Raw genomic sequence first — 52,224 nt, forward strand, 5'->3', positions numbered from 1 at the left:
TGTGGCGCGCACCGAGACCAGCAGCGGGGTCAACACCATTACGACGCACAATGCAGGGTCGCTGACGCTAGACGGAGCCGGCAACGTAATCCAACGCAGCCTGTCCCTCCCAGGAGGTGTATCAGTCTCCCTTCCGATAGGCGAGGATGCTAAATGGTCGTACCCGAACCTGCACGGCGACTCCACGTGGACTGCCGCGGCGAATGGCACCCGCTCAGGCATTTACCTTTACGACCCGTTTGGGCAGCCGATGGACATTGTCACGAAGGTTATCGGGTCGGCCACCTCCGACCAGGCTGTGCCTGATTCACAGCCTGGTAGCTTCGACCCAGGCTGGGTCGGTGGAAAGGGCAAGAGTTACGAACATGCCGGTTCGATAGCCACGATCGAGATGGGTCTCCGGATGTACGTCAGCTGGCTCGGCCGGTTCCTCGCGCAGGATCCTGTAACTGGTGGCAATACCAGCCGTTACAACTACCCGAATGACCCTGTGAACATGTACGACTTGAATGGAGCGTACTCGCGCCACATTGGGAACCGTGACGATCGACCCATGCGCACGGCTCCCACTGCTGGACCTAGACCGGGACGCACCGGGCCCTCGGCCGGGCCCTCCCCTATCTACATCCCAGACCCAGGCAAGATCAAGATCAACGGTGTGCCGATGGTCCAGTACGTCGCGAGGGAGATAGCGTTGTGGGCCTCCGTAGCCTCGATGGTGGCCTCGGTCGTCGCCCTGGGTTTGGACTACACACGCAACCCCTGGGTATCCCTAACAGCCAACGCCGTAGCACTCGCCTTGGCACAAAACAGCGTGTTCTACGGGTGCCTTGCTGACTGGGGTACTGACGCGTGCAGTGTCGGAATCGGGCTCTACTTCCTATCTCTCGGGTCGGCTGCGATGGCTTTTGCGATGCCCAACCCCGCGAACGCGACGGATGTTCTGGTAAACCAGTTCAATTCGGCAGCCATCCGCGTTGCCGTACTCAACGGCGGAGTCCTCGGAAACCAACTTCTCAACCAGAAATGAAATGACTAAAGATCAGATTCGCCTCGGCTCGCCGCGGTTTCGAAACGTTGGCGCTCTCGCCTCGGCCCTCGCTCCGGTTGTACCGCTTGTGCTGCTGGTGGTGCTGACAGCTCGATCCGCACAGACTGGAGCGCGGGACCTCGTCACCTTGATTCTTGTGGTGGCTGCGGGAGCCGTGTTCGCGCTATTGACGTTCTACGTTGTGTGGTTCGCCCACCCCATGCGGGAAGCGCACATCCGCAGGCACGTACCTGATTTGGTCCAAACAATTCCAGTCATCGCCTCAGTAGACGCCGTCGAGTCGATTCAGGCTGACAGTGGGCTAGACCCGCGCCCTAAGTTCGCGCCCGAGTTTCCTCCAATACCGCTGAGCTTGGCGGTTACGCGTGACGGCCTGCAGATATGGGCTGGACGAGTCAGCTATCGGCTGGTCTGGTGGCGGCCCTGGTCCTGGCTTGGTGAAGTTGAGTTCGACTGGAACAAGACCGGCCTCGGCTACACGGACCGCGCTCTGCGGATCCCCGCTATCAACCCGAATTTGCCGGGACACAGCGCCATCCTGAAGCTGACCGTGACGGGAGGGCCATTGGGAGTCGTTCCGTCATCGGAGCGGCAGGTGGGACGAGCTGTCGCGGTGATCGAACATGCCCGCGCGTCCGGCGGCGCACCGAAGTAGGAAGACGACCCAGGACCACCTCGGCCAAGGAGGCGTCGATCGGCGGAATGACCGATCCGCGTTTCAGCCAGCATCATGGCCAAGCCGGGAATCTTGGACGGCGGACGTGGCTGGTGGTTACCCGGACCATGAGTACGACGAACCCCCTATCGCAGGCAGCCAGGATGACGACGATCGCTAGCGGGCGAATCTGACCGGCTAGGTGGTTCGGGGCCTACTGATTCTCTTTGGGCGCGTCATATCGCCGCGTCGGGGACCACAAGCGGTAGTTCTGAAGATGTTCCGACAGAGCTCTGGAGGCGTGCGACCGTCGACGTAACGGATGATGTTCGGCGGAATCTACCAAACGGGGACATTCAAGCCGTGTCTCGAATGGGGATCGCTCACCGAAGTGCTCCGCGCGCATGGCGGCGCCGCGGTTTTCCAATGCGCACTTCTTCTCGTAAGACCCACCCGATGACTATTCCGCTGAGGGGAGGCCAATCGACATACTGGAGGAGTGGCAAGTCACCTCATTGGCTACGCGAGAGTCTCGACCGACAAACAGGACGCGACGCTGCAGCGCGACGCCCTCCTCGCGGCCGGCGTCGACGAGAAGAACCTCTACGTCGACCACGGACTGACTGGCACGAATCGTGCCCGGCCCGCTCTTCGCGAAGCTCTGGCCGCATCCCGCGACGGCGACACGTTAATGGTCACGAAGCTTGATCGCCTGGCCCGGTCGGTCCCGGACGCCCGAGATCTCGTCGACGAGCTGACCAGCAAAGGCGTGAAGCTTCGGATCGGGGACAGCGTGCACGACCCGCACGACCCCACGGGTCGGCTCCTCTTCAACGCCCTTGCGATGGTGGCGGAGTTCGAAGCGGATCTCATCCGCGCCCGCACCCGCGAAGGGATGCGCGTCGCGAAGGCTAAGGGTCGACTGCGGGGCAAGAAGCCGAAGCTGTCCGAGACGATCGAGGGGCATCTCGTGGCTGAATACCATTCGGGCGACTTCACGATCGCTGAACTGTCCGAGCGGTTCAAAGTGGCGCCGGCTACCGTCTACCGCGCAGTACGGAGAGCTGAATCGAAAGCCAAGGCGGTCGCAGCCACGACTCTGCCGCGCCCTACCGAAGAAAGATGATGGCAACGCCAGACCCTGCCGACATGCGTCGGTTAGATCTCGAGCAAAAGTACGCTGAGCGACCGGTCTCTAGCCTCTACCTACGCCTCTCGAGGACGACCCACTGGGCAAAATGTTCGCGTTTCTCCCCCAGAGGGTCAGATCGGTTCGAGTAGTCAGCTCCGCGCCCAGATGCAGCAACTACTTATCTCTGCCGACGACGGATGGCTCGACAAGATGGACGCGCCGCGCGACTTCGAACAGGATTCGATCTGGCAGTGACTAGGCCGAGACTCGGTTCCGACCCAAACCATTCAGTTCTCATCCGTCCGGCCTGGCTGCTTGCCTGCCTGCCTGAAGAGCAGTAGCCAGCTAGAGACCCGCGACCGTTCCATCTAGAACCATAGGTACGGGGTCCGGCTGACCGGTATAGGTAGACCGCGGCACCCATTGGATTCGAAGACGGCGAGCCCCCTGGTGCGCGGGACCAAGCGCGAGTGAGTCCACCCTGGAAGCGAAGCCTTCACCAAGAAGCCACTCAGTTAGCAGCAGTCGCGCCGCCGCGCGCAGAACGCCATCATCCAGTCCCATCCCCTTGAGGGGAGCCAACGGATCAACGGGTCGGGTGATCCACCGCGCCTGCTCACCCAGCAGCGTCGTCCCGAATAGTCCGTCCGAAAGCGACTGCATGACTGCCTCCTCCGTTGATACGCCGCTCATTGCCACGTAAGTACCCGAGGTTCGGCGCTCCAGAGCGCTCATTTTCAAGCGCTCATCGTGACCGGCAGTCGAAACAGTCTTCGTCGACAACTCTGTGACCTGAACACGGAGCGCGGCGTGCGGGGAAGCAAATGGAACATCGCCTGCGCGAGTGTCCCTCAGGCGCACAAGTTCCGAATGAACCGCATCGCTGCGTACCGACGCCATGATCGCGATTGTCTGACCGTCGTTGACGATCTCGCGTGCACGAAAGAGTGTTCGGCCCACGCGTACCCACGGTGCGAGCTCCTCCGCAGCCAACTCCTTCAGACGTCGCTGGACACGCGAGCCCAGATCCGACGGATCGCTCCAGGGGCTCGTTGTGTAGAGATTACGGGCGCCTTCGACGAGGTCGCGCTGAGCGCCATCCATTTGGCCACTCGCTTCTCCGTGCACATAGAGACACAACCGCAAGCCCTCTTGCTCTGCCTCGCGGTACTCCGCATGGGTAGCCGAGTACCCGCTGGGCATGCGTACGCCGTAACGCGTACCCCAGAGGCCGATGTAGATGTCGGAGCTGCGAACACCAGACAGGTACGCCTGCTCGGCGGAGACATCTTGGGCCCCAAGATCTTCGAACATCACTGGTGTAGCACCAATTGACTCGATCGCTGTCCGTACCGCGGCTCGCTCTTGGGGCATATCTGTGATGAGGCTGGAAACGAACACTCGCCGACCAGCTGCCCAAACTCGGATCTCTTCATCAGCGGGAGCTAAGGATACCGAGCGCTGATCAACCAGCAACGGTGAGACGTCCATAACCCCTAGTTCACCACCTGATGCAGTCCATCGCGTCAGGGAGCGCTGCTTAATGCGGTCATCGATCGGTCGCGATACGGACGCCTATAGGCAATACTGTCCGCATGATTGAGGTCGGCACAGCGGTCAAGACATCTGAGGGATTCATGGGACGCGTCCTGGGGAGACACGGTTCGGTTGGCGCTGGCGGGGCCTTCGAATACCGTTCGTTGCCCGAGGACCTGAATGTGGCGGTCTACGCCGTTCTGAATGACGAAACCGGGGAAGTGCGTTTCTTCACCAGCGCGGCGCTGGTCGCGCAATCATCATGAGCGAGGGAATCTCGTTCCCTCGCTCATGCCTCTGGATCTAGAGCGCGCCCTCAGTTCTTGTGTCGGAGTTCGAAGGGGACGACTTAACGGCTGGCGAGCTCGCTGGCCGACATGGGTCGGCGTCGTGGCCGCATATTGGGCGGCGGATCAGACGAGAGCGACATTGAGCCTGACGCGCTGCCACGGAGGAGACAATCGCCGGGCGGGTGCAAAGGCGCACAGACGCGTGCACCGGTAGCTTCTTCGAACCGCCCAGGGGGACCTATGAGTATGAACTCCGCTGTTCCGGATGTGCGCATCAAGCTAGCCATCGCGGGGTTGTTCGCTGTCGTGGTTCTTATTGCGAGCGGGGTTGGGTTCGTTGCTTGCCTGGTCGGTTTTATTGCCGCCGGGCACGGAGCGCTCATCGTAGAGATGATCGGGTGCGGGCTCGGTCTCGCGGCCGGTATGTACTAGATGTGGCTCGCCGTAGGGGCTCCCAACGCGTTCTAAGCACACCCGCCCGTACACCTTCCCGGTCCCTACAGATCCTCGGCGCCGTTCAGCACTCTGAAGTTGAAGACTGGGGAGGTGCACAGCTGGGTATCCGGGCCGTTTGCAAGCCTTCGCTTGCGCTGAGCCGGTGGCTACTATTGGCAGCGTCGGGAAGCGGGCCTGGCTTTGGGGGAGTGACATGCCGTACGTAGTTGTGGGGGCGCTGGTTGCGGTAGTCGTCGTGGTCGCGCTGCTCATCCAGTACTGGTACGTCGTTGTACCGGTTGCACTCGTCGCGGTCGCGGCGATCTTCCTGCCTCGACTGATCCGGCACATCCGGAAGCAGCAATACTTCGCCAGCGAGGTTTTCCTGCAGCACAAGGCAGCGTTAGCCGCCGTCGTTGCCGAGCACAACGCGATCGCGCAATACGCGTCCGAGATTCGAGCGAACGGCGCGTTCCAGCTGGGCGCCTCCTCGACAGGGTCGCAATCCCACCTAGCCTCCTTCGAAAACACCAGCCAGTACGCCTACCGCAGAGACCGGAACGTCGCCGAGTACTCGAACTCAAACGTCCACAACTGTTCGCTCCAGGTAGTCCGCAACGCGGCGCAGGACCCGCTCAAGTACTTGATGAAGTACTTCGATATCAAGGCGACCGAGGACTCGATCGGTCGTGTGGAAGCGCTCGGCGAAAGCATCTCTCGGCTCGAGGATGCCGTCGCCAACCTCCACCAGCGGGAAGCTGGCATCGCGCGCTCCGTCAATCCGCCCCCGTTCATCCTGAAGTACTACCGCGACGAGTTCATGGGACATGTCGGAGTGAATCTCGCGCCGATCGATGTGCCCTACCCGACGTACGTCTTCGAATACGTCAGCGCTGGCGGAAACAGCTCCCAACGAACCACCATCGACCTGGACACCCCCACGATCGACGCCCTGATCGATCGCCTGTCGGAGAAGATCAAATTCCGTCAGAGCGCAGCCGGCCAGCGCGCGCTGATGACCGCCCGGCTCCGATCCTTTATTAAGGACAGAGACAACCACGCTTGCCAGTCCTGTTCGCTGTCCGTCGCGATGGAACCCAACCTGCTGCTTGAGGTCGACCACATCATTCCGGTATCCCGCGGGGGCCTCTCAGTGGTCGAGAACTTGCAGACACTCTGCTGGCGATGCAACCGATCCAAGTCAAACAAGGTGGCATGACAGAGTGCATCACACCGATATGGAACACGATCTCATTGCGCAAGTCGGCGAGGTCGTGCCTGAGAGCCTGAATTGCACGCTAAGGGGACGGGCGGCGCGTCTGAAACGGCCACTCTGGTTGGGCGAACCGACAGAGCGCTGTGGGTCCCCCGGTTCACTCAAGCCGCGCGGGTATGCGCTACCGCGGAGTGTCAATGGCCGGCGGCCAGCCCCCACGTTCGTCACACCTCCGGCAGCGGGGCTTGTCGGGGTGACCCGAGACCTGCATTGTCCGGGTCCGAATCCGAACTGATCGGAGATTAGATGGCAGCGAAAGCACGCATACGATCGGGTTTCACTCTCGGAGGGGAACAGGCAGAGGCCGATCCCCTTGCGTCGGAGGCCTTTGTCGAAACGGGTCTCTACGAAGTTCTCGCCAGTCGTAGCGACCCCCGCAGCTTCTTGATCGGACGCACTGGATCTGGTAAATCGGCCGCGCTACAGCATCTGGAAGAGGTAGAGACGGGGCGGGTAATCCGCATCTCGCCAGAAGACCTATCGCTTCCCTACATCACCGACATGCAGGTTATTCGGTACATGGATTCCCTGAACGTCAAGCTCGATCTGTTCTGGATTGCTCTTTGGAAGCACGTCCTGTTGGTCGAGATCATTCGTCATCGCTACGGCGTCAACTCTCCAGAAGCGAAGCAGCGATTTCTCTCAGGCCTGAGAGAAAAGCTGACGCGTCAGCCGGGGAAACAAGCTGCACTCGACTATCTCGAAGAATTTGAAGGGAAGTTTTGGTGCGACGCCGATGAGAGGGTCCGAGAGATAACGGATCGATTCACTGAGCGACTCGGTGCCGAAGGGGGGCTAAGCGCAGCCGCTGGGGGACTGGGAGTCAAGATCGGTGCAGAAGCTTCAACGGAGCAAACCGTTGAAAAGAGGAGCGAGATCGCCGATCGCTACCAACGAATTGTCAACGAGACGCAGCTCGCAAAGCTCAACCAGATGCTAGTCGTTCTAAACGAAGAAATTCTCGACGATTCCCACTTCACCTACATCGTCATCGACGACCTGGACCGGGATTGGGTCGACGAGCGCCTCGCAAACGATCTCATTCGTTGTCTCTTCCGGACCGTTCTCGACATGCAGCGAGTTAGGAATCTCAAAGTCATCGTTGCGCTCCGCACCAACATTTTCCAAGAGCTCGATTTCGGAGCCAGCGGGGGGCAAGAAGAGAAGTTCAGGGCGCTCGTTCTCGAAATGCGCTGGACCCCAGCTCTTCTCGAGGAAATTCTCGATCACCGCGTTCGAGTGGCCGCCCGCGATACTGCCCTCGATGCCTCTTCTATGCGCGAGCTAGCTCCGCACAACAACAACACGCGCGGTAATCCCGTTACCTACATACTCGAGCGCACCCTGCTGCGCCCAAGAGACGCAATCGCATACGCCAACCAATGTTTCTCGGCCGCCGCAGGAAAAACTCGGCTGATGTGGGAGGACATTCAGAACGCCGAGCGCCAGTACTCGGCGAACCGGCTTCTTGCACTTCGGGATGAGTGGAAACCCACTTATCCAGGAATCGATCGAGTTGTGCAGAAATTCCACGGTGCTCCAGCTCGAATGTCGAAGACGGACTTTCAAAGTCGCTTGGACGAAGCGATGTTGCTGGTCGCGGATCCGACCTTCTCCGGAGTACGTTGGTTGACGGATTTCTCCAAAGCCATGTGGGACGGTCAGGGCGACGACAAGAGCTGGTTCCAGCTATATCAACCTCTTGTTTCTCTCCTCTATTCGATCGGTCTCATTGGTTGCGCCGGCTCAGGGAGCAGCGCACCTGTCTTTTATGTAACGGATCCATTGCTCGCGGACTCGGCGACCACGCTTGAGCGGTGTGAATACTTCCACGTGCACCGAATGTTTCACAAAGCACTCGACGTGCAGCGGTCGGGTGAGACTCGTTGATGCGTAGAGCCCGACAAGTGGCCCCTGAAAATCGACGCAGCGAAGACCCGTAGTGGTTGCGACCCATGTGCAGTAGAGCGGTATAGCTGAGCACGTGAGGTTTTCTAAGCTGGTCCGAGCTCTACGGGCGAGAGGCGAGGATCGGAGACGAGTTGACGAACTCCGACACGCCATTCTGAGTTACTCGACCGCGGAACCTAAAGACTCAGCCGGAATAGAGACTGATAACCGTAATTATGTCAATATGAGCGTCTCCCGAGCGCTAGCTCTGTGGAAAACTGCTGCCCTCTGACGGCGGAAGCAGCGCGTCAAGTTCAGCTCGAGAGAAGGTTAGTTCCTCGTCACTCCGCAGCGCGTTTCGGGCACGAGCGTATGCCTTCTCAGAGGTCTGTGGGGCGTGCTCATCAACGATCTGCGCCTGCCGCCCGAGTTCGTCCCGTCGCGTCCTCAGGGCATTAGTGACTGCGGGGCTCGCGGATGATGCGATTGAGTGCTGCCGCGTACGCGGGTCGATCTTCGTCATTCGCGACGTCTCCGCGGCCGGCACTGATCGGGTCATCGGACAGCAACTCGATGATCGCTTGCAGGTCGTCAAGCGTCGCGCGACGCACGAGCACGTTTGCGTCGCGGGCTCTAATGGAAGCGGGAAGGTCCAGACGGTCGATCACGCTTCATTCTCTCGACCAGGGACGAGTTCTGCGATCGCGGTCCCAGAGCGCACCTATAGCGATCCGCGAGAGAAACTTTCGCGCGCCTGCAGGCGTCCGAGTCAATCGTGACGCCCGCAACCGTGGACCGCCAATGAACTCCCAGCGTCCAGAGCCAAGCGCGACGGCGAGGTGAACCACAGCGGGTGTCGACGTGAAGACACGCGAAGGTCCGTGGCGACTTCGAGGGGCCGCGCAATCGAGATCAGCCTTTGAAAACGTGCATCGATATGCGGAGCTCGGAGACCCTGACAGCGTCCTGTTCCGAACGGCGCGCCTCGACGTCTAAACGATCCTTGCCTCCGACCTGGTCACTTGGTTCCGGTGGTGGCAACTCCCTGCACGAAGCTCTTCTGGATGATCAGGAACATGACCACGACCGGCAGGAGCGAGAGCACCGATCCGGCCATGAGGAGGCTGTACTCGGTGGTCTGCTGGCCGGCGAACAGCGCCAGGCCGGCAGGCAGAGTGGATGAGTCCACGCTGTTGGTCATGATCAGCGGCCAGATGAGGTCGTTCCAGTTGCCCTGGAAGTGAAACAGGCCCAGGGTCAGAAGCGCAGGCCCCGCCAACGGGGCCATGATCGTCCGGAAGATTCGCCACTCGCCTGCCCCGTCGACTCGGGCTGCGTCTTCCAGATCGCGCGGCAGCGAGAGGAAGTACTGCCGCATGAAGAAGATTCCGAAGGCATTCGTCAGTCGCGGGACGATCAGCCCGGGGAGGGTGTTGACCAGCCCGAGGTTGTGCATGAGCTCGTAAAGCGGGACGAGGGTCACCTGGAAGGGCAGCATCAGCAGGACGACGATGAGGATCAGCATGACGCCACTGCCGCGGAATCGAAGCCTCGCCAGCGCGTAACCCGCCATCGAGTCGAACAGCAGCGAGAACACGGTCACCGTCCCCGCGAAGACGAACGTGTTCAGGTACAGCCGAGCGAACGGGATGCGCTGAAACACGTCGATGAAGCTCTGCACCGACCAGGTGCGCGGAAGCAGGGTCGGCGGGAACGCGCTCAGGTCGGCGTCCGGGCGGAAGGCCGCGGACAGCATCCAGATGATCGGCAGGAGGACCATCAGAGACAGTCCGAGGGCGGCGATCGAGAGGAGGACGCGGAAGATCGTCCGAGAGCTCAAAAGACGCGCCGTACGGGTCGGGCGTTCGGTACGGGCGGTTCGCGATGCCTCGCGGGTGAGTGTCGTCATCAGTAGGTCACAGCTCGTTTGCGGAAATAGGCGAATTGGGCCAGCGAGAAGATGAGGAGTATGCCCAGCAAGAGGTAGGAGAGCGCCGAGGCATAGCCGAAGTCCAGCTGGGTGAAGCCGGTGCGGTAGATCATCATCACCAGCGTCTCGGTCTTGAAAAACGGACCGCCCTGCGTCATCACGTAGATCTGGTCAAAGGCCTGCACGTTGGTGATGGTCGCGACGATGGCGATGAGCATGGTCTGGTTGCCCAGCAGCGGCCAGGTGATCGAGAAGAAGCGGCGGACGGGGCCCGCGCCATCGGTGCTCGCGGCCTCGTAGATCTCGCGCGGGATGGACTGGATCCCGGCGAGGTACATCACCACGTAGAAGCCGAGGTTCTTCCAGATCCCGACCATGATCACCGCGATCATCGCCAGGGACGGATCACGGAGCCAGCCCTGGCCGCTGCCGATCCCGAGCTGCTTGAGCCAGTACGAGAGCAGGCCGATCTCCGGGTTCAGCAGGAAGGACCATGCGATCGCGACCACACCCATCGAGACGATGAAGGGGACGAAGATCGCCGTCCGGGCGAATCCGCGAAACAGGAATCGCTGATTGAGCCCGACGGCGATCAGCAGGGCGAGTCCGACGCTGATGATCGTCGTGGCGGCCGCGTAGACCAGAGTGTTCACCACGGCGTTGCCCGCCTGCGGATCGGTGAAGATCCTGGCGTAGTTGTCGAGTCCCACCCATTCGGGGACAGCAAGGAGGTTGAACTTCGTGAACGACAGATAGGCCGCTCGGAGCATGGGATAGGCGGTGAAGACACCGAGGATCAGCAGGCTCGGCGCGAGGAACAGCCAAGCGGCGCGGGCTTGACCCACCCCCGGCGAGAAGCGTCGCTTCCTCCGTCGGCGGATGTCCCAGGGGTGGGTCGATGCCATCGTCTACCTCAATCCTCTCGCTGTAGAACCGGCTACTTGTCGAGCAGCGCCTGGGCGTCCTTGTTCGCCTGCTTGAACAGCTGGTCCACCGTGCCTTCGCCGTTGAGCGCCTTCTGCAGCGCCGGGACGAAGACGGTGGTGTTGATCGTGGAGCCGTTCTTGACCCCGGCGAGGAACACCTTCGAGGCGCTGGTGACCTTCGGGTCGCCGAAGATGGCCGGATAGGGGTTGCTGCCGGTATCCGCCGAGGTGATGTCCGTGCGCGTGGACGGGAATCCGGTCTCCTCCGAGTACTTCGCCTGGACCTTCTTGCCGTTCCAGTACGTCGCGAAGGCGTAGGCGGCCTTCTTCTGCTCGTCGGACACGCCCTTCGGCACCGTGAACGATACGGAGCCGGCGAGGCTGATCTGGTCCTTCGGGCCGGCGAAGGTTTGTGCGACCCCGAAGTTGATGCCCGCCTGCTTGATGGCCGGCGCGACCCACGGCCCGCACAGCTCGATCGCAGCCTTGCCCGTCTGGAAGAGCTTGTCGGCGTCCGGTCCGTTCATCCCGACAGGCGTGATCTTGTTCTTGCGGACCTGGTCGACCCAGAAGTTGAGCGCCTCGAGGGTCTTGGGGTCGTCGAGGAGCGCCTTCTTGCCGTCGTCGCTCACAATCCCGCCGCCCGTGTTCCAGAGCAGCGGCTGGAACATCGGAACGGTGTCGTGGTCGCCGAGCGAGATGGGGTACTGCTCGGGGGTGCCGTCGCCGTCCTTGTCGATGGTGAGCTTGGGCGCCATCTCGGCGAACTCGGCCCAGGTCGCCGGCGGGTGGTCGTATCCTGCCGCGGCGAACATGTCCTTGTTCCAATACATCATCTCGGTGAAAAAGTTCAGCGGGATGCCGTAGGTCTTGCCGTCCAGCTTGTTCGCGTCGACCGCCGCCTTCACGAGCTTGTCGGTGTCGAGCTGCCCGCTCGCATAGAAGTCGTCGACAGGCTGCAGGGCGCCCGCATCGACGTACTGAGCCATGTCGGCGGTGTCGATGGAGACGACGCCCGGGCCACTGCCGGACGCGATGCTCGACAGCAGTTTCTGCTTCAGCACGTCCCACGGCATCGCCGTGCTGACGACCTTGATCTTGTCCTGGCTCTTGTTGAAGCCGGAGACGACCTCATCGACGGAGGTCTTGTCAGACCCTGTCAACCCGTTCCAGAACTGCAACGTAAGGGTGCCGGTTCCGTCGCCGGGCGCGTTCGATCCGGAACAGCCTGTGAGGCTGAGCGCCGCCGCGACGCCGGCGACGATGGCGACGCCGGCGAGCCGGCGTCCTCGGGTGGTCAAACTCATTGCGATCCTCCTCGATGCAACGTTGCACGAAATGTGGGTGTCATCGTCACACAGAAAATGCAACGATGTCAATTTGGCGCCGAATACGACGGCCCGACGGTCGACTCGCCGACCTGTAGCGAGTAGGGGACGATCTCCATGTGCGGGGCGGAATCGCGGTGCTCGATCTGGCCCAGCAACAACTCGACCGCCCGTCGTGCGATCTCCGGCTTGTCGGGCGCGACCGTGGTCAGGGTCGGCGTCGAGTACCGCCCCTCCTCGATGCCGTCGAATCCCACGACGGCGATGTCATCCGGGATCCGCAGCCCCGAGGTCAGGATGGTCCGGATCGCACCGAGGGCCAGTAGGTCGTTCAGGCAGAACACCGCATCGGGGACGGGGTCGAGGCGGAGCAGCTCCGCCATCGCGGACGCGCCGTCCGACCGATGGAATTTCGAGGTCGTCGGCATGTACCGCGGGTCTGGAGCGATGCCGGCGGCCCTCAGCGCCGCCTTGTACCCCTCGGTGCGCAGCATCGAGGTGTTCAGCCGCACGGCGGGCCGGTCGCCGATCAGAGCGATGCGCTGTCTCCCAAGGTCGAGCAGATGCTGGGTAGCATCCTGCGCCGCCGCGACATTGTCCACCAGGACGTGGTCGAGCAGGCTGGTGTGCTGCTCGCCCAGGAGCACCAGCGGCAACGTCGACCGACGATCCTCGATCTCCTGGGAGGACATGGACACGGGGCTGAAGATGATCCCATCGAAGAGCGACGCCTGTGCACCGCGGTTGATCAGCTCACGCTCCCGGTCGAGACGACCGTCGGTCTGCTCGACGACGACGGTCATCCCCCGGGTCGAGAACTCATCGACCAGGCAGCGCGTGAGCTCCGCGAAGTAGGGCACATCGACCTCGGGCACGACCAGGGCGATGAGGCCTGATCTGCCGCTGCGCAGGTTCCGCGCAGCGAGGTTCGGCTGGTAGCCCAGCTCGTCGATGACCCGCTGCACGCGCTCCCGCGTCGCGGGACGGACATGCGGCCAATCGTTGACCACGTTGGACACCGTCCTGACCGAGACACCCGCACGTTCGGCCACATCCTTGAGCGTTGCCATGGTTCCTCCAAACACTCTCGTTTGCATCGTGGCACAAAATCCGCTTCACTGTTCTGTGCAGCGTTGCATTTTGACGCTCGCAACGCCCCCTCATCGTCACCCCGCGTTTCGGCGCCAAGGAGCCTGCCCATGTCCACGTCCATCCATCGCGATCCCGACTATCCGCGGCCGGATTTCGACCGCTCCGATCGCTGGATGTCGCTCAACGGACAGTGGGATTTCGTTCCCGACCCCCCTGCGACCGCCGACACGGCGTCCGCATTCGCGGGCGGGGTCGAGACCATCGCCGTCCCCGGTCCCTGGGAGACCTCGGCCGACGGTGGCCGGCACGACTGGCTCGAGGTCGGCTGGTATCGCCGCCGTATCACCGTCCCCGAAGAGTGGGCCGGGGAACGGATCGTGCTGCACTTCGGCGCCGTCTTCCATAGGTGCGAAGTCTGGGTTGACGACCGGCATGTCGGCTCGCACACCGGCGGGTACCTGCCCTTCTCCTTCGACGTGACCGAGGAGACGGCTTCCGGCGAAGCGACGCTGGTCGTCCGTGTGGTGTCCCCGAAGGACAAGCGGGACATCCCGCACGGTAAGCAGCGCAGTCTCCCGTACGACGACTACAACGGCTGCTCGTTCACCCCGAGCAGCGGCATCTGGCAGTCCGTCTGGCTGGAGCCCCGGCCTGCGACCTATATCGAGCAGATCGCGCTCACCCCGGCCGCCTCGCTCGACGCGGTCGACGTGGTCGTCACCGTCGGCGGCCGGTCGCTCCGGGGCTGCCGCGTCTCCGCGCGACTCGTGGACGGGGGCCCTCCGGTGGATGCCGCCGTCGACGGCGACCGGGTCGCCCTGACCCTCCCGATCACCGAGCCCCGGTTGTGGAGCCCCAGCGACCCGCACCTGTACGAGGTCGAAGTCGTCCTCGAGAGCCAGGACGGGACCGACCGGGTGCGCTCGTACACCGGGCTGCGCACCATCGAGGCCCGCGAGAAGGCCCTATTCCTCAACGGCGAACGGATCTACCTGCGCGGCGTCCTCGACCAGGGATACTGGCCCGGAACCGGACTGACCGCACCGAACGACGCGGCCCTCCGCCACGACCTTGAACTCGCCCGTGACGCCGGCTTCACCCTCGTCCGCAAGCACCTGAAGGCCGAGGACCCGCGATGGCTGTTCCACGCGGACGCCATGGGGATGCTGGTCTGGTCGGAGCCGGCCTGCACCGGCCGCTACTCCCCTGCGGGAGCCGCAGCATTCGAGGCCGAACTGACCGGCCTGATCGAACGCGACCGCAACCACCCGAGCATCGTCATCTGGTCCGCCTACAACGAGGAGTGGGGCCTCGACTGGGACCTGGAGGGAGCCCCCGAACGACGAGCAGCCGCGGTCCGCGCCTATCGGCTGATCAAGGAGGCTGACCCGACCCGCCTGGCCATCGACAACTCCGGATGGACCCATGTCGAGACGGATCTGCTCGACTGGCACTACTACAACGAGAACGCCCACGGCTTCCGCCACGCGATCGAAGGGTTCCTCGACGGGGACCGGCCCGACTTCGAGGTCTTCCACACCGCCGAGTACCCGATCCCGAAGTCCCTGGGCGCTTCCGGCTTCGAGCGTACGGACCAGCCGATCCTCAACAGCGAGTACGGCGGAGGCTGGAACAGCCTCGAGCGCGCCTGGCACTCCCGCTGGCAGACGCAATTCCTGCGGCTGCAGGAAGACAACCAGGGCTACGTCTACACCGAGCTTTACGACATCGAGCACGAGACCGTCGGCGTCTACGCGTTCGACCGGTCCAGCAAGGATCAGGGCGGTTTCTCGCAGAGCGATGCACACGCTAGCACGGTCCTGATCCCCGTCGTCGCACCGATCGCGGTGGGAGCCGACCTCATCGTGCCCGGCGGGAGCACCATCGCGATTCCGGTCGTCGTGTCGCACCACGGCAGCTCGCCCATCCAGGGGTCGCTGACCTGGAGCTTCGGGGACGAGCACGGCGAGGTCGCCGTGACCGCGACCCCGTTCCGCCTCGGCGAGCCGCAGCTCGTGGAAGTCACGCTTCCGCAGCGCTACGAGGCGGGGACGCTCACCCTCGCCCTCTCGAGCGGCAGCGAGACCGTCGCCCGCACCTTCATCGATCTCCGCGAGGAAGAGCCCGTCTCGCACCTCCCTTCCGACCCGCATTGGCGTGCCCAGCCGGCACGCCCAGAACGGAGCTACCGCTATGACACCCACTGAGACCCCGATCCCGCGCCCGGAGCACCCACGCCCCCAGTTCATCCGACCCCACTGGCTGAACCTCAACGGCGTGTGGCAGTTCGAGCTCGACGATTCGGACAGCGGTCTGGAGCGGGGAATGCTCGAACGCGAACTCCGCGACACCATCGTGGTCCCCTTCGCACCCGAGTCCGAGCTCTCCGGCGTCGCCGACACCGATTTCCATGACGCGGTCTGGTACCGCCGCGACATCAGCGTCCCCGCCGAGTGGCCGGACGAGCGGATCATCCTGCACTTCCAAGCCGTCGACCACGACAGCACCGTCTGGGTCAACGGCGTCGAGGCGGGTCGACATCGCGGCGGCTTCACCCCGTTCTCGTTCGACATCACCGACCTGCTCGATGCCGACCGGCACGGGACGATCCTTCTCCGCGCGCGGGACCCGCACACCGGCCCACAGGCCCGCGGCAAGCAAGCGACCTGGTTCGCCAACACCGACTGCTTCTACACGCGCACCACCGGCATCTGGCAGACCGTCTGGCTCGAATGCCGGCCGGCCGCGTCCTTCGGCCGCCCCCGCATCACCCCGAACTCGGACGAGGGGACGTTCGAGATCGAACCGGACCTGCGGGGCGCCCGGCCCGGGCAACGGATCGTCGCCCGCATCCACGACGACGACGGCGTGATCGACGAGGTCAGCACGATCGTGGGCGCCACCATGGCACCCACCCTCCACGTCACCGTCCCGGCGCCGCGCCAGCGACTGTGGACCCTCACAGACCCGTTCCTATACGACATCGAGCTCACACTCTGCGACGCCGACGGATCGCCGATCGACCGCCTCATCTCCTACGCCGGATTGCGCAGCGTCTCCATCGACGGCCGTCGCATCCTGCTCAACGGGCAGCCCGTCTTCCAACGCCTCGTCCTCGACCAGGGCTACTGGCCGGAAAGCCTGATGACGGCGCCCTCGGACGACGAACTGGTCGCCGACATCCTCCGGAGCAAGGCCGCCGGATTCAACGGGGCGCGCGTCCACGAGAAGGTCGCCGAGGAGCGCTTCCTCTACCACGCCGACCGGCTCGGCTACCTCGTCTGGGGCGAGTTCGCCGACTGGGGTTCCTCCGGCCAGGGACCCGAGGGCGACAACCAGCGGCCGACCGCGGGCTACGTCGCCGAGTGGGTCGAGGCGGTCACCCGCGACTACAGCCACCCGTCCGTCATCGGCTGGTGCCCTCTGAACGAGACCTACCAAGTCCTCCACGATCGGATGACCGTGCTCGACGACGTCACCGAGGCCATGTTCCGGGCCACCAAATCGATCGACCGCACCCGACCCGTCGTGGACTCCTCCGGGTACTCGCATCGCGTGATCGACACGGACGTCTGGGACGCCCACGACTACGAGCAGGACCCGCACGCGTTCTCGCTCAACCACTCCGGACTGGCGGACGGATCCCCCTACGTCAACCGCAGCGCGGACGGCAAGGACTACTCCCGCCCGTACCGCGGACAGCCCTTCATGGTCAGTGAATTCGGCGGCATCTGGTGGGTGCCCGAGATCGCTGCGCACGTCGACGGCGAAGACCGTGAAGCCTCCTGGGGCTATGGCCAGCGCATCGCGGACGAGGAGGAGTTCTACGCGCGATTCGAAGGACTCGTCCGCGTGCTCGACCAGAACCCGCACATGTTCGGCTACTGCTACACGCAGCTCACCGATGTGTTTCAGGAACAGAACGGCATCTACCGCTTCGACAGGAGCCTCAAGCTCGACGTCGATCGGATCCGCACCATCCAGGAGCGGGTCTCCGCCTATGAGAACACGAGAGAAGAAGAGCAATGGCGCACCAGAGAACACGAAGAATCGGCAGCATCGCACTGATCGGAGGCCTTCTCGCGGCAGCCCTCACCACGGGCGTGGCCGCTCCAGCGCTCGCGGACGGACTCCCCGACGGGACGCCCTTCCAGTGGAGCGGGCCAACGCTCATCCAAAACCAACCGCAGTTCACCGACGCCGGACCCGACGCGATCCAGAGCGCTCCCGGGAAATACGGGTCGCAGTTCCCCCGCCTCGTGAAGCTGGCGGACGGGTCCTGGCTCATCGGCTACACCATCATGGACAACGACGGGTACACGCACGACCCTGCCGGCGGCACCCGGCTCCAATTCAAGTCCAGCTCCGACAACGGCCGCACCTGGACCCTCCGGGGCACGTTGAGCGAAGCCGGCCGAGACCTGGACAACGCTCAGCTGGTCCAGCGCGCAGACGGGACCATCGTCCTCGCCTACCGCTCCGTGCGGTGGGGCGAGTCGTACCGGATCCTCGTCCGCACCAGCACCGACGGCGGAGCGACCTGGGGCTCGGCCACCACCGTCGACGCCAACGAAGGTGCGCCCGGCAGCCTGTCCAACCCGGACCGAGGCGTCTATGAGCCGAACATGAACGTCTTCCCCAACGGCGACATCGGGATCATGTACGCCAACGAGAAGTACGCGCTCGCCACACCCGCCTACTCGCAGGTCATCTCCATGAAGGTGTCGACCACCGGAGGAACCAGCTGGGGCGCCGAGACCTTCCCGGTGAAGGACCTGAACAACTCCGCATCGCGTCCCGGCATGCCCGTATGGACCCGGATGACGAACGGGTCGTGGGTCCTCGTGTACGAGCTCTGCGGGACCGACGGCTGCAACGGGTGGGTGAAGACCTCCACGGACGGGCGCACCTGGAGCAGCGCACTCGGGCAACGCCTGCCGGCAGAGACTGGGGCGCCCTACGTGCTCTCGCTCAGCGACGGGCGGCTCGTGGTCACCTCCAACACGCACGAAATGCTCATCAGCCGCGACTTCGGGCAGAACTGGTACTTGGACGACCGCAACCCATGGGGCCCGCTGTCCACCGATGACAACTTGTGGCCCGCGATCATCCAGACCGCGTCAAACGAGATCGCTGTGGTCACATCGGCGGGGCGGGCACCCGCGTTCAGTAACGGCCACAACATCCAGATCAAATTCGGCACCTTCTCGCCGCTGAATCAGCCGGCTCCGATCGATGGAGCGACGTACACCTTCACCGCACAGCACAGCGGGCTGAACCTCGACGTCGACCAGGGGTCCGGTCTAGACGGCGCGAAGGTCCAGCAGTACACGCCCAACAACCTCCCCCCGCAGAACTGGGTCCTCCACAAGCAGGCCGACGACGCCTACCTCCTCCAGAACCAGCAAAGCGGAAAAGTCCTCGACGTCGACGCGAATTCGATGGCCGACGGCGCCAAGGTGCAGCAGTACGGCATTACGGGATGCGCATGCCAGCACTGGTTCCTCGACTATGTCGGAGGCGGCAACTATCAGGTGCGTGCGGCACACAGCGGCAAGAACCTCGACGTCACCGCCGGATCGACCACTCCCGGAGCAGCGGTGGAGCAGTGGTCGAACAACTTCGCTCGACCGCAGCGCTGGAAGCTAACCCAGAAGTAGGCGTTACTCCGGCCTCCTTTATCGGGAGGCCGGAGTGCCGACTACAGAACCGCCCCGACCGCCGACTTCTGCCACGCCCCGGGCCTCGTGCCCGTCGCGTCGCGGAAGAACACGGAGAAGTTGGACGCGTCGCTGAAGCCCAGGGCGCCGGCGCAGGCCGCCGACGTGAGTCCCTCGTGCGCGAGCAACCGCTTCGCCTCGAGGGCGATCCGCTCCAGCAGGTACGCCTTCGCAGTCAGGCCCGTCGCCCGCTTCACGGCCCGCGAGAGGGTGCGCGGGGCGTACCCGAGAGTCCGAGCGTAGTGCTCGGCGTCGTGGTGCTGGCGGAAGTCTGCCTCGACCAGCGTCTGGAAGGACAGGAACAACGGGTTATCGGGCCCGGGGCCTTCCTTTGGGGGCCGGAGTCGGGCGAGCAGGGCCGAGAGCAGGATCGCGGACAGCTCCCCCGAACCGTCGACGGGCGGGGCGCCTGCTTCCAGGACCAGGTGATCGAGTGCCGCGTCGACGAACGGGCGGTGATCCGGTGGGAGCACCCATACGGGCTGAAGGTCCGGGGTCGCGACGAGTGCGCGGGTCGGGTCGGTGACGGGCGCGGTCGGGACGAAGAGGACCAGGCGGCCGCTCAGCTCGCCGACATCGTCCCAGCGATGCACGGCGCCGGGCGGGATCCAGACCGCGACGCCCGGCGAGAGGTGGTGCTGGACGAAGTCGACCGTGACCGCGCCCGTCCCCGCGTCGACGAACGCGAGGACGTGGAAGTCGGCTCGCTGCGTGTCCCCGTCGTTCATCGACCGCAGCCGCGCGAACGTGAGTGTCTCGACCTGCCGCCCGCCGGGATCGAGCGGCACATAGCTCATCTGCGTGATCGACGACACGTGTCCAGTTTGCACCATGACAAGTCCTGTCCTGCCGATGACTCTGGCGGCTGCGGGAGGTTGCATGGAGGAGTCGTATCAACCGAATCGAGGAGAACCGTGACCGAAACGCACCACATTGACCTTCCCGCATCCGACCGCCGCCCCGGCAGCGGTCCCACCCTGGTCTTCCTGCACTACTGGGGTGGCAGTGCTCGGACCTGGGATCTCGTGCGGGACCGCCTCGCGGGGCGTGACACCATCGCCGTCGATCAGCGCGGCTGGGGTCGCTCCCGCACCCTGCCGGGGCCCTACACGCTGGATCAGCTCGCCGACGACGTGCTCGCCCTGATCGCCGACGCCGGGATCGACGACTATGTCCTGGTCGGCCACTCCATGGGCGGCAAGGTCGCCCAGCTCGTCGCGTCCACCCGCCCGGACGGCCTGCGCGGCATCGTGCTCGTCGGCCCCGGACCGGCGAAGCCCGCCGCGATGATCACCCCCGAGTATCAGACCGCCCTGTCGCACGCGTACGACTCGGCGGAGTCCGTCGCTGGAGCGCGCGACCACGTCCTGACCGCGTCGCCCCTGCCCGGGGGATGGGCAGACCAGGTCGTCGCGGACTCTATGTCGAGCGCAAGCGACGGCGCGCGGACCGAGTGGCCGCTGCGCGGTATCGCCGAGGACATCAGTGACCGCACCCGCCGGATCGACGTGCCGGCGCTGGTGATCGGGGGCGAGCACGACCGCGTGGAACCTGTCGAGGTCCTCCGCGACAATCTCCTGCCCTACCTCGCAGACACGGAGTTCGTGGTGGTCCCCGACACGGGCCACCTCATCCCGCTCGAGGCAGCGGAAGCCCTCGGCGACGCCATCGCCGGGTTCGTCGACGCCCGCTGACACCGGAAACGGGGCGAGCGGCGTTCTTCAGGCATTACGTCGGGAACACCGCTCGCTCTTGCTGCCTGGCAGGGTGAGCCTGGAGCTGCCGGAGCAACCGCTCGTCCGCGCTGCCGGGTTCGGCGGAGTAGAGGTCGCTGCCATCGATGGTGGGGCCGTCGCAATCGAGGGAGATCGGCCCGAGCGTGGGGTACGCGATCCGGCAACATGAAGCCGAGAGTATGGTGCGTTCGTCGTGCTCGCGCTGGTCGCGATTCTTGGAATGCGTGTTGCGAGTCGGGTATCGATCTTCGTGAGACTGAGAGCGCAACACAAGTCGGCCTTGCGCTCCGAAGCAGGTGGCCAGGGGTACCTGCAGAGGGATGGCTCGGTGGGACGGCTGGTAGCAGTGGTTGGGCTGTTCGATAGCGACGGGCGCACAACGCCCCTCGCCGCGGCGCGGGCGATGCTGCGAGGATCACGAGAACTCTCCGATGAGCCAGAGGCCGACACCTCCAAGGGGTGATTAACTGCTCCCCGAGGAGCGACAGTCCGAGGAAGCCTTCTCCCATGTTGGGCGTGTCCGTCAGGAGTCTGCTTCTGTGGATGAGCCCGGTCCTTCCGCGGGAAAGCCGGTATGCAGGGCATCGATGCCGGTGAGAATGATCTCAATCCCCGCTCGGAACTGCTGGCGGTCGTCGTGCTCGACGAGCTGCTGTTCGATCCGTGCCAGGAACGGGAATCCACCGCGGTCCGGTCCGACCAACGGGGACGTCGACGATTGAATGAATCCCGGCCGGTCGCCCTGGGCCTGGTCAAGGTATTGACCCGCGTAGTACTGGCTCGCGACGCCGAGGACGTGGTGCACCAGCGCCGATGCCGCATCGAACTGCGCTCGCTCTGGCACGCCGAGGGCGCTCACCTCTGATCCGATGCGGTCGAAAAGCTGCAGAACGGCCGGCTGCCACGGGGCGGCAATAAGCTGCGACCCCAGCCACGGGTGCGCGGTGATCGCGTCGAAGACGCCGTCGGTCACGTCGCGGATGCTCGTGGCCGGATCGGCACTCGCCACCGCGCCGAGGATCTCGGTCATCATGGCGGCCGCCGCTGCCGAAAGCAGCTCACTTTTGTTCGCCACATGGTGGTAGAGGGCCCCCGCGCCGGTCGCGAGGTCTGCCGCGAGGGCACGGAACGTCAGCGCCTCGATCCCGCCCGCATCAAGGAGCGCGATCGCCGCAGCGACGATCCTGGCCTTCGTCAGCGCATCGGATCTACGCTCCTGTCGCTGCCGCATTTCGCTCACGGAACCATGTTGACACATTTTGGAACGGCGTTCCATACTAGTGGAACAACGTTCCAATATCGAGAGGAAGCCACTGTGGCACTCAAAGACCAGCCCTCGTACATCATCAAGATGCGCGCCAAGCCCGGAATGGGCGATCGTCTGTTCCACCTCGCAACGGTCGGCATGCAGAAGTCCGATTCCTCGGACCGATTCATCATGCTGCGCGAGGACGCCGACCCAGACGTGCTCTGGAACATCGAGGTCTTCCGCTCCGTCGAGGCCAAGGACGGTTACGAGAACAGTCTCCTGGCCGACGAACTGCGCGACGAAATCATCGGCCTTCTCGCCGAGCCGCCCGTGCGCATTGAGGCGCACCCCTACTCTGCGATCCCTGTCCTCCCCGGCGATGCCGGGTAGTCTGACCGCGTCTGTCCGCCGAACACACGAGCCCCGGGTGGCGATGCGCCTCCTGGGGCTCGTCTGCGTTTCCGGCAGCCGATCCCTGGCTGAGCGCTCAATCAAAATCGGTATGTGCGCTCCTCCGCGAGCGTGTGTCGGCGGTCAATGACGCCGATAGCCGTCGACAAATTTCTCCCCTACCGGTAACGCGCTATCGCGGCACCGGCCCGGCGGACTCGTCATCGGTAGAACGACGGCGGCGCGCCGAACGTCCTGGTGAACGCGGCCGTGAACGCGGCGGGTGATGCGTAACCGAGTCGTCCTGAGGTCTCCGTCACGTTAGACCGCCGCAACAACGGCAAGCTTGCCAGCAGCCGCGCGCGGGTCCGCCACGCGGCCGGGCTCAACCCCGTCGCTTCACGGAAACGCCGATCCAGAGTCCGCTCGCTCATCACGCACGCCTGCGCCCAGTCCTCGTTCGTCGTGCGCGCTGACGGGGCCTCCAGGTACGAACGGCACAGCGCGCGAAAGGGTTCCGTCGACGGCAGCGCGATGTGCAGCGGAACGGGCGCGAGATGTCGGACCTCGTGCAGAACCAGCTGAATCACCGCTCCGTCGCGACCAGCGAGGTCGTATGGGATGGCGAAGTCGTCGGCTGCCCTCAGAAGCTCCCGCAGCAGCGGACTGACCTCGACGACGGTGCAGACGGAGGGCCACCATGGCACCGCGATGGGTTCGATGTACAGGCTCCACGTCGTGACGTCGAGGAACCGCACCTCGTGCGACGTGCCCGGCGGGACCAAGACGGCTCGGTCGGCTGGAATCGTCCACGAGCCGTCATCGGTGACGACGAGCATGACGCCGCTGCCTGCGTACAACAACTGTGCCCGCCGGTGCTCGTGGCGTGCGAGCAGATGATCCGGCGGGTAGTCGGTGCCGATCGGCAAGACGTCGATCGGCAGCGAATCCAGTTCAGACAGGCGAGCACCTCGCATTCTTCAATGTTATGGCGAGATCGCAATAGTTTCTGTCGTTCCGTCGATTGCTGGCCATCAGCGCAGATTGTGAACTGGGGTCGTGGAAATCTTGATCCTCGTATTGGTGGGTGGGCTCGTCGGCCTGACGACGGTGCTGTTCGGCTTCGGCGGCGGGTTCGTCACGGTCCCGATCGTGTCGGTGGTGGATTCTGCGCTCGGGGGCGACGCGATCCGGGTCGCCACAGCGACGTCGGCATTGGTGATGCTGGTCAACGCGGCCGTCGCCACCGCGTCGACCAGGCGGAACGTACTCGGCGCGCTCCACGGACGGGCATGGCTGTTCGCCCTTCTCGCCATCGGCGGCGGGATCGGCGCGACGGCGGGCCGATGGGCCCCCGACCTCCTGCTCCGATGGGGGTTCGCCGGGTACGTCGGCATCACCGTCCTCGACCTCCTCGCACGGCCGGGCTTCTTCCGGCCGTCGTCCGACACGCCGCAACGAAATAGGCCCCGGAACGCAGGCATACGGACATGGTTGGGCCTACCGATCGGGACGGTCGCCGCGCTCCTCGGCGTCGGCGGTAGCGTGATGACGGTGCCGATGATGCGGCGGGCGGGCGCCTCCATGCAAGCAGCGACGGCCTTGGCCAACCCGCTGACCCTCGCGATCGTCACGCCCGCCATCGTCGTGACGCTGCTCCTACCCGGTCACATGAGGCCCGAGGGCGGCCTCATCGGGGCCGTCGACGTGCGGACCGCATTGGCGCTACTCGGAGGCGCAATGCCCGTCATCATCACCCTCCGACGCCGTCCACCCCGCATCCCGGAAAGCATTCACGCCGGAGGCTACGTCGCTCTGCTCGTCGCGGCAGGCATGGTGGTTGCGCTCAGCTGACCATTGCCCTCGGTAGTCAGACGTCCAGCTCATGCCCTCCACGGTCAGGCTCCCGCACCCGGCGAAGGTGTGACGAAGCCCTCCCTCACCGTGCATCGTTCGGCTCCCTCCGCGTTGAGGCACGAGCTGCCGGGAGCTTGTAAGCGAGACCCTCCCGATCTCCGGCTTTTATCCGCTCGACGACCACTCGGACTCCGGCCTGTTGAGTTTTGAACGGAATGGGGCGACTGTTGCCCTCGCGTCCGTCGGGGCCTCGGCGAGTTCCTCCGGGTGCCGCTGGCCATCGCGGTGGGCTTCAGCCTCCTGGCCGCAGTCGTGGCCTGGGCCGACGCCCAGCGACTGCTGCCGGGGCCGGTACGCCAGGCCTTGGAAGCGATCGTCCCCGCCGGCGACGCAACCGATTTCATTTCGGCGATGGTGACGAGCCTCATGACGGTGACCTCGATCACCTTCTCCGTGCTGCTAATCGCAGTCCAGCCCAGCTCCGAACACCGCGGATCGGAGCCGAGCAGGTGTGGCCGTCACGCGCTCGCCTCGCTCGACGGGTCGTCGTCCGGGGCGGTGTCCTCGCCCGGGCTCCACAGCGGGCGGGTCACCCGTCCAGCCCCCGGGCCCGTGGTCGCTTCTCGCAGCTCCGCCAGGCGCTCGGAGATCTCGTCCGCAGAGAGCGTCGACGGGCCCAGGTAGACCCGCGGGATGATCTCGCCGCCCGTGGCCACGAACGCCACTTCGTAGTTCGCGGCGGTTTTCACGACGGTGAAGTGCGACACGTGATCCATGTTCACGACGAACGGGGTCGGGGCGTTGAGGGCTGTGACGTCTTGCGCCAACAGGAAGCGAACGAAGGTCACCGCTGCCCCTGCTCCCACTCGGCGCGCGTCATGCCGACTGGGGCGTGCGCTGAGCCGTCCGCGACCGGCACGCTCTCGTAGCGCGTGACGTAGGTGTGGTGATCGCGCAGCGCCCTTCGCACGCCGAGCCGGATCGCCCAGGTGAGCAGGTAGAAGACCACGGCGACGGACACGATCAACAGCGCGATACTGGTGAGCAGCGCTCCGGGTGAGTCGAAGATCGGCATGTTCATTGCTGTTCCTTCCTCGAGGCGGTTGACACGTACGTGTCAACCGGCGCGCCGGCCTCAGCCGACAAGTAGCGGGGCGTCTGATCCGCCGAAGTCGATGTGTAGGTGGTTGCAGGAGTCGTCGAACTCGGTCCAGTGGGTGAGTTTGACGGTCACGCCCGCGGCGGCGCGACACGACGACTGGCCGACGTGGCTGCCGTCCGGCATCACGGGGTCCAGGAGCGCGATGACCCGGAGGGACTGTCCGTCTGCTCCGGTGAGCCCGTTGCCGTCGAGTCGGTAGAAGTCGATCGCGTGCCCGCCGCCGTCTTTGTAGTGCGACGAGGCGGTGCCCGCGCCCTCGATCTGGCCGGTGCACTTGCGGTTGATGTCGGAGACGCCGACGTTCTGGAACTCGCGCACGACGAGCACGAGGATCTGCAGGACACGGGTGTCCACGCCGCAGTCGGGCACGGTCTTGCCCTCGGCAATCCAGCGAATCTCCTTCATGTGATCCGGGACCGAGCCGACCAGCCGCCCGTCGTCCATCGCCTTCACCAGTTCCTGAGCGAGGGCCTGCGCGTTGCCGCTGACGCTGCCGCAGCTGCCGGAGGGGGTGAGCCCGCCCAGGGTCTGCACGATCGTGGTGGCCGGATCGAAGAACGGCGCGTAGTGGTACGGGTCGGCGTTGCCCTGGATCTCGTGAATGGCGAGGGTGGGCTGCATCGTCTCCCAGCCGGGAAGCTGCGCCAGCCGGGCGAAGAAGAAGCCTGCCGCCTTCGTCGGGTCCATCCGGTCGGCCAGGCTCCCCCACCACGGCTGCTGTTGGAACAGGCCCACCGACTGCGTGGGCGACCCGTCCGGGTTGGTCACGCCCTGGCCCTCGTCGCCGTGGTCGAGGTTGCGGAGGGAGGACTCCCCCATCGCCGTCATCACGCCGATGACCTGCGCCTGGGTCGGTAGGCCCGCGCTGGTGGCCGCGTTCATGATCAGCGAGGCGTTGACGAGCTGGTCGCCCTTGTAACCGGCTATCTCGCCCGCGGCCGCGACCTTCTGCGCGTCGACGGTCGTCGACCCGCACCCCTGCGGCGTCCCTGAGGACAGCACGACGGTGCCGGTGAGCGTGACGATCAGCCCGACGACACCGACCGTGACAGAGCGCAGAATCCCCATTCGCTACACCTTGGCGGCGACGGCCAGACCCTCGTCGGTGTCGGTGATCTGCTTCTCCCACGGCGAGCGGATGTGCTGCACGTGAGTCTCGGGGTGGGAGCCGTACTTGAAGATGTAGTGGCCGTCGCGCAGCGTCTCGATCGTGCGGGCCGTCTCCGGGGCGAGCCCGAACGTCTGCTGCGCCCACAGGGCATCCTCGGGGCGCGACTGCCGGTAGGCGACGATGGTCTGCGCCTCCTGGATGATCGCCATTCCGGGCGAGTCCTTCGGGATGTCGGTGCCCTTGTGCATCACGAACACGTTGGAGATCCCGAGTGCGCGGGAGAGCTTCTGGTTCGACTTCACCAGCTGCGCGGAGGGGCCACCGATCATGTGCCAGCCCTCTTCGTAGACGCAGTTCGTCACCGAGTCGCGCTCCTGCTTCAACCGGCCGAGCATCCACATGTTGCCGATCGCCATGACGACCGGCACCGCGGGGCCCTCGTCGGGCAGCTGCGAGATATCGAACGAGGTCAGCTTGGCGCCCAGGTCCACGGCGCGGGACGTCTCCCCGTCGAGCAGACCCGCGTACTCGTCCAGGAGCCCGTTGAGGGTGAAGCGGACGCCGAGCCCGGCACGGTGCAGGTCATCGCGGGCCTGCGGTGAGAGATCCGCGTACTCGGGGTCGCTGGCGATGCGGCCCAGGTTCGGGAGCACATCGGCCAGCACCGGAGTGCGGCCGTCCTCGTGGGCGGTGACGGTGAGTCGGAGAGCGGCGCGGAGCGCCTCTTCTTCCCACTCCCCCAGCGGCTCGTCGCCTCGTGCGATGCGGGTGACGGTGTTGAGCAGTCGCACCATCCCCTGGATGCCGCTGCCGCGCGACACCATCGGGTCGAGCAGGTTCAGGGTCGTTCCCGACCCGTCCGCGGCGAACCGGATGGGCTCGTGCCCGTAGTGGCGGGTGACGTTGGAATACTCCCCCTCCCCCATCTGATCCTTCTTGTCGAACACCACCGCGCGGCGGTTCTTCAGCAGCAGCGGCCGCAGCACGTAGTTGCACTTCGTGTGCGAGCTTTTCCCGCTGCCGACGTCGCCCACGATGATCACGTTCGGGCTCGACACCTCGCGCGGCGTCGAGTTGTAGGCCGTGGGCGGGTCGTAGGAGATCCGCGTGCGAGAGAGCACGTCGCGGCCGTTCACGATGCCCTTGGTGCCGGTGGGCGGGCCGATGATCGCGGTGTTCAGGATCTCGGCCTGCCGGGTCGTGGTCGGGGCTCCCTGCAGCGCGGGCGCGTACCGGCCGCGGCGTGCAGCGCCGGCCTTGGTGCGCAGCTTCGAGCCCGGCACGTTCCACGGCACGATCTCGGTGCGCGAGGGCGTGCCGCCCTCGTCGACGGGGATCTCGACGGGCGGCGCGAAGTTGCGGAGCACTGGCATCGACCAGAACCGGGAGTGCTTGGGCTCTTCGGCGTGTGCGTTCACGAGATCGCTTCCTTCTCTGACTTCCCGGCAAGCCGGGTGTAGACCCGCGCCGAGAACGTCGACGGGACGGTGCTGATGCCTCGGCCGATCGGCCACGTCGTGCCGGACGCGGCCGACTGGTAGGAGTCCAGCCACTCCAACCGCTCGATGCCGAGCCCGGAGGCGCAGACGTCTTCCAGCTGCCGGGAGGCGCGGCCTAGCTCCTCCTTGCTGCGGACGGAGATCGTCACGTAACCGATCCACGCGGCTCCGTGGTGCTGCGAGCCCGCCACCAGGTCGCGGGTGCGGCGCTGGGCCGCGCTGAGCTGCACGTCGGTGTCGCCCGTGTCGACCTGGCCCGCCTCGCGTCGGGACAGCTTCTCGGCGGTGTCGCGCACGAGATCCTGCTTCGCCGCGGTCTTGGCTTCCGCGGCCGGGATCAGGTCGATGTGGAACGAGACGGTGCGGATGAATCGGATGTCTTTGCCGATGAGCAGATCCAGCATCCACAGCTGCGACCGGCCCGCGGTGGCCATGTTCTCCGACCGGATCGCGGCGGTGCGGTGCCACCACTCCACGGGCTCGCCCGTGATCGGGTCGGTGCCCGACACGACGTGCGCCGAGAACTCATCGTGTGAGGGCAGGCCCGCGCTGGCCGGGTCGGCGTCGGCTACGTAGTCGATCGGCCGGGAGGGGTTCTGCTGGTGCAGGATCGTCGCGGTGACCTGGCGTGCGGTGAGCACGTCGACGTGGCCGACCCGGGCCTCGACGAGCCCGCGGCTGGTCGCCTCGATCTCCTGCTGCATCAGTGCCCGCCACCCGTCGCGCCCCTCGCCATACTTCGCAGCCGCGTCGTAGAACGCGCCGCCCAGGGGCCACACGACGGTGATGAAATGGCGCTGCACCATCGCGTCTTCACCCGTGAGTCGCAGCACGTCCTCGTAGGACTTGATCGCGTCGGCCGGCGCGGTCGGGTCGAGGCTGTTGAGCACCCAGAACTCTTGCAGCGCCGAGTCGGCGGGCAGCACCCGCGTGGACACCTGAGCGCGCTTGACCAGCGCGGACGGCGCGGCGCGGGAGGCGAGGAACTGGCCCCAGGCGGTGGCCGCACGGCTCATCACGGCCGACGACTCGATGCCGCGCAGCTGCCCGGTGACGGTGAACGCCACCGAGAGGTAGGGCTGCTCCCCTAGTGGGGCGTGCCAGGCGATGCCGGGCTCTCCGCGGCCCATCTGCAGCCAGCCCATCCCGTCCGATCCGTCCGGGTTCGCTCGCATCGCCGCGGCGGCGCGCTCCGCCCGCCAGAGCGCGCGGCGACGCTGCTTGCCCTTCATGCGGCGGGCCTCGTTCACGGCCTCCTGCAGCTGGTCCCACGCGCCGACCTCGTACGGCACGAACGCATCCGTTCCGTCCGCGATCCGGCCCTTCATGCGGCTGCGTCGCGTGCGCCGGTCAACGATCGACCCGCGGTGCGTGCGGGCGGTGACGAGGAACGTCAAGCCCACCCCGGCGATGCCGAACACGAGGCCCGGCCAGCCGACAAAGACGGTCAGGATCATCCCTCCGACGCCGAACACGGCGAGCAGGAGGATGCGAGTCCGGGAGTGCGTACCGCCGAAGAAGGAGCGGTGCCCGCTCTCTCCCCCCAGGTACCGCGCTACGGCGCGGGTCGGCGTGTTGCTCATCAGAGTTTGTCCTGTCCGATCGTGGATTCGTTCATCGGTTCGGTGGCCATTCCCCCGGCCTCGTCGGTCAGGTCTTTGGCCTTCTCGGCTGCCGCTGCAGCGCCCGCGGCGAGCAGCGTCGGAACGCCGATCACGGCCCCGACGCCGGTACTCGACTCGGCGGTCCCGGCTGCGACTGCCGCGCCCTCGGCCGCGGTCGCTCCGCCTGCAGCTCCGGCCCCTGCGGACGTCGCGCCGATTTCCTCAGCGGCGCCAGAAACACCCTCACCAGCTCCCGCGCCCGCACCGGCTGCGCTCTCCCCCGCCGATCCGGCGTGGGAGGCCGAGATCGTCGATAGGCTGTCGGACTCTTCCGACGTCTCGCTCGTCGACGTCGTGTTGGAGGTCGTCGACGTCGAGCTGGGTTCGCTCTCCGTTCCGCGGCCGTACCGGTTCGTGGCGTCGGTCATGTTGGACGGCCCGATGTCGTTGCTGTCCGACCCGCCGCCGCTTTGGAAGTTCGGGCCGGACGAGGAGGGCCCGGCAGGGATCACGGGTGCGAACTTCATCAGCAGGATCGGCGAGAGCGCCGCCATGAACATGGCGATCAGCGCGACGATCAGTGTCACGAAGCTCTGCAGCGAGAGGTTGTTGCCGAACGTCCCGACTGAGTTGGCCATCATCGAGAATGCGACGCCGAGCAGGAGAAACATCACCGGATGCGCGGCGAGGAGGCCGAGCCACAGCCATGCCAGCTTCGCGCCGAACTGGCGGCGCTGCTTGCTGATGATCCACACCAGGCCGAGCGGGAACAGTACGCCCGTGAAGTAGAGCGTGACCAGCTGCACCAGGAACACCAGGAGCACCAGGAACAGCGCGATCACCATGAGCAGCATGAGCAGCGCTGCGATCGGCACGCCGCCCGTGACCCCTGCGGGATCGGTGTTGTCGATCATCGACTGCAGCTGCGACGTCGTGGTGTCGATCGAGCCGACGATGCCCGCTTGGGCGAAGACGTCGGTGAGGGCGTGGAAGAACTCAATCAGCAAGATCCCGGCCGCGGGTCCGAACATCGCTCCCACCAGGAACATCGGAAAGTAGAGTCCGATCGTTTCCAGAAGATCCCGGCCCGAGATCGTGTTGCGGGCGGTCGCGACCACCTGCGGGATGATCAGCACGACCGCGACGAAGATTGCCGCCGCGAACGAGATTGCGTAGAGCCTCAGGAACCAGTCGACGGTCAGGTCCGGGAGGACCGCGCCCGTGAGCGCCGGGAGGATGTCGTGGGCCATGCCCGACGCCGCGTCCTGCAGCGCCTTGAAAGTGTTCCCCCACGGGTCCGACCAGTAGTTCACGGCTCCCACTGCACCGTTGATGGCGTCGCCAATCCCATTGACGATGTCTCCGATCCCGCCGCCTCCGCCTGCGGGCGGTGGGGTTGTGGAGGTCGGGTCTGGGGTGGGGATCGTCGTCATGCTCAGCACCCCCCGGTGAACGCTGTACCGATCGCGTAGAGGTCTTCGGTGGTGCGGGTGCCGGTCGAGCTAACGAACTTCCACGCCCCGTCCTCCCAGGTCACGGTGAAGGTGATCGAGCCCCGCATGGTGGTGTTGAGTGCGCCGTCGACGACGATCCCCGATCCGATCGTGACCACGACGTCATCGCCAGAGAACGACTCCAAGTGATAGACGCCGGGGATGGTGGAGCGGTAGTAGTCCTGACCGTCAGGGACGAAGCCGCCCGACACGTTGGGGTTGCCCGCGAAGAAGGCCACCAGGTCTTTCGTCTCAGCTCCGCTCGCGATCGCGGCCGACTGCACTTCCTGCGCGTCCGCCGCGGACGGGTAGGGGTACTGGTAGAGGAATCGCATCATCGCTGCGGCGAACTCCACCGCGCCGTTGCTGGTGTGTGGTGCGGCCTGCTGAGCTGCGAGCACCATGGCGGCGTCGCGGCCGCTGCCTCCGAGGCATCCTGTGGGTGCCGGGTCAGCGCCGATCGGCGCGGCTCCCGTGGGAGTCGCGCTCGAGGCGGGGTGGCCGCCCGTTCCATAGACCGGCGGGTTTGAGCGACCCGATGCGTAGATGCTTACCCCGACGATGAGCGCGGCAACGACGATCGCAGCGCCGATGATCCACGGCCACTTCCGGCGCGGGGGCCTGGCGGTTGCGCGAGCCATGATCGCTCCTAACCGGCAATCGCCAGGATCGCTCCGACGATCACGGCCAGCGCGGCGAGCACGCCCAGCGCGATACCGGCCCACATCGCCTGCGTGCGGGCGGTCTTGTACTCCTGCGGGTTGCCCGAGTTGGACGAGCTACCCATCTTGATAATCCCCACGATCAGGAACACGACCGACAGGATGATGCCGATAGCCCAGATCCCGGCGATGATCTTCTGCCACAGCTCGGTGAACTCGGCTCCGAAGATCGTGAAGTCGGGGAGGATGCCGTCGAGCGGGTTGTCGATGCGCGGCACGGATGCGGCGAGCGTCTGGATGAGCATGGTGGAAGTCCTTTCGAGTTAGCGAACGTTGCTCTGCAGGGCGCGCACGACGCCGGAGGCGGCGGCGGCAAGGGCCCAGTAGGTCGTCGGGTTCAGGTGGCCAAGCGTGAGCGGGCCACGCTCGGCAATGTGGGGGTCGTAGGGGATCGTGAACACCTGGCCCACGCGGGCTCCGGTGATGATCCGATCGACTCGTTCGACGACCTGCGGGTTCTCCACTCGTCCGTCCTGCAGACGCAGCATCACGGCGGTGTCGGCCAGCTTCGCGGCGTGCCCGCCCTGGGCGCGCAGCCCTTCGAGGAGCTGGATCGCTTCGAGGATCGAGTCGCCCGCGTTGTAGGTCGGGATCACCAGCACGTCGGCCGTTTCGACCGCTCCGCGGAACGCCGACGAGGACGGCTGGTTGCCGCTGTCCATGACGCGGATGCTGTAGAACTCATCGACCACCCGGGCGACGGCCAGCACCTCGTCGTAGGTCAGCTGGGGCCGATGCCCCACGGTGCCGATCACCGACGCGAACGACGTCTGCGGCGCGGTGTACCCGGCCAGCTGTCCGGCGTTCTTGATCTTGTCAACGTCGCGCACAAGCTCACCGAGTCCGATCGAGGGCGAGCCCTCGGCCCGGAACGTCAGCGCGCCGGAGTCGTCGGCGACCTCCATGATTGCGACGGAACCGCCGCGCACGGAGGCGAACACTCCCCCGAGCCCGAGCGACATCGGCGTCTTGCCGACGCCGCCCTTCTTGTTGGCCACGAGCACGCTCACCGGCCGCGTCCACACGGCCTGACGAATGATCTCTTCGAAGATCCGCAGCTGCTCGGCGGTGTCGAGCTCGCGCTGCTCGACCGGTCCCGGAGCCATCCGAATACCGATCTTCGACAACGCCCCACGGAAACCCTTGGTCGCGGTCGCGGGCTTCTGCACTCTCGACACGGTGCCGAGATCCGCGATCGGCAGCGGCTCCGCGAGCAGCCCTGAGGCGTCTTCTGGCGTGGCCGGCACGGGGGCCGGCTCAACGGCCGGCGCAGGGGCCGGCGCGACCTCAGCCGACGTCGACGCGGCGCTCAGCTCGGCGGCGAGATCCGCGGACTCTGCCGCTGCAGGAGCGGGCTGCAGCGCGTGTGCGGGCTCGACCGGCCGCAACGGCTCGATCGGCTCGACTCCCTCGACGTACTTGTCTGCTCGGGACGCATTCCGAAACGCGGTCACCCGCGCTTCCGTGGGCTGCTCGTCCGACATTCGCCTCACCCTTCCTCTCTGGCCCCCATTTGCGGGGAAGGTACCAACGGCCCCCGACATCGCCGGACCGCAAATTACAACCAACTACCTTCTTGTTGAAACAACAGGCTACGCCGCCTCAGCGGTCGGTCAAGTCGATCGATACGTAACCTGAATGAGGGCCAAGAGCATTCTGAGACGCGACCAGACTTCCGCATGTTTTGGAACTTCTAGTCCCAAAACGCCGAGATCCCCGCCACTAGTGGAGTTGAGATCTCGAATCCAGTAGGATGCCGCAAATATACTTGAACTAGTAGGTGCTCGCTCGGGCCGAGGTTCTCAGGAATCGCCCGTGAAAATCACCCCTCGTCGGCCTCTCGGGCAATATGGATCACATGCCGTCTCGCCTGAACGCTCCTGACATGCCCGATCGGGCTGCAGCTGCACACCGGGCCGTGAGCGGAAACGGCCGCCTCCGAGCCCTCCGGTTCCTGCTCGATCACCCAAACTCGACCCGCGCCGATCTCGCAGAGGGCGCGGAGATGAGCACCGCGGCTGCTCAGTCTGTCCTGATCGAGTTGGAGGAGCTGGGCTACGTCCACGCGAATACCGACGAGCCCCGAAACGGGCGCACGATCCGCTACAGCGCCGACCGCGCACGGCTGACCCGCGACCTGCACGAGTTCGTCGGCTGGACCGTCAGCTAGACACCACTCCCCCGCCGCGGCCATACGCGGCCGCCTGGCGCGTTGACCCACCCAAACGGCACGGCTGGACGGAGATCAACGTCAAGGCCGCCAGAGGCCACGTCTGAGCCCGTACACCGCTTCCCCGGCGCCACCGTTGACACGTACGTGTCAGTCGCTCGAGGTCGAGGTCGCTGACGAGCTGCCGCCGACTCGCACTGCGAGCCGTTGCCCTCGATGCAGCTGCCCAGCACCCGCGGGCACGTCTGAGCATCTGAGTACATGAGTAACTGAGGGATTGAGTGATTCTGATTCCCTCCCCCGGGTGTCTGGATCGTGGCGCGGCTCGTGCCGCCGTCAAGGGCGCTGCGCGTCACTGAGCGATGAGGCCGGGGCCTCACCCTTGACGGTGACATGCGCCGCGCGGGGTTGGCCTCTATCGGGGGAAGGGGCCAATGCCCAGGTCAGCTCTCACCGCGGTGCGGGGCAAAGTGCAGACGGTACGCGGCGGCAACGAGGGCGCTGCGGGAGGGCGCGCCGACATCGGCTGTGAGTTCATCGAGCGCACGGCGCTGGTCACCGTCAAGCCGAAGCTGAATCTGAATACCGCCGCTGCCGCGAGCACGGCGTGCGCGACGTTGCAGAGGCCCGCCGTTGGTTGCGGTGGGGGTGCCAGCGAACGACGCAACCAGCTGCTCGGTGGGGATGTGATCAAGCGCGTCAACGAGGAGCTCGTCGTAGGTCCTGTCCGGATCCCCTGCCGCGGCGGTGTTGCTCTTGGCAGCACGGACGACGGCCAGGATGTCGGGCTCCAGGTATACCGCGACATTCTGCACACCCTCGTGCTGGGTGAGGATCCGCCGGGGTGCCGAGGTACGTTCGGCGGAGGGCTTGGGAGTTGACTTTTGCCGCGGAGCGGCCGGCTCGATTGCCATGCTCGTGTCGGGCGGGTTGGGCTTGGCGGGGCTAGTCGTCTTAGGCAGGAGTCCGCCGAGGCTGGCGGCGCGACCGCTGCCTGAGCCCTTGAAGGCGTCCGCGAGGCTGGGCCTATTGATCCCCGGTTCGCTCATGATGCGACGCTCACTTCCTGCTCAATTTCCGTGACGCGGGTTAGTAGCTCCCTGGCGATGTTCTCGTAGTCGGTTGCTAGTCCGGATGCGTCCCGCGCGTAGAGGCCACCGGTTGGTGTCGTACCACTGCGGAGGGCACTAATGCGTGCGGCACGGTCATCGATCGCGGCCTCCTCCAGCTCATGGATGAGCAGGCCCCTTCGTCGCGCGTCGGCGGCTGCGCTCTCGAGGTGGCGAATCCGGGTGGTGAACACAGGGGCTGCGTCTCCGAGAACCTGCGCGAGACTGGCTCGGACGTCTCGTTCGAGGCGCGTGGTACGCGACGCAATCGCGAAAAGGGCTACGCCAGCCAATCGCAGGCTGGGGTTGCGGTCTCGGACATCGAGAAAGCGTTCCGCAATGCGGGACACGCCGTCGATGCTGGCCTCGTCAGGTCGAGTGGGGATGACGACCGCGCGGGAGACGGTGAGCGCGGCGGTGACGATGATGCGGTCGCCGGGTGGGGTGTCGATAAGGATGAGATCGTAGTCGGCTGCGATCGAGCCAAGCTTCGTTTCGAGGACGTCCGCGAGATCATCTCCCCCGCGTTGCGCACGGCTGGCCATGACTGCGGCGACGTCGCCAAGGGCGGGGCCTCCGGGCACGACGTCGAGCCGGTCGCGCACGTTGTGCAGCACGGGCAGCGGTCCCGCGGTGATGAGCGCGGTGAGGAGGTCGTCTCCGCTGTCGGGCGTGTAGCCGAGGTCCCGGGCGACGTTGCCTTGCTGGTCGAGGTCAAGGATGAGGACGCGATTACCGGCGGCGGCGGCGAGGCCGGCGATGTTGCTGACAAGGCTGGTCTTGCCGACGCCACCCTTGCCTTGGGCGACGGTGACAGTCCTGTGAATGCTCATGATTCCTCCTGCAGTGCGTCCTGTAGGACTACTGCTTGACATCCTGCCGGATTCACTGCGTGATGATGCGCATTGCTTACGGCGATTGGCCATGCATGTCTTGTTGTGTGATCTACAGCGTTAGATTCAACCTGTTTTCCTGCGTTACGTATGGCAGGACATATGGCTTTAACGGCCGATGAGTCGAAGAGGTTTTGATCGCCCGGGCTGCGCTAGCTGTCGAGCTGCTGCACGCGCTGGCGGCTGATGCCGAGCGCGGCCGCGGCGGCTTCGACGGTGTAGCCGCGGCTGCGGAGAGCCCTGACTGCATCGCGGCGCAGGGAGGCTCCGCGCTCGATCGCGGCCCTGCCTTCGGCGTCAACCTCGGCACCCTCGGTCCAGAGCTGGGCGACGTCCTCGGGAAGCTCGATCGAGACATTCACATCGACGTCGCTCTCGTCGACGTCGAGCCACACGGCGGCGAGTTCGGATGCGGCCTTGTCGATGCCGCGGGCGTTGACGGCAGCGCCGATCGCGGTGATGGTGGTGCCGTTGGGGCCGGGGGAGGTCAGCTCGGGGATCTCGACAGCCCACCAGCCGCCTTCCTCGCGGTAGGCGCGGGCGGTGAGGGTGCGTGGGGTGCTCATCGCGTGTCCTTTCACTTCCAGCTGTCGGGGGTGTTCGGGAAAATGCCCTGCAGCTGCCTGACGACTCCGACCGAGACCTCGCCCTTGTGCTGCACGACCGGGAACGTCTGACCACCCTCGGCGGGGCCCCAGATTTCGTGACTCCCGGTCTGCCGCTTGAACTCCCAGCCCTGCGAGCGAAGGAACTTGGCTACGTCCCGGTACTTCTGCCGCTTCGTCATAACACTATGCTAGTCCCCCCTAGCACTGCAATGCAAGGGGGGGCTAGCAGTTTCGCGGTGAAATGCGTATGACTTACTCATCTGCTCATCTGATCAACAGGCCGATAGCGAGAGGGAGTAGGAAGGCGAGGACGCCGCCGAGCACCAGGGGAGCGGCGATGAGGAACGCGGCGCGGGGGAGGAGACCCCGGCCCACGCGAGCGAGGGGCCGGAGGGCGACAACGCCGACCAGGTAGACGACGATGCCGAGCCCGCTCACGGCGAGCCCGGCTGTCTGGATCATCAGCCCTCGTCCTCTGCCTCGTCGGGCTCGTCGGCGGTGAAGTCGCTGTCACAGACTCCGCAGCTGATCGGTCCCATGTCGTACACCTTGCGGCTCACGCGGATCTTGCGGCCGCATCCGCAGGATGCGCTCACGCCGTTGTTGTTGCTCTTGCGGCCCCCGGTGCCGATCTCGGCCACACGGTAGGCGGTCATCGCGGCGTCGAGCGCGGCGACCTCGCGGCCGTAGCGCGCGGCCGTGGCCTCGGGAACGCTGGTGAGTGACCACCCGATAGACGGGTCGTTGTCGAGGGTGAGCCCGAACTCTTCCCCGATCGCCTTGAACTTGGCGTTGTGGAATCGGCCCTGACGGCTGGTGTCCTTGATCCCTCGGGCCTCGGCGGCGCTGTGTGCGGCCTCGTGGAGCAGGGTGCCGAGCACGTCGACCGCGCCGCGCTGCAGGCCCTCGCCGCCGACGAACAGCTCGTGCACCTTGTCTTCTCCGCGCATCCACCGCTCGGGGGCGAAGTGGCCGAGCTTCATGCCCTTCTTGGCGGTGCCCGATCCGAGCGTGACGACGACCTCGGGAACGTCGGTGTGCCGAGCCTGAATGGTCTTCCACGTCGCTTCGATCGCCTCGACCAGAGGAGCGGTCACGCTGGTGCTCATCGGCCCGCCTCCTCGTCCTCGGTGCCGGTGTAGTGGTCGTCGCCGGGGTCGTCTCCCTCAGCGTGGCAGTCGATCCAGAGCGCCGCGGCCTCGGGCGCTCCTGCGACGGTGAGCATGTCCGCGAGAGCTTCGACCTCGCTGCAGCTGAGCTTGGTAGCCAGATCCCCGGCGCAATCCTCTGCGCCGAAGACCTGAGCGAAGGTGCTGAGTGTGGTGATGGTGTCGGTCATCGTCTCGTCTCCTAGGTCCGTTGACACGTACGTGTCAGTTGCTCGTGGTGAGGTCTGCGGCCAGCTGCTCGATGAGGTCGAGCCGGAACCCGGCCCAGCGGGTCGAGTCGGTGAAGACCAGGGGAGCGGTGCCGAGCCCTTCGGCGCGGAGCTTGTCGAGTTCGGCCTCGGGCAGATCCTCGATCGCCGCATCCTCGAACTGGATTCCCTTGCTACTGAGCGCTCGCTTCGTCGCGACGCACGCCCCGCACACGGTGTCGCGCTTGCTGTAGACAGTCACCTTGCTCATCGCTCTCTCCCACTCGTTTTTTTGCCGTGAAGGCACGTAGTGCCGACCAGGGAGAGGGAGTGGAGTGCAAGCAGTCGTGGAATACCGGACCGGAGCGCAGCGGAGGGAGGATATGCCGCGAAAGCTGCTTGCGCGGAGCGCACTCGACCGCACAATCGCCGAAGGCTTCACGGTAGAAAAACAAGCCCGCAGGGCTCAAAGCACAGGGCCGGCCTTTGGCCGGCTTCCGCTTGGAGTTCGGGACATCGCGGCTACGTCGATCGCCACCTGTACGATCACATCAAGCTCGCCCACGGTGGGACGGGCGCTCTGGGGGAATGACGGCGTTGGCTAGTTCAAGCGCGGACAGAACGCGATGGAGTGCAGCCGTAATCGCAGGGGCGGCCGCACTGCTGCTTCTGCTGACCGGGTGCACCGTGACGCTCGGAGGCACACCAGAGCCGGAGCGAACCACCATGGCGAGTGACCAGGTGGCCAGCTACTTCCTCGACATCTACTGCCCGTCGCAGATTGCCATCTCGCAGGGCCCCTCCAGCAGCGATACGTCGCTAGAAGAGATCCACGCCTGGGCCGCGACCGCCAAGTCTGCAACCGAGAAGGCGCAGTCTCTCATGGCCGATCCGGGAGCGAAGTGGCCCAGCGATGTCGCTGACGACGTCCAGACTCTGAGCGACGTCTACTACCCACCGACGATTGATTACTTCGGGGCGATCCTGCAGGAAAAGACGGTGACGGGCGCATGGAACGTGCCGCGACCGACCTATGACGAGGGCGGCGTCAGCGCCCAGTCCAATCTGTCTCAGAAGCTTGGAGTCGACATCGGCAGCTCGACGAGCTGCGAGGGCCGGTAGCGTTCGAACATCAATAGCTCATATGAGTAGATGAGCTATTACTCTGATGAAGTCAGCGCTCACCGTGGAGTGATTGTCGCCACCCGCAAGTAGTCTGCGCCCCATGGATTGGATCGCACCCGCTATAGCTATCGCTGCAGCGCTGGTCGCCGGATGGCAGGCGTGGGAAGCGCGTCGATCCCGTCTGGACGCCCGCTCGTCGGCGGTCGAAGCATTGGGGCATGAGGAACGCGCGGTGGCGGCGTCCGAACGTCTGGCCGCAGCGGTCGAAGAGCAGAACGCGCGCGAGCGGGCGGACCGCGAGCAGTACAGAAAACCCTGGACCATGACGTCCGAGTATGTGAAAAGCGGGCGTCGATGGAAGTTTCACCTCGGCGGTGACGAGCCCGTGACCGACGTCACTATCAGCATCGACGACAAGTACGACAACGAACGCCTGAGCGTCACGATGCCGGAAACGGAAGGCATGCGCCCAGGGCAGTCGTTCCGACTCGACTGGTGGCGCAGCATGGCTTCACCGGCTCAAATCACTGCCGAACTTCGCTGGGTGCGCGCTAACGGCGAGTCACAGGATTGCGTCGTCACGCTTGACTGACCGGCCGAGCGATGCGGCTCGGTACGTTTGCCCCCAGACATCCACGTTCAAGTGAGCACATGGGCGCTTGTTCAACACGACGAGTCTTTTGATTCGGAGCCCGGCTCGGCGTCTAGCGACTCAGCGGGTGCGGCCGGCACGGGCACCGGGGGAGTGGTGGCCGCGCTCACGGAGCGGGTCGGGAAGGATCGGAAGGGCGCGATCGCGCCGCCCTGCACGATCCAGTACGACCCGGCCGACGCCTCCCGGACGTCCTGGGGCGGGATGACGAACGAATGTTGCGCACGAGCGCTCCCCAGCTCTTCTCCGGTCGCGCGGCCGGATGCTTCCATGCGCATCACGGTTCCGGCGTACTTCACCATGTCTTCGGGGTCTTTGGACCGTCCGAACACGAGTGCGGCGCCGCTGGTGAGCGCGCGTCGACGTCGGGTGTCGTCGGTGGAGATCCCGGCCGGGCTCTGCACGGCAAGGATCAGGCCCACGCCCGCGCTGCGGGCCGTCTCGAACAGGCTGGTGGCCGTGTCGCCGGGGTCTTGGGCCCCGGTGACCAGCTGCGGGAACTCGTCGACGATCACGACCACGGGTGTCTTGTCGCGCGCTTCGAGGCGGCGGGCGATGTAGTTGCGCAGATCCAGCATCAGGAGATCTCCGAGACGGGCCTGGGCGTCGTCGACGGGGGAGAGGGGCACGACGGTCAGCGCCGCTTTGGGTGCGGAGTACGACCATCCGTCGCTGTCGATCCACCACTCTAGTGGTCGCAGCGCGACCATGAGCGTCTGCAGCGCGCGGGTGCCTGCCGTCTTGCCGCTGTTCTTGTCGACCGGCTCCATCACCATGGCGAAGTCGTGCGGGTCGCGCACGTACGGGTTGGGGTTGGTGAGCCGTTCGCGGAGATCCTCGACGCTCGATATCGGGCTCTCCCACTGCACGGCCTGCAGCACCCCGCGCACCTCGTCGAGGTAATACTGGTTCGCGCCGTCCGGGGGCGGCAGAAGCCGCATCAGCTTCGCGGTGACCTGCTCGGCGGTGCCGTTGAAGAAATCCCACGCCCCGCCGACCGTGGCGGTGTGGCCGTAGCTCTCGGCCAGCGCCACGAGCGCATCCGCGTCGGCCGGGTCGCCCTTGGCGTCGAGCATGAACACCGGCCAACCCGCCTCGAGCGCGCAGAGCACCGCCCCGCTAATGAACACGGTCTTTCCGACACCGGACTCTGCGATCAGCAGCACGCGCACCGCGGAGGCCGACTGGGGGAGCACCACGTACTTGCCGGTCGGGTCGATCCAGTCGGGCACGCGGCGCACGTCGTAGAAGCTCTCGGCGACCGACACGACGGTCACGCGGGTCACCAGCCCCATCGCCTGCCGGTCGGCTACGGCGTGGGGCACCGTCACGGCGCTGCGGGTCGTGCCGGTGATCGTTCCTGTGGTGCTGTCCAGCTGCACGCCCATCCGGCCTGCAGCGGCGGAGTCGGCCGCGCGCTTGCGCGCTGTCTCGATCCGCTCCTGGCGCACGACGTCGGAGATCCGGCGCGCCCGGACCTCGCGCGCGACCTGTCGACGTCGGATCGACCAGGTGACCGGCAGCAGTAGAACCCCGGCGAAGAAGTTCGCGATGAGCCACGGCCCGAACATCGGCCACAGCTGCGCGCCCCAATCGTCGCGCGCGAGGAACGCCTTCGACTCCCCGCTCGCGACCCACTGCACAAGCCAGGTGATCTCCACCGCGAGCAGCGCGGCCACCAGCAACACCCCGATCGTGTTCACGATCCACTGCCACCGGAACACCACCCAGAACCGCCGCTTCGTGGCGAGCACTTCGGCGCTGCGGCCGAAGATCACCGGCAACAGGAACGGCAGCGCCACGAGCACGATCGCGACCACAAACGCGATCCTCAACACCGCCGCGAGAATGTCGCTCACCGCATCCGACTGCCCCTGCGGCTGCTCCTGTTGCAGGCTCATGACCGGCCCCCCTCCACGCTGTCCGCCCACGCGCCGAGCCCGTCGAGCTCGCCGGTCACAACGTCGCCGGCCACGCTCTCACCGGGCCCGCTCTTGTCGTCTCCCCACAACCCAAAATCGCCCCCAGTCCACGACCCCCTGACGTCGAGAACCGGCATCGTGAGCAGCCTCGGTCGGAAGTCTCGGAAGATGAATTGGTCCGCTTCGCGTGCGACCACTCGGGACGCCTCCGGCGTCCCGAAATAGACGATCCGGCCCACCCCTTCGCGCTGCATCCGCACGGTGTGGTCGGCGCAGATCCCGCGATACCGATAGAGCGCCTTGGGGGTCAACTCGACCTCGACGAGTTCGATCATGTCGCCCTTCACAGCGACACCATCGGTCTGATGCTCAGCCTTGCTCGCGGGCTTCCGATCGCGCGACCAGGTGTAGCCATGGGCGAGGTAACGAGCCGACACCGCAGCGACCGCGACCTCGTGTCGCGTCGTCTGGCGGAAGAGGTTGGGAGCCGTCTTCCCGATCGCCTGGTGCGTGGCCCATATGACTGAACCATCACGAAAGTTCGGCCGCGCCCGGCCGAGCAACCCAGCATCGACCAGGCGTGAAATCCACACGTTCGCCCGTCTAGTCGTCACAGGCCCACCACTGCCAGCGAGCCCGCCGAGCGCCCAACGCACCGCGTCGACATCAGCCAATCGAACGACGCTCAGCCAGTCCAACATCTCTTGGTCCCGCTTCGTCATCTGCATCGTTCACGCCCTCCAACAGCTACCGCACTACCCGGCCCCACACTCGACAACTCGCGTGCTCTAGACCGCCACTAACCCGCTCGAATCAACCATCTACGCAACCCCCAACCCCCACACTCTTTCCCCTCTTCACTCTTCCTTCTGCACCTTCCTCTTCTGCCCTGCCCCACCGCCACCCCTTTACTTCCCAACCTCCTGTGCTCAACGCAGTTGGGTGCGGGAGGTTGGGAAGCAAGCGCAGCTCGGGGGTGGCGGTGGGGCAGGGCAGAAGAGACCGCAACTATTCTTTTACCTATTCCCGCTCAGGGAATAGTCACGAGAATACTCTTGGGGGTTGGGGCGGTCTAGATCTGCGGGTACTCAGCGCCTCTCGGAGCACCCTCGGGGGAGTGCTCCGCAGTGGGCGTCGGCGCGGCCGTCTCGCCTCGCAGCCGGGCTCGGTGTCGCTCGGCTGCAGCTGCAGCGTCCACCCTCATCGCGGCGAACAGTGCACGGATCTCCGGGTCATCCAGCGACGCCGCGCGAGCCCTCTCGGCCTCCGCCTCAGCTCGTCGCTGACGCTGCGCTTCCAGCTTCCGCGCCCGCTCGATCTCCCGCAGCTCGCTCGCCGTCGCAACTGTCGGATCGACACTCATCCGCAGCAGCCAGGCGAAGAACGCCAGCGGGTCGCGACGCTCCGTACCCGGCGCAGTCAGACGACCACCGACCTGCTTCTCGAACCGTTCCAGCACCGCGACGAGATCGCTCGCCGTCCATCGGCGCGGATCAACGCCGGCCCGCTCCAAGACGCTCGCCAGGTGACCGATGTGACGGCCACGGCACACCCACGGCAGACGCTCGTCGACGTCACGCGCGAGACGCTGCAGCTCGATCGGCCGGGGCCTCTCCACACGACGGACCCGCCCGGCCAGACCACCCACCGACACCCCTGCAGCTTTTGGCTGCGCAGCAGCCCACGAGCGCGCGCTCGCGCGCTTTGGTGAGTTTTTAAGAGGAGGAGATTGAGGAATAACTGAACCCCTTCGGGGTAGGTCGACATTCTCCACAGCCGGACGATTCGCGCTCGCCCTCGGCACAGTCAGCGCCCTGGTCGACGCGAACCTGACCTGACGGCCTCCGTGGTGCTCGTATGCGGCCCGGCGCTGCTCCTGCGTGGAGTAGGAACCCTCCAAAATCGTGACCGCGTAGCCAAGCTCCTGCACGATCTGACGGGCCCGCTCAACGGTCTTCTTGGCCATCCCCAGCTCGGCCGCGACCGTCGCGTGAGCAGTCGTCACACCGCGCCCGGTCGCCGCATCAGCGGACTGCGCATCGCGCCACGCCACCCTCAACAGTGTGTCCCTAGACACGCTCACCCGACGCCGGATCTGCTCACCCTCACCCGTCGCCAGAGCATCCATGAGCGCGTCCAACCAGGCCGCTGCACTCGACCACGCCGGCACCGCCGAGTACGCCCCAGGGGGCGGCTCAGGAGCCCACGAGCGAGCCCGCGGCATCACCGGGGGAGCGGCAGCCACCATCACCGAAGCGGCGTCGACGACCGCCACGGCGTAGCCGTCAGACACGCCGAACGAGGGATCGCCAAAGGAATAAGGGACTTCGAGTCCCGTCTGAGGTACGATCGAGCCAACTCCTTCTGGACGTGGCTGAGCCTCCCGGCTCAACCGGGTCTTTTTCGGGGGGATGCTCCGAACCTCTACAGGTCGCCAAACTCAGAAGAGGTAGGAGCCAGAGCTTTCGGCCCGCCCTAGTGGCGGGCCTCTCTCGTTAAGCCGAGTCGATAGGCAGCTCCCCATCGCGAAGGGACGTGTCAGGCCAGCCGACCGGGAACCCGCGGTCGTCCTTCTGCACGTTGTCGATGAGCCACTGCACGAGGGCGGACTTCGTCACGCCGAGGTGAGCAGCTAGGTTCGTGGCTGCGTCGTCGGAGGCTTCCTCTAGCGTGAAGGCAACCTTCTTGGCATCACGGAGAGACCCCCGAGGTCGTCGCTGCGCAGCCATGAAGCCACGTTAACGGTAACGGCACCGTTAAGTGCGGGATTAAGGCAGGGTGTGTCGCGCGTCGATCAGCGCGCCAGCGTTGACCCGTAGGTGTCACTTACTCGGACGCGGGGGAGTGTCGGGTTGGGGATCTCTGAGCGTTCCACGCCGATCCGGCTACTCCTGAGGCAAACCGAACGGGTGCTGACGTGCTTTGAGCGGCTTACAGGCCGAAACGGGGGTGCGCCGCCGCTGCCGTGGAAGGAAAGCGACGACGCACCCGCTCACCGTAGCTCTCAGCGCCAACGTGCTGGGCCTTTTACCTTTGCCCGCCGGTCAGCTGCCCCAGATACGGTGAGATCGCACGGGCAACGACCCAGTTTCTCCAAACAGCGAGCGTGTCTGCGCTGCAACGGCGATCTACGCTTTCTTGACGCGCTATAAGCCCTGAGCGCCCTACGCTCAACGCATGGGACAACCAACGATCCTCAACACTCCGGCCGGGCAGGGCGAACTTCTTCATTGGCCCACGGGCTCGTCAAGGTATTTCCGCGAACCACACACCGACCCAAAGGAGGGCAGTTCAAGCGACCCCATCGGGCTAACCCCCGTCCGCTTCAAATCGGGCGAGGTTCGCTTCTTCCCAGACAACGTAATCGCGAAAATGAATCCCGGAGTTAAGTTCCGTTAGCCGATCGTGCACCGGGGTAGTTGGGTTCTCCTTCGGGCCGGGCACCAACGGGGTGAACATCACCCGTCGGCGGGTCTCTTGTCTCCCAGAACAGCACGCGTGTTTGCGCCCCTGCGGATGTGGGCGTGCTCGGAGTTTACGAACGGAATGCCGGAATGATCGCCCGACCCCAGGCGACGTCGGCGGAGATCACGACGCTCGGCTCGACCAGTGTGAGGACGATGAGATCGCGGCCCCTGGTGTTGGAAGGGTCAACGGGAGAGAGCTTGACCTGAGCAGGCCACGGATGCATGCCGGCGGCGGCTGCGTGTACGCCCGAGCGCACGGGCGGGCCGAGATGGCCGACGCTTTTGCCTGCTCCTTTCGTCCTGATGGCTAGGCTGGGCCCGCATCGTCATGAGGGCGAGGGGGATCTTGTCTAAACGCAGGTGGCTTGTTGTGGCCGCTCTCTTTGCTTTCGTCGTAGTTTGTGCCACGGTGGCGTACCTTGCGCCGATGTTCTGGGCGATGGGCTCTATGGACTCGGCGCAGTTCAGTCGGGTGTGGCCCGAACACTGGCAGGACATCATGGCGCAGTACTGGGACTTCAAATTCGGCCAATCGCTGAGGTAACACGATGGTGGGGACGAGCCCCCATGTCGGCGGTCGCCGTCATGCGGGACGTCACTCGCAGCCCAAAGCTGGTGTTCTCGACTAAAGCTGACCCCTCGCTGCCATGCATCGTACGTAGCCAGCCCTGCGACCTCGAAGACACGCGCGGCGGAAGGATTGTAAGCACCTGCTGGACTGGCAGCGGTCTGCCCGCCTCACTTTGCCTCCTGCAGTGATCGCCCCCTTTACGGGGGTAGTGCACATCTGTGTGTGAATCTTCTATGTTTTACCTCAAAGAACGATCTGTTCTGGGGGAGTCGGCGGGTGTGCTCGTCGAAGCATTTGGGGATCATCTGTGTCTTACCGCCGACGTCGCGGCGCGGTAGCCATTACGGCTGCGCTGGCGAGCTTTGCTCTTGTGTTCACGATGAACGGAACTGCCTGGGCAGCGGTACCGGGGGATGAGGAGCCGCCGGCGTCGAGTGCGCCGGATCTGTCGCAGCTGCAGCAGGAGCCTTCGGAAGATCCGGCACCGGTCGAGACCACGCCACAGGTCGAGGGTGACTTCTCCGATGACCTGGACACCAGCCCAGCGCCGGAGCTGACTCCGGCGCCCGAGCCCACCACGCCCGCCGCGCCTGAGTGGTCTGCGGAGCAGATTGAGGCCGACGGGCAGGTCGTCGAACGTGGCGAGTACGACCAGACCTACCAGGGCCCGGACGGCACTAAGGTGACGAAGCTGTCGCTGACCCCGCTGAACGTCGAGGAGAACGGTGAGTGGGTTCCGGTGCAGACCGACGCGCACCGCACGGGTTTCTGGTCGTGGCTTGGGCAGGGTGGCGCGGCCGTGGACCGGCATCCCCTCGCTCCGCAGTTCGCGGCGAAGGCGTCCGACGAGGGTCTTCTGCGGCTGACGAACGAGGACTACGACATCTCTTTCACCCTGCTGGACGCCGCGGGCAGCTCGCTGGACCTGGGCCAGGGGGATGGGAGCCACCTGGAGTACCCGGGCGTGTTTGCGGACACGGATCTGCTGTATGACGTGCAGACCGATGGCGTGAAGGAGAACTTTCGCGTCAATTCCGCCCCAGGCGAGACTGGGAAGGTGTCGTGGCAGTGGCGGGTCGCTTCGGATGGCTTGAAGCTGAAGAAGGACCCGGAGGGGAACATCGCGTTCCTGGACGCGGCCGGGGGAGTGGTGTTCGTCATGCCCACCCCGATCATGACCGACTCCGCCGGCGCAGCGGGCGGGAAGAGCAACGCGGACACGCGCCTGACGACCTCGGTGCTGCACCAGGGCGATGACTGGGTGGTCAGCTTCGCGGCAGACCGCGCGTGGATGAACGACCCAGCCCGGGTGTACCCGGTCATGGTCGACCCGACGGTGAACCCGGATAACGAGGACATGTGGGCGTACAAGTCCAACGGGCTGACCAACCACAACGCGGGCGTGTGGGCGGGGAACAGCAACAATGGCGGCTACTGGCGCACCGTCATGCACTACAACTACGAGCAGCTGTTCGGTAAGCAGGTCCTGGGCGTGCAGTTCGGGATGGGGAACTGGCAGCCTGGTGGCCGGCAGGACCCGGTCCCGTTCTGGCTGTACCATGCCACCCAGTTCGGTTTCGACTCCCTCGGCACCGAACTGATGGGACCCATTTACTTCGGGACCGATCCCGTCGGCTACCAGGATGCCCGGCTCGACAATCAGATCGCCGCTTGGGTGCGTGACGGTGTTCCAGGAGCGTATTTCGTCTTGCGCGGCGATGAGGTGCCTGGTCAGTTCACGATGAAGCAGTTCTATACCGCGATGCTCATCGTGTGGAAGGACTATCCCAACCCCGGCACGATCGCCAGCCCCGCACCCAGCGCGACGAACGTCTCCATCACTCCCACACTGGCCACCCAGGGCGCCACGACGGGTCAGCCTGGCTACGGCGGGTTTCCCGACGCGCAGCTGTACTTCAAGTTCAAGCTTTCGACCTCGGGTTACATCGCTGCGGATCCCAACCCTGTTTGGGATACCGGCTGGGTCGCTAATTCGAGTGTTGAGGTGCCGGCTGCGAAGCTCCAACCGGGCACCCAGTACTGTTGGTACTACCAAGTCGCCGACTATAGATACGACGGCTACTTGGGGCAGTCGACGGTGCGGGATGGGCCAGCGGCCTGTTTCACCACCAACGACACACCGGTGACGTCACTGTCTGCTGCGACCCCGACTGATCGTTCGATCGTCACCACCACCACTCCCACACTCGGTATCGGGCCGGCGTCGAATCCGAACGGCCGGACGGTGTCGTACCGGTACCGGATCGTGAGTGGCGGGGATGCGAAGACGGGAGCTATCGTCTCGTCGGGTTGGCTCGCGGAGGCGAATGCGTCGTCGTGGACGGTCCCGGCTAACTACCTCCAAGATGGTGGTTCCTACACCTGGACTGTCCTGACCAAGGATCAGTTCTCGGAAGCGCAGATCGCGTGGGTGGGGCACTTCACCGTGAACCAACGAATCACCGACCCGGGAGCGGCACCAACGGACACGGCGGGACCGGTGACCGTGAACCTCGCGAACGGAAACGCTGGGCTTGCATTCACCTCGCCCACGGTCAGCACCCTGGGTGGGCCGATGGGGATGTCGTTCAGCTACAACTCTCTCAAACCCATGAACACGGGGCTTCGAGGTGAGTACTTCGACGCGAAAGACTCACCCACTCAGAGCCCGCTCGAGTTCGGTACCCGCAGTGTCACCATGACTCGCACCGATCCGGCCATTGACTTCGACTGGGGCGTCGGCTCGCCCTCCGAGGCCACCTCTGGACTCACCGGCGCGGACCTGATCCCGAAGGACTACTTCCTCGCCCGCTGGTCCGGATTCATCACCCTCCCCGCCGGCACCTACAATTTCGGTGCGTTCGCCGACAACGGCTACCGAGCGTGGATCGGCTCCACTCAGATCCTGAACCATTGGACTGATGACGTCTCCACGACCTGGGCGGCGCCGTTCACTGTGCCGGCCGGGGGACAGACGTACCCGTTCAAATTCGAGTACTTCGAACGCGAAGGCTCCGCGGGCGTGAAGTTCCAGACCAAGGCATCCGCATCCGCCCCCGACAGCAGCGCGATCCCCGTGCCTGCGTCCTGGTTCACCAAGACCCCGCAGGTTCTCCCCGCCGGATGGGGCAGCTCGAGCATCCTCGCCGGCGACAGCTCTACCTATATCCGTGCCGAGATCACTGAGGGTGCCATCAACCTCATCGACGGCAACGGGACCACCCACGCCTACGGCAAGACCAGCTCGGGAGGGTACACGCCCCCCGCCGGCGAGTTCGGTGTCGCCGCCCTGACCTACGACGGTTTGGTCACTTTCACTGCCGGAGACGGTACCGTCTACTCCTTCAATCGCGACGGGACCCTCGCTTCCGCCACCGCACCAGCGAGCATCAAGAAGCCTTCCGCTCCAGTGGTCAGCTATCGACCCGGCACCACGCTGGTCGACAAGGTCTCCGACCCGCTCTCTGTCGTCGATGCCAACGCGTCACCAAGGGTCTACGACCGCTCGGTCACGTACCGGTATGCCGGGGACAGCCAATGTGTCGTCGACGCCGGATTCACCGCAGCCCCAACAGGGATGCTGTGCAAGATCGAGTACCCAGACGGCACCTCGACCAGACTCCTCTACGACGCCAACGGTCGACTCGTCCGAATCGTGAACCCGGGGGATGCCGCCATTACCTTCGCGTACGACTCGAAGGGCCGCATGATCACGGCTCGCAACACCCTCGCCAACGACTGGCTCCTCGCATCCCCCAGCACGCGGACTCCGTCTGCGACGAACGCGACGACCATCGCCTACAACGCCACGACAGGCAAAGTCACGTCTGTGACCCTCCCCGCCGCGGACGGGGTGACCTCGTCGACCCAGCCGAAAAAGACCTACACCTACGCGAACGGTGTCACCTACGTTGACGCGACCGGACTCACAGTCCCCGCCGGCACAGGTTCAGACGGCCACGCCGTCAAGGCTGCCTTCAACTCGCTCCTGCAAGCCACTACGGTTACCACTGCAGAAGGCCTCACCGCACAATCCGAGTGGAACAGCAAGGATCTCAAACTCTCCGCCACGGACCCGCAGGGCCTGAAATCGACCACTCTCTACGACAACCAGGATCGCCCGACCGATTCCTATGGTCCGGCCCCCGCGTCGTGCTTCAACACGGATCGGACCCCGGCGAGCTCCTGCTCCATCGCCCCAGCGCACTCCTCCACGAGGTACGACGAGGGCCTGAAGGGGCTGGACGTGCAGTGGTGGGACAACGACTCCTTCACCGGCGCCCCCAAAGCGGAAACCCTGGGCGTCCCTGGGATCAACGACGGGACGATTCAGCTGAACATGGCTGGGGGACAGGTGCCCCTTGCCGGCATCCCGGCCGACCATTGGACGATTCGTGCGACGGGACTGGTCACCTTCCCGACGACCGGACGGTACCTGCTGAACCTCTGGGCCCAGAATGGGTCTCGTCTCTACATCGACGACGTCCTCACCATCGACAACTGGACCATCCACGGACCGGCCCTGGCTTCCAGCGAAGGCAAACGCTTCGATGCCACCGCCGGACAGACCGTCCGAGTCCGAGTCGAGTACGGGGCCGCGGCGGGAGGCGCATCCCTGGGCCTGGACTGGATCGCGCCGGGAGACAGCAACTACGTCTTCATCCCCGGCGACCAGCTGCGACCCAACTACGGCCTCGCCACCTCCAGCACCACCGACGACACCATCCCCGCAGGCGTGGCCGGCCTGACCGCATCCCAGGTGTCGCCGATGACCACCTCCACCAACTACGGCGACGCGCCCTGGCTGGGACTGGCGCGTTCCACCACGGTAGACCCGGGCGGCCTCGCGCTGACGTCCCAGACCACCTATGAGTCCGCGCAGCTGTACAACCGGCCAACCGGGACCCTCAGCCCCGCCGACAACGGGACGACGACCGCATCGAACGGGACCTTGACCACCTATTGGCCCGACGGCGGCACACCTAGTACCGCGATCTGTGGGATCCCGGCTACGCAGAAGCAGTACGGGATGGTGCAATCCACCCGCACCGCCCCCGCGACCACCGAGACGGGCCTGGCGGACATCACCACCCAGTACGTGTACGACGTCATGGGCCGGCCCGTCGGCTCCAAGAAGACCGGCGACACCGACTGGTCCTGCGTCACTTACGACAACCGTGGTCGTGTCAGCACCACAACCGCCGCCGGACTGGCTGGCACCACGACTAGGACGATCACCAACGCATACAAGTCCGCGACCGGCGATCCGCTGACATCGTGGGTGCAGGATGACGCCACCACGGGATCAACTACGAACGGGCGGATCACCACGGTCGTGGACCTTCTCGGCCGCACCGTGTCGACGACCGACGTGTGGGGCACCGTCACGACGAGTATCTACAACCGTCTCGGTCAGGTGACCTCCACCACCACGACAGCAGGCACCACCGTCAACACCCTCGCCTACACCTACTCACTCGACGGGCGTGTAGAGACCGTGACGGACGGCGGCAAGCTCATCGCAGACCCGACATACACCAACGGCCTCTTGACCTCGGTCAGCTACCCGGCCGCGTCCGCGACCTCAGCCGGTAATGGCACGAGTGTGCAATTCGGACGGGACGCAGCGGGCAGGGATACGTCCTTGACGTATTCATTCGCGTCGGACCCGACATCGGTGGGGGACAGCGCAATCCGGTCACAGTCGGGCCGGATCGTGCGGGACGAGATCTCCGACGCCCACGCCGCCGGCCTCTACACGTCCCTGTACACGTTCGACACCGCCGGACGGCTCACCACCGCCTCGATTCCCGGCCACACGCTCACCTACGGCTACTCCGCCACGAACACGTGCGGGTGGGCGAAGGCCGGCGCGAACGGGAACCGAACCAGCATGGTCGACACCCCCACGGGGGCAGGAGCACTGAAGTACACGCAGCAATATTGCTACGACAAATCCGATCGCCTCCTCACCGAAGACGAGACTGTCACCGGCGCCACCACAGCCAACGCGGCGTTGACACGCCCAGAGAAGGACCTTGCTGCTGGGGCGATCACGTACGACGCACACGGCAACGTCACCAAACTCGGCGATCAGACCTTCACCTATGACTCCTCCGACCGCCACACGGCCACCACGGTCGCCGGCGGGCCAGCCGTGTCCTATGTGAGGGACGTGTCTGGTTCGATTGTGGCGCGCACCGAGACCAGCAGCGGGGTCAACACCATTACGACGCACAATGCAGGGTCGCTGACGCTAGACGGAG

The 52,224-nt window shown here is 65.4% G+C and carries 47 protein-coding genes and 1 pseudogene; 18 read left to right on the plus strand and 30 right to left on the minus strand.

Annotated elements, in window-relative coordinates; genetic code table 11:
* From AC59HU_RS16840 to AC59HU_RS16850, 3 genes are all read left to right on the plus strand, one after another.
* Nucleotides 1-1,030 (plus strand): RHS repeat-associated core domain-containing protein (locus AC59HU_RS16840; protein WP_497224580.1); only part of this gene is annotated, 1,030 nt, incomplete at its 5' end.
* 1 nt (nucleotide 1,031) lies between these two features.
* Nucleotides 1,032-1,706 carry a hypothetical protein gene (locus AC59HU_RS16845; RefSeq protein ID WP_497224581.1) on the plus strand — a complete coding sequence of 225 codons (675 nt, stop codon included), beginning with the start codon at nucleotides 1,032-1,034 and terminating at the stop codon, nucleotides 1,704-1,706.
* A 499-nt stretch (nucleotides 1,707-2,205) separates the two neighbouring features.
* Nucleotides 2,206-2,832 carry a recombinase family protein gene (locus AC59HU_RS16850; protein ID WP_497224582.1) on the plus strand — a complete coding sequence of 209 codons (627 nt, stop codon included), beginning with the start codon at nucleotides 2,206-2,208 and terminating at the stop codon, nucleotides 2,830-2,832.
* Nucleotides 2,833-3,183: 351 nt separating this feature from the next.
* Here the strand turns inward: AC59HU_RS16850 and AC59HU_RS16855 are convergent, their stop codons facing one another.
* The gene (locus AC59HU_RS16855; protein ID WP_497224583.1) at nucleotides 3,184-4,329 is read right to left on the minus strand and encodes a DUF4062 domain-containing protein; all 1,146 of its coding nucleotides are present in this window, start codon (nucleotides 4,327-4,329) and stop codon (nucleotides 3,184-3,186) included.
* 104 nt (nucleotides 4,330-4,433) lie between these two features.
* Between AC59HU_RS16855 and AC59HU_RS16860 the strand changes: the two genes are divergently transcribed.
* The 3 genes from AC59HU_RS16860 to AC59HU_RS16870 all read left to right on the plus strand — a co-directional run bounded on the left by AC59HU_RS16860 (nucleotide 4,434) and on the right by AC59HU_RS16870 (nucleotide 8,265).
* Nucleotides 4,434-4,640: a hypothetical protein gene (locus AC59HU_RS16860; protein WP_497224584.1), complete on the plus strand. Its 207-nt coding sequence runs from the start codon at nucleotides 4,434-4,436 to the stop codon at nucleotides 4,638-4,640.
* 673 nt (nucleotides 4,641-5,313) lie between these two features.
* Nucleotides 5,314-6,318: an HNH endonuclease gene (locus AC59HU_RS16865; protein WP_497224585.1), complete on the plus strand. Its 1,005-nt coding sequence runs from the start codon at nucleotides 5,314-5,316 to the stop codon at nucleotides 6,316-6,318.
* Between the two features lie 303 nt (nucleotides 6,319-6,621).
* Nucleotides 6,622-8,265 (plus strand): P-loop ATPase, Sll1717 family, encoded by a 1,644-nt coding sequence (locus AC59HU_RS16870; protein WP_497224586.1) that lies wholly within the window; start codon nucleotides 6,622-6,624, stop codon nucleotides 8,263-8,265.
* 262 nt (nucleotides 8,266-8,527) lie between these two features.
* On the opposite strand, the gene AC59HU_RS16875 is transcribed toward AC59HU_RS16870, so the two are convergent.
* The 6 genes from AC59HU_RS16875 to AC59HU_RS16900 all read right to left on the minus strand — a co-directional run bounded on the left by AC59HU_RS16875 (nucleotide 8,528) and on the right by AC59HU_RS16900 (nucleotide 13,519).
* Nucleotides 8,528-8,824 carry a hypothetical protein gene (locus AC59HU_RS16875; protein WP_497224587.1) on the minus strand — a complete coding sequence of 99 codons (297 nt, stop codon included), beginning with the start codon at nucleotides 8,822-8,824 and terminating at the stop codon, nucleotides 8,528-8,530.
* Nucleotides 8,721-8,933 carry a hypothetical protein gene (locus AC59HU_RS16880; RefSeq protein WP_497224625.1) on the minus strand — a complete coding sequence of 71 codons (213 nt, stop codon included), beginning with the start codon at nucleotides 8,931-8,933 and terminating at the stop codon, nucleotides 8,721-8,723. Before AC59HU_RS16880 ends, AC59HU_RS16875 begins: the two co-directional genes overlap by 104 nt.
* Nucleotides 8,934-9,283: 350 nt before the next feature.
* Entirely contained in the window at nucleotides 9,284-10,045 is a 762-nt protein-coding gene (locus AC59HU_RS16885; protein WP_497224588.1) for a carbohydrate ABC transporter permease, read from the minus strand.
* Nucleotides 10,046-10,173: 128 nt separating this feature from the next.
* Complete coding sequence (locus AC59HU_RS16890; RefSeq protein ID WP_497224589.1) at nucleotides 10,174-11,100, minus strand: carbohydrate ABC transporter permease; 927 nt, start codon at nucleotides 11,098-11,100, stop codon at nucleotides 10,174-10,176.
* Between the two features lie 32 nt (nucleotides 11,101-11,132).
* Complete coding sequence (locus tag AC59HU_RS16895; RefSeq protein WP_497224590.1) at nucleotides 11,133-12,428, minus strand: ABC transporter substrate-binding protein; 1,296 nt, start codon at nucleotides 12,426-12,428, stop codon at nucleotides 11,133-11,135.
* 68 nt (nucleotides 12,429-12,496) lie between these two features.
* On the minus strand, nucleotides 12,497-13,519 hold the full coding sequence (locus AC59HU_RS16900) for a LacI family DNA-binding transcriptional regulator (protein WP_497224591.1): 1,023 nt from the start codon (nucleotides 13,517-13,519) through the stop codon (nucleotides 12,497-12,499).
* Between the two features lie 129 nt (nucleotides 13,520-13,648).
* Here AC59HU_RS16900 and AC59HU_RS16905 point away from each other — a divergent pair, with 129 nt between their 5' ends.
* From AC59HU_RS16905 to AC59HU_RS16915, 3 genes are read left to right on the plus strand one after another with little or no spacing between them, the layout of a single operon-like run.
* A complete protein-coding gene (locus tag AC59HU_RS16905; protein WP_497224592.1) occupies nucleotides 13,649-15,748 on the plus strand; it encodes a glycoside hydrolase family 2 protein in 2,100 nt (699 codons plus the stop codon).
* The gene (locus AC59HU_RS16910) at nucleotides 15,735-17,609 is read left to right on the plus strand and encodes a glycoside hydrolase family 2 protein (RefSeq protein ID WP_497224593.1); all 1,875 of its coding nucleotides are present in this window, start codon (nucleotides 15,735-15,737) and stop codon (nucleotides 17,607-17,609) included. The genes AC59HU_RS16905 and AC59HU_RS16910 overlap by 14 nt, the downstream gene beginning before the upstream one ends.
* Nucleotides 17,567-19,201, plus strand: a complete 1,635-nt coding sequence (locus AC59HU_RS16915; RefSeq protein WP_497224594.1) for an RICIN domain-containing protein — start codon at nucleotides 17,567-17,569, stop codon at nucleotides 19,199-19,201. The genes AC59HU_RS16910 and AC59HU_RS16915 overlap by 43 nt, the downstream gene beginning before the upstream one ends.
* Before the next feature lie 41 nt (nucleotides 19,202-19,242).
* Here the strand turns inward: AC59HU_RS16915 and AC59HU_RS16920 are convergent, their stop codons facing one another.
* Entirely contained in the window at nucleotides 19,243-20,076 is an 834-nt protein-coding gene (locus AC59HU_RS16920) for an AraC family transcriptional regulator (protein ID WP_497224595.1), read from the minus strand.
* 99 nt (nucleotides 20,077-20,175) lie between these two features.
* On the opposite strand from AC59HU_RS16920, the gene AC59HU_RS16925 reads away from it, so the two are divergent.
* The gene (locus tag AC59HU_RS16925; protein ID WP_497224596.1) at nucleotides 20,176-20,955 is read left to right on the plus strand and encodes an alpha/beta fold hydrolase; all 780 of its coding nucleotides are present in this window, start codon (nucleotides 20,176-20,178) and stop codon (nucleotides 20,953-20,955) included.
* Between the two features lie 565 nt (nucleotides 20,956-21,520).
* On the opposite strand, the gene AC59HU_RS16930 is transcribed toward AC59HU_RS16925, so the two are convergent.
* A complete protein-coding gene (locus AC59HU_RS16930; protein WP_497224623.1) occupies nucleotides 21,521-22,228 on the minus strand; it encodes a TetR/AcrR family transcriptional regulator in 708 nt (235 codons plus the stop codon).
* Between the two features lie 84 nt (nucleotides 22,229-22,312).
* Here AC59HU_RS16930 and AC59HU_RS16935 point away from each other — a divergent pair, with 84 nt between their 5' ends.
* On the plus strand, nucleotides 22,313-22,636 hold the full coding sequence (locus AC59HU_RS16935; protein ID WP_497224597.1) for a putative quinol monooxygenase: 324 nt from the start codon (nucleotides 22,313-22,315) through the stop codon (nucleotides 22,634-22,636).
* Between the two features lie 221 nt (nucleotides 22,637-22,857).
* On the opposite strand, the gene AC59HU_RS16940 is transcribed toward AC59HU_RS16935, so the two are convergent.
* Complete coding sequence (locus tag AC59HU_RS16940) at nucleotides 22,858-23,613, minus strand: AraC family transcriptional regulator (protein ID WP_497224598.1); 756 nt, start codon at nucleotides 23,611-23,613, stop codon at nucleotides 22,858-22,860.
* 82 nt (nucleotides 23,614-23,695) lie between these two features.
* On the opposite strand from AC59HU_RS16940, the gene AC59HU_RS16945 reads away from it, so the two are divergent.
* A complete protein-coding gene (locus AC59HU_RS16945; RefSeq protein ID WP_497224599.1) occupies nucleotides 23,696-24,490 on the plus strand; it encodes a TSUP family transporter in 795 nt (264 codons plus the stop codon).
* Nucleotides 24,491-24,760: 270 nt separating this feature from the next.
* Nucleotides 24,761-24,970 (plus strand): annotated as a pseudogene (locus AC59HU_RS16950) (hypothetical protein); the annotation flags it as partial.
* Between the two features lie 41 nt (nucleotides 24,971-25,011).
* Here the strand turns inward: AC59HU_RS16950 and AC59HU_RS16955 are convergent.
* The 9 genes from AC59HU_RS16955 to AC59HU_RS16995 are packed head-to-tail and all read right to left on the minus strand — an operon-like array spanning nucleotide 25,012 to nucleotide 33,568.
* Entirely contained in the window at nucleotides 25,012-25,341 is a 330-nt protein-coding gene (locus AC59HU_RS16955; RefSeq protein ID WP_497224626.1) for a hypothetical protein, read from the minus strand.
* Complete coding sequence (locus tag AC59HU_RS16960; protein WP_497224600.1) at nucleotides 25,338-25,574, minus strand: hypothetical protein; 237 nt, start codon at nucleotides 25,572-25,574, stop codon at nucleotides 25,338-25,340. Before AC59HU_RS16960 ends, AC59HU_RS16955 begins: the two co-directional genes overlap by 4 nt.
* Nucleotides 25,575-25,628: 54 nt before the next feature.
* A complete protein-coding gene (locus tag AC59HU_RS16965) occupies nucleotides 25,629-26,723 on the minus strand; it encodes a hypothetical protein (RefSeq protein ID WP_497224601.1) in 1,095 nt (364 codons plus the stop codon).
* 3 nt (nucleotides 26,724-26,726) lie between these two features.
* Complete coding sequence (locus AC59HU_RS16970) at nucleotides 26,727-28,184, minus strand: putative type IV secretion/conjugal transfer ATPase (protein ID WP_497224602.1); 1,458 nt, start codon at nucleotides 28,182-28,184, stop codon at nucleotides 26,727-26,729.
* Complete coding sequence (locus AC59HU_RS16975) at nucleotides 28,181-29,848, minus strand: SCO6880 family protein (RefSeq protein WP_497224603.1); 1,668 nt, start codon at nucleotides 29,846-29,848, stop codon at nucleotides 28,181-28,183. Before AC59HU_RS16975 ends, AC59HU_RS16970 begins: the two co-directional genes overlap by 4 nt.
* Nucleotides 29,848-31,302 carry a hypothetical protein gene (locus AC59HU_RS16980; protein WP_497224604.1) on the minus strand — a complete coding sequence of 485 codons (1,455 nt, stop codon included), beginning with the start codon at nucleotides 31,300-31,302 and terminating at the stop codon, nucleotides 29,848-29,850. The genes AC59HU_RS16975 and AC59HU_RS16980 overlap by 1 nt, the downstream gene beginning before the upstream one ends.
* A 2-nt stretch (nucleotides 31,303-31,304) precedes the next feature.
* Nucleotides 31,305-32,003, minus strand: a complete 699-nt coding sequence (locus AC59HU_RS16985; RefSeq protein ID WP_497224605.1) for a hypothetical protein — start codon at nucleotides 32,001-32,003, stop codon at nucleotides 31,305-31,307.
* A gap of 8 nt (nucleotides 32,004-32,011) precedes the next feature.
* Nucleotides 32,012-32,329, minus strand: a complete 318-nt coding sequence (locus AC59HU_RS16990; RefSeq protein WP_497224606.1) for a hypothetical protein — start codon at nucleotides 32,327-32,329, stop codon at nucleotides 32,012-32,014.
* Between the two features lie 18 nt (nucleotides 32,330-32,347).
* Entirely contained in the window at nucleotides 32,348-33,568 is a 1,221-nt protein-coding gene (locus AC59HU_RS16995) for a MinD/ParA family ATP-binding protein (RefSeq protein ID WP_497224607.1), read from the minus strand.
* A 521-nt stretch (nucleotides 33,569-34,089) separates the two neighbouring features.
* On the opposite strand from AC59HU_RS16995, the gene AC59HU_RS17000 reads away from it, so the two are divergent.
* Nucleotides 34,090-34,254 carry a hypothetical protein gene (locus AC59HU_RS17000; protein ID WP_497224608.1) on the plus strand — a complete coding sequence of 55 codons (165 nt, stop codon included), beginning with the start codon at nucleotides 34,090-34,092 and terminating at the stop codon, nucleotides 34,252-34,254.
* A 443-nt stretch (nucleotides 34,255-34,697) separates the two neighbouring features.
* Here the strand turns inward: AC59HU_RS17000 and AC59HU_RS17005 are convergent, their stop codons facing one another.
* From AC59HU_RS17005 to AC59HU_RS17040, 8 genes are all read right to left on the minus strand, one after another.
* Entirely contained in the window at nucleotides 34,698-35,303 is a 606-nt protein-coding gene (locus AC59HU_RS17005; RefSeq protein ID WP_497224609.1) for a hypothetical protein, read from the minus strand.
* A complete protein-coding gene (locus AC59HU_RS17010) occupies nucleotides 35,300-36,196 on the minus strand; it encodes a ParA family protein (RefSeq protein ID WP_497224610.1) in 897 nt (298 codons plus the stop codon). The genes AC59HU_RS17005 and AC59HU_RS17010 overlap by 4 nt, the downstream gene beginning before the upstream one ends.
* 212 nt (nucleotides 36,197-36,408) lie before the next feature.
* Nucleotides 36,409-36,822, minus strand: coding sequence for a hypothetical protein (locus AC59HU_RS17015; RefSeq protein WP_497224611.1), 414 nt, complete (start codon nucleotides 36,820-36,822; stop codon nucleotides 36,409-36,411).
* An 11-nt stretch (nucleotides 36,823-36,833) separates the two neighbouring features.
* Nucleotides 36,834-37,043 carry a type II toxin-antitoxin system HicA family toxin gene (locus AC59HU_RS17020; RefSeq protein WP_497224612.1) on the minus strand — a complete coding sequence of 70 codons (210 nt, stop codon included), beginning with the start codon at nucleotides 37,041-37,043 and terminating at the stop codon, nucleotides 36,834-36,836.
* Between the two features lie 85 nt (nucleotides 37,044-37,128).
* Complete coding sequence (locus AC59HU_RS17025) at nucleotides 37,129-37,326, minus strand: hypothetical protein (protein ID WP_497224613.1); 198 nt, start codon at nucleotides 37,324-37,326, stop codon at nucleotides 37,129-37,131.
* The gene (locus AC59HU_RS17030) at nucleotides 37,326-37,973 is read right to left on the minus strand and encodes a hypothetical protein (RefSeq protein WP_497224614.1); all 648 of its coding nucleotides are present in this window, start codon (nucleotides 37,971-37,973) and stop codon (nucleotides 37,326-37,328) included. The genes AC59HU_RS17025 and AC59HU_RS17030 overlap by 1 nt, the downstream gene beginning before the upstream one ends.
* Nucleotides 37,970-38,203 carry a hypothetical protein gene (locus tag AC59HU_RS17035; protein WP_497224615.1) on the minus strand — a complete coding sequence of 78 codons (234 nt, stop codon included), beginning with the start codon at nucleotides 38,201-38,203 and terminating at the stop codon, nucleotides 37,970-37,972. Before AC59HU_RS17035 ends, AC59HU_RS17030 begins: the two co-directional genes overlap by 4 nt.
* Before the next feature lie 34 nt (nucleotides 38,204-38,237).
* Nucleotides 38,238-38,492, minus strand: coding sequence for a glutaredoxin domain-containing protein (locus tag AC59HU_RS17040; protein ID WP_497224616.1), 255 nt, complete (start codon nucleotides 38,490-38,492; stop codon nucleotides 38,238-38,240).
* Nucleotides 38,493-38,947: 455 nt separating this feature from the next.
* Between AC59HU_RS17040 and AC59HU_RS17045 the strand changes: the two genes are divergently transcribed.
* Both AC59HU_RS17045 and AC59HU_RS17050 read left to right on the plus strand, forming a co-directional pair.
* On the plus strand, nucleotides 38,948-39,343 hold the full coding sequence (locus tag AC59HU_RS17045) for a hypothetical protein (RefSeq protein WP_497224617.1): 396 nt from the start codon (nucleotides 38,948-38,950) through the stop codon (nucleotides 39,341-39,343).
* Nucleotides 39,344-39,446: 103 nt separating this feature from the next.
* Nucleotides 39,447-39,938 carry a hypothetical protein gene (locus AC59HU_RS17050; RefSeq protein ID WP_497224618.1) on the plus strand — a complete coding sequence of 164 codons (492 nt, stop codon included), beginning with the start codon at nucleotides 39,447-39,449 and terminating at the stop codon, nucleotides 39,936-39,938.
* A gap of 71 nt (nucleotides 39,939-40,009) precedes the next feature.
* Here AC59HU_RS17050 and AC59HU_RS17055 read toward each other — a convergent pair whose 3' ends face one another.
* From AC59HU_RS17055 to AC59HU_RS17065, 3 genes are all read right to left on the minus strand, one after another.
* Complete coding sequence (locus tag AC59HU_RS17055) at nucleotides 40,010-41,899, minus strand: type IV secretory system conjugative DNA transfer family protein (protein ID WP_497224619.1); 1,890 nt, start codon at nucleotides 41,897-41,899, stop codon at nucleotides 40,010-40,012.
* On the minus strand, nucleotides 41,896-42,642 hold the full coding sequence (locus AC59HU_RS17060; protein ID WP_497224620.1) for a hypothetical protein: 747 nt from the start codon (nucleotides 42,640-42,642) through the stop codon (nucleotides 41,896-41,898). The genes AC59HU_RS17055 and AC59HU_RS17060 overlap by 4 nt, the downstream gene beginning before the upstream one ends.
* Nucleotides 42,643-42,992: 350 nt before the next feature.
* Nucleotides 42,993-43,886: a hypothetical protein gene (locus AC59HU_RS17065; protein ID WP_497224621.1), complete on the minus strand. Its 894-nt coding sequence runs from the start codon at nucleotides 43,884-43,886 to the stop codon at nucleotides 42,993-42,995.
* Nucleotides 43,887-44,046: 160 nt separating this feature from the next.
* On the opposite strand from AC59HU_RS17065, the gene AC59HU_RS17070 reads away from it, so the two are divergent.
* Both AC59HU_RS17070 and AC59HU_RS17075 read left to right on the plus strand, forming a co-directional pair.
* Nucleotides 44,047-44,202: a hypothetical protein gene (locus AC59HU_RS17070; RefSeq protein ID WP_497224622.1), complete on the plus strand. Its 156-nt coding sequence runs from the start codon at nucleotides 44,047-44,049 to the stop codon at nucleotides 44,200-44,202.
* Between the two features lie 2,135 nt (nucleotides 44,203-46,337).
* Nucleotides 46,338-52,224, plus strand: a 5,887-nt coding sequence (locus AC59HU_RS17075; protein WP_497224624.1) for a PA14 domain-containing protein, incomplete at its 3' end; no start/stop codon positions are given.

The sequence above is a fragment of the Herbiconiux sp. 320_LB genome (genome assembly GCF_059691755.1).

Excerpts from the sequence above, each read along its gene's own strand:
- AC59HU_RS16845 (WP_497224581.1), top strand. The coding sequence starts at position 1,032 with ATGACTAAAGATCAGATTCGCCTCGGCTCGCCGCGGTTTCGAAACGTT.
- AC59HU_RS16855 (WP_497224583.1), bottom strand. The coding sequence starts at position 4,329 with ATGGACGTCTCACCGTTGCTGGTTGATCAGCGCTCGGTATCCTTAGCT.
- AC59HU_RS16860 (WP_497224584.1), top strand. The coding sequence starts at position 4,434 with ATGATTGAGGTCGGCACAGCGGTCAAGACATCTGAGGGATTCATGGGA.
- AC59HU_RS16865 (WP_497224585.1), top strand. The coding sequence starts at position 5,314 with ATGCCGTACGTAGTTGTGGGGGCGCTGGTTGCGGTAGTCGTCGTGGTC.
- AC59HU_RS16870 (WP_497224586.1), top strand. The coding sequence starts at position 6,622 with ATGGCAGCGAAAGCACGCATACGATCGGGTTTCACTCTCGGAGGGGAA.
- AC59HU_RS16875 (WP_497224587.1), bottom strand. The coding sequence starts at position 8,824 with ATGACCCGATCAGTGCCGGCCGCGGAGACGTCGCGAATGACGAAGATC.
- AC59HU_RS16885 (WP_497224588.1), bottom strand. The coding sequence starts at position 10,045 with ATGGTCCTCCTGCCGATCATCTGGATGCTGTCCGCGGCCTTCCGCCCG.
- AC59HU_RS16890 (WP_497224589.1), bottom strand. The coding sequence starts at position 11,100 with ATGGCATCGACCCACCCCTGGGACATCCGCCGACGGAGGAAGCGACGC.
- AC59HU_RS16895 (WP_497224590.1), bottom strand. The coding sequence starts at position 12,428 with ATGAGTTTGACCACCCGAGGACGCCGGCTCGCCGGCGTCGCCATCGTC.
- AC59HU_RS16900 (WP_497224591.1), bottom strand. The coding sequence starts at position 13,519 with ATGGCAACGCTCAAGGATGTGGCCGAACGTGCGGGTGTCTCGGTCAGG.
- AC59HU_RS16905 (WP_497224592.1), top strand. The coding sequence starts at position 13,649 with ATGTCCACGTCCATCCATCGCGATCCCGACTATCCGCGGCCGGATTTC.
- AC59HU_RS16910 (WP_497224593.1), top strand. The coding sequence starts at position 15,735 with ATGACACCCACTGAGACCCCGATCCCGCGCCCGGAGCACCCACGCCCC.
- AC59HU_RS16915 (WP_497224594.1), top strand. The coding sequence starts at position 17,567 with ATGGCGCACCAGAGAACACGAAGAATCGGCAGCATCGCACTGATCGGA.
- AC59HU_RS16930 (WP_497224623.1), bottom strand. The coding sequence starts at position 22,228 with ATGCGGCAGCGACAGGAGCGTAGATCCGATGCGCTGACGAAGGCCAGG.
- AC59HU_RS16940 (WP_497224598.1), bottom strand. The coding sequence starts at position 23,613 with ATGCGAGGTGCTCGCCTGTCTGAACTGGATTCGCTGCCGATCGACGTC.
- AC59HU_RS16960 (WP_497224600.1), bottom strand. The coding sequence starts at position 25,574 with ATGAACATGCCGATCTTCGACTCACCCGGAGCGCTGCTCACCAGTATC.
- AC59HU_RS16965 (WP_497224601.1), bottom strand. The coding sequence starts at position 26,723 with ATGGGGATTCTGCGCTCTGTCACGGTCGGTGTCGTCGGGCTGATCGTC.
- AC59HU_RS16975 (WP_497224603.1), bottom strand. The coding sequence starts at position 29,848 with ATGAGCAACACGCCGACCCGCGCCGTAGCGCGGTACCTGGGGGGAGAG.
- AC59HU_RS16980 (WP_497224604.1), bottom strand. The coding sequence starts at position 31,302 with ATGACGACGATCCCCACCCCAGACCCGACCTCCACAACCCCACCGCCC.
- AC59HU_RS16985 (WP_497224605.1), bottom strand. The coding sequence starts at position 32,003 with ATGGCTCGCGCAACCGCCAGGCCCCCGCGCCGGAAGTGGCCGTGGATC.
- AC59HU_RS16990 (WP_497224606.1), bottom strand. The coding sequence starts at position 32,329 with ATGCTCATCCAGACGCTCGCCGCATCCGTGCCGCGCATCGACAACCCG.
- AC59HU_RS16995 (WP_497224607.1), bottom strand. The coding sequence starts at position 33,568 with ATGTCGGACGAGCAGCCCACGGAAGCGCGGGTGACCGCGTTTCGGAAT.
- AC59HU_RS17000 (WP_497224608.1), top strand. The coding sequence starts at position 34,090 with ATGAGCACCGCGGCTGCTCAGTCTGTCCTGATCGAGTTGGAGGAGCTG.
- AC59HU_RS17005 (WP_497224609.1), bottom strand. The coding sequence starts at position 35,303 with ATGAGCGAACCGGGGATCAATAGGCCCAGCCTCGCGGACGCCTTCAAG.
- AC59HU_RS17010 (WP_497224610.1), bottom strand. The coding sequence starts at position 36,196 with ATGAGCATTCACAGGACTGTCACCGTCGCCCAAGGCAAGGGTGGCGTC.
- AC59HU_RS17015 (WP_497224611.1), bottom strand. The coding sequence starts at position 36,822 with ATGAGCACCCCACGCACCCTCACCGCCCGCGCCTACCGCGAGGAAGGC.
- AC59HU_RS17020 (WP_497224612.1), bottom strand. The coding sequence starts at position 37,043 with ATGACGAAGCGGCAGAAGTACCGGGACGTAGCCAAGTTCCTTCGCTCG.
- AC59HU_RS17025 (WP_497224613.1), bottom strand. The coding sequence starts at position 37,326 with ATGATCCAGACAGCCGGGCTCGCCGTGAGCGGGCTCGGCATCGTCGTC.
- AC59HU_RS17030 (WP_497224614.1), bottom strand. The coding sequence starts at position 37,973 with ATGAGCACCAGCGTGACCGCTCCTCTGGTCGAGGCGATCGAAGCGACG.
- AC59HU_RS17035 (WP_497224615.1), bottom strand. The coding sequence starts at position 38,203 with ATGACCGACACCATCACCACACTCAGCACCTTCGCTCAGGTCTTCGGC.
- AC59HU_RS17040 (WP_497224616.1), bottom strand. The coding sequence starts at position 38,492 with ATGAGCAAGGTGACTGTCTACAGCAAGCGCGACACCGTGTGCGGGGCG.
- AC59HU_RS17045 (WP_497224617.1), top strand. The coding sequence starts at position 38,948 with ATGGCGAGTGACCAGGTGGCCAGCTACTTCCTCGACATCTACTGCCCG.
- AC59HU_RS17050 (WP_497224618.1), top strand. The coding sequence starts at position 39,447 with ATGGATTGGATCGCACCCGCTATAGCTATCGCTGCAGCGCTGGTCGCC.
- AC59HU_RS17055 (WP_497224619.1), bottom strand. The coding sequence starts at position 41,899 with ATGAGCCTGCAACAGGAGCAGCCGCAGGGGCAGTCGGATGCGGTGAGC.
- AC59HU_RS17060 (WP_497224620.1), bottom strand. The coding sequence starts at position 42,642 with ATGACGAAGCGGGACCAAGAGATGTTGGACTGGCTGAGCGTCGTTCGA.
- AC59HU_RS17065 (WP_497224621.1), bottom strand. The coding sequence starts at position 43,886 with ATGGCCAAGAAGACCGTTGAGCGGGCCCGTCAGATCGTGCAGGAGCTT.
- AC59HU_RS17070 (WP_497224622.1), top strand. The coding sequence starts at position 44,047 with ATGAGCGCGTCCAACCAGGCCGCTGCACTCGACCACGCCGGCACCGCC.